A 55,508-nucleotide genomic window follows, 5' to 3' on the forward strand; every position below is an offset into this window, starting at 1 on the left:
CGCCAGCAAATCTTCAAATCGCATCCTGCGTATGCCTTCGTTGAGCCGTGCCCGGTCCATGCGCGCCCCCCAATCAGGCACAACATAAAACCGGTCACTTCACGAGCTACGTACGCCGGACACTTCACGAGCTAGCCACACGTGCCGAAGACGAAGGGGATCTCGGTGACGTGCGAGGCGATGGGCGTATAGGGCGACGTGTAGCTGAACAGGTAGCCATAGACGGGTGCGTGACTGCTTCCTCCATGCAGGCGAAGCCACTGCCAGCACTGTTCGCCGACCACATAGTCGCCGGTCAGCGCGGCGGCGGAGATCTTGGCCTGTGCGTCGGTATCGGCAGGGTAGGCCGCGAGGAAATCTACCAGGCGTTCGCTCCCGAACATCGCCTCGGCCGCGGCGCGGAAGGCTTGCGCCGAGTGAGCCGGGAGCGACTGTGAACCGAACGGAAACTCCTCCGCGGCATTCCAACCGGCCAGCAGGGGGATGTGCATCTGCTGGCCGCGCAGGAAACGCAGGGCGGGCACCTCGGGTATCACGTGATGATCGATACTGGGCGAGAATGCCGCTACGACATGATCGGACTGGAAACTCCAGGGTGCTCCCGCATTCAACCGTTCGGCCGGCATGGCGCGCAACGCCGCAATGGACGCGTCGCCTTGGCGACGAGCGAAAGCAAGGCCGCGCGTTCGGGCTTCCTCGAAGCCTTGGAGCGGCCCGTGTTTGCCATCCCAGAATGCGCCGCTCTCGCCGATGGCTTTGTGAAACAGCCCGCGGCCGAGCGGAGACGCCATCAAAATGCCGATGGACATGGCGCCGGCGGACTCGCCGAACACGGTGACGTTGTCGGGGTCACCGCCAAACTCGGCGATATTGGCCTTGACCCAGCGCAACGCCGCCAGTTGATCCTGGAGCCCGTAGTTGCCCGATGGGGCCTCCGAATCGAGATCGGGATGGGCGAGAAATCCAAAGATCCCGAGGCGATAGTTGAAGCTGACGACGACGACACCGATGGCTGCCAACGGGCCGCCATCGGTGGCGGGATTTGCCGAGGAGCCGAATTGAAAGCCGCCGCCGTGAATCCACACCATCACGGGCCGCTTTTCGTCAGCCTGCCCCGCAGCGGTCCAGACGTTGAGATAAAGGCAATCCTCATCGCGCGGCCCCGGCCGAGGATCGTTTTCGAGGGCCGAAAGGCACCCGGCGCCGAATGTCGATGCATCGTGCACACCGTTCCACGGCGTCGGCGGCTGCGGTGCGCGCCAACGGAGCGGCCCGACCGGAGGAGCAGCATACGGGATGCCCTTGAACGCCAGCACGCCGCCTCCATCCCGCGGGCAGCCAGAGACGTGACCGGACCGGGTGCGAATCTGGCGGCCCGGTTCGGCGGCTTTCGGGACCATGGAGATATGCACAGTCGTACCCCTCATCATTCACGGGACCGAACCTTATCGACTTTCCCATTCGGATAATTTAGAGATACTGGCGTTCAATCACTAAGAACCGTCAATCCATGCGACAGCCTCTCCGCTACCCTTGGCTCAGCCTCGATGTGGACGACCGCGCGGCGCCCATCATCGCCGTGCGCGTCGACGTCATCGGGACCAAGGTGGAGGTGCCCGACCACCAGCACCGCAAAGGCCAGCTCGTCTTCGCGCTGAGCGGGGGCGTGACATGTCGGGTTCCCAGCGGCCTATGGATGGTGCCGCCGCACTGCGGGGTGTGGATTCCGGGCGGCATGGCGCACAGCAATATCGCGACGGCCAATGCTCGGATCTTCTTCGTGTATATCGAGCCGGGCGCTGCCGATCTGCCGGACCGGTGCTGCACGCTGTCGATCTCGCCGTTGCTGCGCGAATTGATCGTCGACCTCTCCGATCGCGCGCAGGACGATGCTGCGAGGAACGCACTCTTGACCAAGGTCCTGCTCAACGACCTGCCGCGGATGCCCGTGCAGCGGCTGCATCTGCCGATTTCGCCTGAGCCTCGCCTGAAGCGGATCGCCACGGCGTTGGCGGAAGACCCCGCCGACCGCAGCACGCTGGCGGAATGGGCGGGTCGGGTCGCCCTGAGCGAGAGCAGCCTCGCTCGTCTCGTGGTCAAGGAAACGGGCCTGACCTTCGGGCGCTGGCGCCAGCAATTGCACCTGATCGTGGCCTTGCGCGAGCTGGCCTCCGGCGCGAGCGTGCAGCAGGTGTCGGCCGATCTCGGCTACGAATCCGTCACGGCCTTCATCACCATGTTCAAGAAGGCGCTCGGAAAGCCGCCGGCGAAGTATCTCAGCAGCGTCACGCAGAGCGGCGGTTTTGGGGGTGTCGCTGGATGAGCCGTGGCTGGGAGTCCCGCCCATCGTGGTATACCGCATATGCACTCCAGGCCCCGGTCAACCCTATGATGTGGGCCGGTTTCCTCTCCGACATTTGTTCCGTAAAGTAGAGCCTGATGAACCTGCGACCTAGTGCGGGTCGAGCAAAGGATACTGCGGTGTCTGACCCTTCGTCCCCCGTCGGCTTGCCGCCGTTGCATATAGGAAAGATCCCGGATCCTCCGACGCGAGGAAGGATGCTCGACTTCCGTGCGATGACCCACGGTTGCCTGGTTTCGGATCCGGAAATGGCACGCCGCTTGGGCGATGCCTATCTTGTGATTCTGTATGGCGCCGAGGCGCGTGACCGACAGCAACCGCTTGTTGCTGCCGAACAGAACGATTGCTGGAAAATCGAGGGCAGTTGGAATCGGGATGGGGTAATGGGCGAGCAAGGAGGGTTCTATGCCACCATCTGGAAATACGATGGGCGGCTTGTCGATTTTGGAATTCACTTAAATATCAAATACAGCGCGGCTGATCGCGAGTTGATCAACAAGGCGATATCCGGAGCCTCTGGCGAATAACGACGCCAGGGGCGTCGTCCCTGACTTTCAGAGTCAGTAGGGACATTCAGGGCGGTGAACAGGAACATCCCGTTCCAGAATCGGTTCGTCCGGTAGGGCGACCGGCGCCGCCGGGAGTTGGGCATCATCATGTCTCCGGGGCCGGAGCAATTCGACTCCCGGCCTTTCCGCGTTTTAGCGGTTCTCAGCGGGGCTGGTCCACCGGGCTACCGTCGATGGTAACATTGTTCGTCTTCAGCTGAGCGTCATCATCGGCAGCAATGCCGGTTTGGGTGTGGATGATCCTGGTACCATTCAGGTCGGCCTTCGCGCGACCATTCAATTGGATGCCAACAGGGGAGTGCGAGAATACAGATCCGGTGTCCTTGAACATTGGTCCTTCTTGGGTAAATACTGCTGCAGATAGCGGCAGCATTGCGGCGACCAGCGGCTTGTCCCTCGCTACAAGATCCATTCGAAAAATCAACAGCAGACAAATCATCCCGGCACCCACAGCCGAGACGACATACCAGCCGAGGCTGAGATCTTTCGCCCACCAAATTGCAAGGGCGAGCGCGAGAATCAGAATTCCCTTGCCAATCGACCCACCTGCGATGGTCGAGAGCGGAATACTGACTATAGAGAGAACGGGACCAAAATATGGAGATTGGATTTTAAGTCGTACTGGATCAGTGCTCATCGGAGAGACTTTCCATTCCATGTCGGGGCGTTCCCTTTTACGAGACCAAATCTGCAAGGCGACGGGCGCTTTTCACCTCAAGCGTCATCTCGCGAAAAGCCGTGGGGGAGTCATCGCGCGGCACGCTTACTGTGAACAATTCACCCTGAAATATCTTTTTTTCCAGAAGATTGGTCGTGTGGTAACGCGCAGCATCTTCTTCTTCCGCGCCGAAATCAATTCGGCCATCTGGTAAAAGAATAACAGGAAACCGATTCCCTGGATTTCCCATTTCTCCCCACAGACCAAAATACACAACCTTCTGAGCCGGATTGCCGCTTGGGTCCAGAAACAGATCGAAATGATAGTCGTCGCGTCGTACTGCTTCCGCATCTCTGTGGATTAAATGTATTCGATAAAAATCATAGGTCATGGTCATTTCCGAGATGCCTCTGAGCTGTTGGTATTCGTTGGGTGCGTTATATCGCCGTGTAGGAGCGGCCAGGCGTCCCGGTAGGGTTCAAGCCAGCCACTTCCGCAACCGATCGGCAGGCCCATCCGATCATAGTCAGGCAACAGACGGCGCATATCGTGATCCTTGTGGGCTCGACCGCCGCGACCTGGGGTGCCGAGCCATTGGCGATGCGAGCGTCGGAGCACATCGGCCACGACAGCGCTTGGGACAACATGACAGGATGCTTCTCGCTCAAAGGTGGCCGCTCCGAAGTCGACGAATACGTAGAATATGGTCTCGCTGACAATTTCCTCGTGTTTGGCCTTCATGTGCCAGCCCTGGTCGGCACCCTTCCCGGATCGTGTTTTGACCTGAATTGCGCTGACGCGATGTCCGATGTCGTCGGTGACGATGATGTCGGCAAGTGGCACGCCTGTCGGCGCGAGAGCGGCGATAAGGCCCTGCCTCAGAAGCCGCCACATTACGTAATGTTCGCCGGCGGCGCCGATCAAAGTCGACTTTGAAGCGGTCGATTTCGGTCGACCGATCACGATTTGGTCAATCTTGGCGGACAGGTCTGCACGCAGAGGCGAAGGGCCGATGTGCATTGACGCTGCGTTTGGATGGGGAAGATCGTGAATTGCCCGAGACACTGCGAATAGTCTGTCGAGCAGCTATGACCGCATGCGGGTTCGATCTTCGTCAGATCAATGTCATCGGTACTGGCGCATCCAACCAGAGAGCCAATTAGGAATGAAATTGCCGCCATGCGCCACATCTTCCTATGCTCCCGAAAAATCCCCAGTACGTTGAAATCTATAGGTTGCTCAATTAGACCGCTAGCCTTTGAATAGGTTGCTCACGCTTTCCCGCTGGCGGGATTTCCGGTCATTTGTTGGATATTACTCGACAGAATCTGACGCGACGCTTTCCGGCGAGGAGGAACGCGTCATAATCGGCCTGCCGCCATGCCTCACGCTGAACATGCGACGGCGCGCTGAGCGTATTAGCCCACCATTGTAGTCGTTCGGCGCTTCGCGGGAGCGGCAAACCAAGGACATCCTCGATCTCACGGAAGGACAGCTCAAACAGCGTAGACGTCGCTGCATCAGGTAGTCGCGCAGTAGATCATATTTCGCCACGATTCCACCTTTCGCTCGATGCCGGACGGCTGAACCATGACAGATGAGATCGTGCAGCTTTTCCAGCCCGCTTATCGGCCCTGTGCCAATCGGTGCTCCGCCGGCGGCCGTCGCGGCTGAGTAGGGCGAAGCGGGCGAACAACACGATCGTCGTGCAGATCCCCGCGCAAGAAGTTAGCGTTGGGGCCGCGAGCTGCCGTTCGGGCGGTGCGCGTAGTAGAACCAGTGGTTGACTTGCGCTCGCGGCTCAGATCGGGATGACCGAATGGACCGAACTCGCCGCAGACCTCGCACGAATGAAGCCGAGGGACGGGCTCGGCCGGAGATGCGGGCGGTTTCGGCGGCGGAGAGGACATGCGCTTGCATCCCGCCAGCGTCGTCGGCGGTCAAGCCTCGCGCCGAACTCTCAAGTGCAAGAACGACCTGAAATGGGAATCGTGTGCGGCAAGGGACGAGCCAACAGGAGAGCGGCGTAGGGCCGACCCGGTACCTCGCCGTGCGTCCTTGGTGCTTATTCGGATTGCCGCTGAGAGAGGGCTGCGTTGCGCTAACCCGCACAAAGCTTGGCTGGGGCGGGAGGGATCGAACCTCCGAATGGCGGAATCAAAATCCGCTGCCTTACCGCTTGGCTACGCCCCACCGGTGCCGTTCGGGGGGCGCACCATAGCGAGATTGCCCCGGGGCTTCAACAGGCGAAAACGGTGATCTCAGGCCGCTTTCAGGCGGGTTGCGACGGCCCACCAGCCGGGCTCGGCGGCGGCGATCGCGGCGGCGGCGGCCGTGGCGGCGGCGGCGGTTGGGAACAGGGCGAAGCAGGTGGCGCCGCTGCCGCTCATGCGGGCGATCAGGCTGTCGGAAGCGGCTTCGAGCCGGGCCAGGACCTGGCCGATCACGGGCAGCAGCTCGACCGCCGGCCGGGTCAGGTCGTTGCCATAGGGCCGGAGCGCATCGGCGAGGGCTGCTGCATCGGTCGGGCTGGAGCGCAGCACGCCGCCGGCACCGGCGCCCTTTGAGAAATCGCCGCGCCGGGCCTGGAACACCTTCGGCGTCGGCAGCCCGACGCCGGGATTGACCAGGACGATCGGCGCCGCCGGCACGGGCGGGGCAGGGGCGATGCGCTCGCCGATGCCTTCGAGCCGGGCGGTGCGGGCGGCCAGGCAGACCGGCACGTCGGCGCCCAGCCGGAGGGCCAGTCGCGCCAGGTCGCCGGCATCGGGGGCGAGGCGCCAGAGCGCGGCCAAGGCTACGAGCGTCGCCGCCGCGTCGCTCGACCCGCCGCCGATGCCGGAGGCGACCGGCAGCCGCTTGGTCAGGGCGAGGGTCGCGCGCGGGGCCACGCCGGCTTCCGCCGCCAGCAGGCGTGCCGCCCTCAGCACCAGGTTCTCCGCCGGGTCGCCGACCAGGATCCGGCCGAACGGCCCGTCGAGGGCGAGCGTGAGCTCGTCGGCCTCGCGCGCCGTCAAGGTGTCGCCATACTCGGTGAAGGCGATCAGGCTATCGAGCAGGTGATAGCCGTCGGCGCGGCGGCCGACGACTTCGAGCGTGAGGTTGAGCTTCGCGGGCGCCGCGCGGACGATGTCGGTCATTTCAGTCTTCGTCGGGTCTGGGGCAGGCGGCTCAGGTGCCGCCGTGCGGGGCCGGCTCGGCCTCGGCGGCGTGCTTCGCCGGCTTGGCGCGGCCGGACGGCGCCCGGGCCGGCGGCTTGTCGAGCTTGGCCTCGATCGCCTTGGCCAGGTCCGGTTCCGGGTTAAGCCCGAGCGCCCGTTGCCATTGCAGCCGGGCCTCGTCGCGACGGCCACCCTGCCAATAGGCATCGCCCAGGTGGGCATTGATTTCCGCATCGGCCGGCTTCAGCTCGACCGCATGCTCGAGCGTCGTCTCGGCGTTCTTGTAATCGCCCAGGCGATAATAGGCCCAGCCCAGGCTGTCGACGATATAGCCGTCGTCCGGTCGCTGCGACACGGCACCCTTGATCAGCTTCAGCGCCTCCGGCAGGCGGTCGCCGCGGTCGACCATGGAATATCCCAGGTAGTTCATCACCGACGGCTGGTTCGGTTCGAGGGCGAGCGCCTTGCGCAGGTCGGTCTCGGCCTTGGGCCAGTTGCGCGCGCGTTCATAGGCGGTGCCGCGGGTATAGTAGAGCCCCCACCAGTTCGCCGTATCGGGATCCTTGATCCGGCCGAACGCCTGGTCGTAGGCGGCAATCGCCTGGGGATATCGCTTGTCGGCGCTCAGGCTGTTGCCGAGTTCGACCAGCGGCTCCGGCCGGTCCGGGCGCTGGGCCGCGAGCGCGTTCAGGTCGGCGCGCGCGCCATCGCCGTCGCCGTCCTGCTGCTTCAGCGCCGCGATGCGCAGGCGGGCGGTCCAGCCGAGCGTCGTCGCCGGGTCGAGGCTGGCATAGATCTCGCGCGCCAGGTCCGGGCGCTTCACCGCCTCGAACGCCTGCGCCAACACGATGCGCGCCTCAGGGAAGTCGGGCTTGAGCTCGAGCGCCAGGCGGGCGTTCAGCAGCGCCAGGTTCGGGGCATCGGCGCCGTTCATCAGGTTGCCGAGATCGAACAGGGCCTCCGCGACGCCCGTCGCCGTGTCTGGCACGAGCGGCGCCGGCACGGCACCGTTGGGCAGGGGAAAGCCCAGCTCGGCCTCGGTCGCGCCCAGGTATTTCGGATAGAGTGCCGCGGCCTCGTCCGGCTTGCCTTCGCGCGTCAGGAAATTGGCGACGAGCTGGACGACGCGCACCGGCGCGCCTTCGCCGAGGGCGGACCGATAGGCGGCCTCGGCACCCGGACGGTCGCCGGCCTGGTCGAGGATCAGTGCCCGATGCAGCGAGGCGATCTCGCCGAAGCCGCGTACGGCCTCCAGCTCCTGCAGCGACGGCTCGGCGCCGGCGGGCTTGCCGGCCGCGAGCCAGGCGCGGGTCAAGGCGCCGGTCACCCGGTAGACGTCCTGGCGCGGCAGCCGCGCCGCGGCGGCCCGGGCCTCGTCCAGGCGCCCGGCCTTGATGTCCTCGACGATCGCCAGCAGGTTGACCAACGGGGCCGACGGGTTGGCGGCCAGCAACGGTTCGGTCAGCTTGTTCGCCATGTCGAGCTTGCCGTTGACGATGGCCAGCACGAACAGGTGGCCGGCGATCTCGCCGTTGGTCGGATCCTGGGCGAGCGCGGCCTGATAGAACGCGAGCGAATCGGCGAAATCGTGCTGGTTCTGCGCTACCAGGCCGATCAGGTAGGCGGAATGGGACGAGGGCAGGTCGCGATGGGTGTCGATCTGCCCCTGGCCGACCTCGTTGCCGCTATCGGCCAGGCCCGATGCGCCCGAGGACGGCGTGATTTCGGCGCAGGCGCCGAGCGCCAGCAGGGCGACCAAGGCCACGGCGCGCCTCAGCCGGCCTGGGCCCGTCGGGCGTGCCGTCATCGTGCGGAGCACTTGCTCCCTTTCGCAGCCCGTCACTTCCATCACGCTCCCACCGTACCGGATGGACCGGCCGTCTGCCGGCCCCTCGGTGCCCTTCGCATTACATATTGGGATAATTGGGGCCGCCGCCGCCTTCCGGCACCGTCCAATTGATGTTTTGGGTCGGGTCCTTAATGTCGCAGGTCTTACAATGCACGCAATTCTGCGCATTGATCTGCAGCTTCGGGTTCGCGCCCGCGGCATCCTTCACGATCTCGTAAACGCCAGCCGGGCAGTAATATTGCTCCGGCGAGCCATAGAGATCGTAGTTGATCCGGATCGCGACCGACGGATCCTTCAGCTTCAAGTGGGCCGGCTGGTTTTCCTCGTGGTTGGTGTTCGAAATGAACACCGAGGACAGCCGGTCGAAGCTGATCTTGCCGTCGGGCTTCGGATAGAGTTTGGGCACGACGTCGCGTTTGGGCTTCAACGCCTCGTGGTCGCCATGGCGATGGCGCAGGGTCCAGGGCGCCTTGCCACGGAACAGAACGGTGTCGAGCGCCGAATAGACGAAGCCGCCCCAGAAGCCCCATTGGAACGACGGCCGGATGTTGCGCACGCCGTGCAGCTCGCTCCACAGCCAGGTCTGTTCCAGCGCCGGGCGATAGTCGGCCGACTGGTCGCCATCGAACTTCGCGAACACTTCCTCGGCAGCGACCATGCCGGATTTCATCGCGGTATGGGTGCCCTTGATCTTGGGCACGTTCAGGAACCCGGCCGTGCAGCCGATCAGGCAGCCGCCGGGGAACGACAGTTTCGGCACCGACTGGAAACCGCCCTCGTTCAGCGCGCGGGCACCATAGGCGATGCGCCGGCCGCCCTCGAAGAACGGCCGGATCGCCGGATGGGTCTTGAAGCGCTGGAATTCCTCGAACGGCGACAAGGTCGGGTTCTGGTAGTCGAGCCCGATGACATAGCCGACGGCGACCTGGTTGTCCTCCAGGTGGTAGAGGAACGACCCGCCATAGGTCGCCGTGTCCATCGGCCAGCCCGCGGTATGGATGATCAGGCCCTGTTGGTGCTTGGCCGGATCGACCTCCCACAATTCCTTGATGCCGATGCCGTAGGTCTGCGGATCGACGCCGTCGCGCAAGGAGAAGCGCTCGAACAGGGTCTTGGTCAGCGAGCCGCGGCAGCCTTCGGCGAACATGGTGACCTTGCCGTGCAACTCCATGCCCGGCTGATAGGCGTCGGTATGCTGGCCGTCCTTGCCGATGCCCATGTCGCCGGTGGCCACGCCCTTGACCCGGCCGGCCTCGTCGTACAGCACCTCGGCGGCGGCGAAGCCCGGATAGATCTCGACGCCCAGCTCTTCGGCCTGGGTGCCGAGCCAGCGACAGAAATTGCCCAGGCTGATGATGTAATTGCCGTGATTGTTCATCTGCGGCGGCGTCGGCAGGCGGATCGCCTTGGTTTCGGTCAGGAACAGGAAGCGGTCTTCCTTGGCCTCGGTATTGAGCGGGGCGCCGCGTTCCTTCCAGTCGGGAATGAGCTCGTTCAGGCTGCGCGGCTCCAGCACCGCGCCCGACAGGATGTGCGCGCCGACCTCGGAGCCTTTTTCGAGCACGCAAACCGAGAGCTCGCGCTCCGCCGCTGCGGCCAACTGCTTCAGCCGGATCGCGGCACTCAGGCCCGACGGGCCGGCGCCGACGATGACGACGTCATATTCCATGCTCTCGCGTTCCATCGAGCCTCCTTGAACGCGGGCGCCCGGCGTTGCAACGCCGTTGCGCCCGATACCTATCCCCCATAGACCTATATAACGGCCCTGGACGTTTTATAGCCGCATTTTACCGAACACCTACCCCGGAAGACGCATGCTGCGCGAGCGATTGCTGGAAGAGCTGCTGGCCTGGACGCTGGCGATGGGGGCCGACGAGGCGATCGGCGAGGTCGCGGTCGACCGTTTCGCCGAATCCGAGCGTCGGGCTCAAATGCTCGCCGCCGGCAAGACGACGGCGCCCGTCACGCGATCTGTGCCGCCCGCGGCGGTGAAGCCCGCCGCACCCTCCACCCCGGTCGCCCAGGCGCCCCCTGTGACGCCGCCCCGCGCGGTCCCAGCGCTCGACGGGGGGCTGGCGGCGACGATCGAGGCGGCGCGCGCGGCGGCGGCCGGCGCCGACAGCCTGGAGGCGCTGCGCGACGCCGTCATGGCGTTCGACGGCTGCAGCCTGAAGAAGACCGCGACCAACACCGTGTTCGCCGATGGCGTGCCCGACGGTGGCCTGATGCTGATCGGCGAGGCGCCGGGCGCCGACGAGGATCGAATCGGCCGCCCGTTCGTCGGCGTGTCGGGCCAGTTGCTCGACCGGATGCTGGCGGCGATCGGCCGGTCGCGTCAGACCGACACCTATATTACCAATACGCTGTTCTGGCGGCCGCCCGGGAATCGGAAGCCGACCGAGAGCGAGATCGCGATCTGCCGCCCCTTCGTCGAGCGCCATATCGCCCTGGTGCGACCACGACTTCTAGTATTGGTAGGCGGCACCGCCTCAGCCGCGATGTTGCCCGGAAGCCCTGGGATTACAAGACTTCGCGGGCAATGGCTGGCACTAGACGTGAACGGCCTCGCCCAGCCGGTTCAAGCAATCGCAATGTATCATCCGTCGTTTCTGTTGCGGTCGCCGGAGCGCAAGCGTGAGGCATGGGCTGATCTACTATCCATCAAGTCCAGACTAAAAGAACCGGTACAATAGCCTGAAGAAAAGCGAAGCTATTCGGGAAATATTCGAGATATAAAAAAAGCATTAAAAATTTTATGCTTGTAGAGGTTGGAATTTTCCTCTATCTCTCTCGCCATGACTGGAACACATAGGGGCGGCCGTCCCAAAAGGACTTGGCCTACGGTGATCCTTTGCGCCTTTGCGGCAACCCTCGTTATCGGGGTTGCCGTGAGCCCTGCTGCCGCGCTGGCCGCCGGCTCGGTGCAGACGGCGACCCTCCCCGTCAATCCGCCGATCGACCCCAATCTGGTTCAAAGCCTGCCGGCATTGCTGGGCGACATGGATTCGTCGCGCTATGCCGCGATCTTCGCGCTGCAGGATGAAGCGAACTGGAAGGCCGCCGACGCCCAGATCGTGGCGCTCGCGGACAAGTCGCTGCTGGGCACGGTCCTGGCGCAGCGCTACCTGTCGGTCAAATACCACACGAGTTTCGTCGAAGCGCGCGAGTGGCTCGAGCATTATGCCGACCTGCCGGAAGCCCAGGCGGTCTGGGTGCTCGCCAAGAAGCGCGCCGCCGGCAAGCCGATCCCGTCGCCGATCCTGGCGAGCGCCCAGGTGGCCAGTCCGATCGTTACCGTCACGAGCCCGGGTGCCGCGACGGTGCATCCGGCCACCGATGCCGGCGTGCCCAAGCTGCCGGCAGAGCCGCGCGGCGTGAACATCCAGCCGCCGGCACGGTTCGAGGCCGGGCTGGCATCCTGGCGCAACAAGAAATATGCCGAGGCTGCCACCTCGTTCGAGGCGGTGTCGCGTTCGACCGACGTGCCCAGCTGGTATGTCGCCGCCGGGGCCTTCTGGGCAGCGCGCGCCCATCTGGTGCTGCGCGAGCCGCAGAAGGTCGATCCGCTGCTCGAGACCGCGGCCCAGCAACCCCGCACTTTCTACGGCCTGCTCGCGCGCCGCATGCTGGGCGTCGAGCCGGACATGCGCTTCGGTGCGACGCCGCTTGCCGCCGGCGAGATCGCCCAGCTCGAGGCCTTGCCCGGCGGCCGCCGCGCCCTGGCGCTGGTCCAGGTCGGCGAGACCGATCGGGCAGAGGCCGAGCTGCGCGCGCTCACCTCCCGCTCGACGCCGGGCCTGGCCGATGCGATCGTGGCGCTGGCCGACCTCGCAAACATGCCGGCGCTGTGCCTGGCTTTGTCGTCGGGCCGCAAGGGTGCCGACGATCGCCATGACGACGCCGCCTATCCAGTGCCGCGCTGGGAGCCGCGCAACGGCTTCTCCGTCGATCGGGCCCTGCTGTTCGCGCTGATGATGCAGGAATCGCGGTTCGACGCCGACGCGCAGAGCGGCTCGGGTGCTGCCGGCCTGATGCAGCTGATGCCCGAGACGGCCCGCAGCGTGGCGCGGCGCGCCGGGATCCATTTCAACGGTGTGGACGATCTGGTCGATCCGGTGCTGAACCTCAGCATCGGCCAGGAATACGTGAAGCAGCTGATCGAGCATGCCCAGATCAACGGCAATCTGATCCTGCTGCTGGCCGCCTACAATAGTGGCACCGCGCCCTTGAACCGCTGGCAGAACCAGCCGGAATACCAGCACGACCCGCTGCTGTTCATCGAAAGCCTGGCGACTACGCCGCAACGGCTCTATGTCGAGCGCGTGCTGACCAACATGTGGATCTATCGCCAGCGCCTGGGCCAGATGGTGCCCGACCTGGACGCGCTTGCGGCGAACGAATGGCCGACCTATGTCTCGGCCAACGCTTCGTCGCAAGGGGTCCAGCATGCCGCGGCTCGATGATTCAAGACCGTTCCTCCCCGTCCAGATCGCCGTCCTGACCGTTTCCGACACGCGCACGCTCGATGACGACAAGTCGGGCTCGGCGCTGGCGGAGTTGATCGCGCGCGACGGCCACACGCTCGCCCAGCGCCAGATCGTGCGCGACGATCAGGCCGCGATCGTGGCCCAGCTCGAAACCTGGATCGCCGATCCGGAAATCGACGTGGTGATCTCTACCGGCGGTACCGGCGTCACCGGCCGCGACGTGACACCCGAAGCGTTCCAGTCGGTCTTCGAAAAGGAAATCCCCGGCTTCGGCGAGATGTTCCGCTGGCTCAGCTGGCAGAAGGTCGGCACCTCGACGATCCAGTCGCGCGCCACCGCCGGCGTCGCCCACGGCACCTACCTGTTCGCGCTGCCCGGTTCGCCCTCGGCCTGCCGCGATGCCTGGGAAGACATCCTGAAGCACCAGCTCGACAATCGGTATCGGCCGTGCAATCTGGTCGAACTGATGCCGCGCCTGGAAGAGCATCGGCGCTGACCCCAAGGGCCATCTTGTTCGATCCCACGTCCGCAGACCACCGTGCCGCTCTCGTCGACCGCTTGCGCCGCCGGTGGCCCGACATCGCCGTGGCCGATCTCGTGCCGCTGCCGATGAAAGGCGTTGCCCATGATCACCTGGCGCTACCGGGCCTCGGCCTCGTGGTGCGGGTGCCCCGGCTCAGCCAATGGTCCATGCCCGCGGAGGCTGCGCTCGTCTATCAGTCCGAAGGGTTCCGTCGTGCGGCGCCCAGCGGCGTCACCCCCCATTTGCACATGGTACTGCCGCCCGACGAGCTGCTGCTGCGCGGGGCGCTCGTCGTCGATTTCGTCGCCGGCCGGGCACCGCGCCTGCCGGACGAGTTGCTGGCGCTGGCCCAGGCGCTGGCGGCGATCCACCGGGTGCCGACCATCCCGCCGCGCCGCCGGCCGCCGCTTGCGGATCATGCGCCGAACCCGATCGCGGCCACGGTCAGCCTGCTCGACAATCACGCGCGCTTTCTCGCCGAGGATGGCGTGCTGCCAGGCGTGCGGCAGGCGCTGACCGAGCAGCTCGCCTGGGCGCATGCTCTCGCCCGTACGGCGGAGACTGCGGCAGTCTCCGCTCCTATCACCCTGGTCGCCACCGACACGCACCCGGGAAATTTCCTGGTCGGTTCCGACGGCATCGCCCGCTTCGTCGACCTGGAGAAGGTGCTGTACGGCCTGCCCGCGATCGATCTGGCCCATGCCACGCTCTATACCTCGACCCAGTGGGATCGGGAGGTGATGGCCACGCTGGACGCCGGCGATCTGGCGCGGTTCCACCAGGCCTATGCCGAGGCGGTCGGCCCCGCCGCCTGGGGCCGGCTCGAACCCTGGGTCGTGCCCGCGCGGCGGCTGACGTGGCTCCGGACCACGCTCTGGGCGATCCGGTGGCGGGCTTTGGCGGCGAGCGATCCCGACTGGTCGTCCGACCGGATCGAGCCGGCGCTGATCGCCCATATCCAGGCCCGCGTGGCGGACTTCACGGCCCCCGCAACCATCGAGCGGATGCGGGCCGAACTGGCGTGTTGAGGAACAGATCCCTCGCCCGAGTCGGGCCGGGTTTGTTCGCTCTTTGATCTGTTTTCGATCTTCTTTTGATCTCATTGCTACAACCACGGAGGGCGGCGCTTTTGGCCGATCGAACCCATCGCGTGCAGCAGTACAGGTCGGCCCTGGCGGGCGTCGATGCGATGAGCCTCGTGTCGAGCCACGTCTTTCCCCGCCACGCGCACGATCACTTCGGCATCGGCGTCATCGCCTTCGGTGCGCAACACTCGTGGAGCGGCATCGGCCCGGTCGACGCGGGCGCGGGCGACACGATCATGGTCAATCCCGGCGAGATGCACGACGGGGCGCCGCTCGCCGGCGCGGCGCGCGGTTGGCACATGTTGTATTTCGACCCGGCCGTGCTGGCTCACCAGATGGCCGAGGAGATGACGCGGCCGATCGAGATCGCACGGCCGGCTGTGTCCGACCCGATGCTCGCGGCGCGGTTCCAGCGACTGTTCGTCCGGTTGACCGCACCGGCGCCGGACCTGCTGGCCGTCGAGGAAGACCTGCTGCGCTCCGTCATGCATGTTCTGCGGCACCATGGGGTCGCGCGACCGGTCGCGGCCGGCCCGTCGCCCGCCGTCGCAAAGGCGTTGCAGCGTCTCGACGAGGCGCCGGAGCTGCCGGTGTCGCTGGGCGAACTGGCGGCGCTGTCTGGTGTCAGCCGCTTCCAGCTGTTGCGCGGCTTCGCCCGTGAACTGGGTGTCACGCCGCATGCCTATCTGGTGCAGCGGCGCGTGCGCCTGGTCCGGCGACTCCTGGCGGCCGGCCAACCCCTGGCCCAGGCCGCCGGCGATGCCGGCTTCGCCGACCAGAGCCACATGACCCGCGCCTTCGTGCGCCAGTTCGGCGTTACCCCGGGGCGCTACCGGGCGGCCATCGCCTAGCCTGCAATTTCCTTCAAGACGTCCCGTCGGCCGTAGCCGATAAGCCGTGCCGGGATCGGCAAACGAGGACAGTCACGATGAGCGAAGCCTATGTGCACGGCTATGAACCGCACGAGAGCGAGCGCCTGCAGACCCAGGCCGGCACGCTGGTCGACCTGCTGCACCGGGACACGCGCTATCCGCCGGGCAGCAGGGTGCTGGAAGCGGGCTGCGGGGTCGGCGCCCAGACCGTCACGCTGGCACGCCAGAGCCCGGATGCCTGGTTCACCTCGATCGACATTTCCGCGGAGTCGGTCGCGGCCGCCCGGCGCGCGACGGATGCTGCGGGCTTGGCCAACGTGGAGTTCCAGCAGGCCGACCTGTTCGCCTTGCCCTTCGCGCCGGAAAGCTTCGACCATGTCTTCGTCTGCTTCGTGTTGGAGCATCTGGCGCGCCCGGTCGAGGCACTGGCGATCCTGCGCGACCTTCTGAAGCCCGGCGGCACGCTGACGGTCATCGAGGGCGATCACGGATCGGCCTATTTCCACCCCGACAGCGCCGCGGCGCACCAGGCGATCCAGGCGCAGGCCGAACTGCAACGCTGCGCCGGCGGCAATGTGCTGATCGGCCGCCAACTCCATCCGCTGATGGTCGCGGCCGGCCTCGACCGGGTGCAGGTGTCGCCGCGCATGGTCTATGTCGACGGCAGCCGGCCCGATCTGATCGACGGCTTCACCCGCAAGACCTTCACCGCGATGATCGAGGGGGTACGCGAGAGTGCGATCGCCGGTGGCGTCATCGAGGCCGATGCTTTCGACGCCGGCATCAGGGCGCTGCACCGGACCGCCGAGGATGACGGCGTGTTCTGTTACACCTTCTTCAAGGGCGTCGGACAGAAGCGATAGGCGGCGGATGTTCTTGATATGTTCCTTGGACGGGCCTATCTTTCGCCCATGGACGAGATCAACCGGAAAGAGCCACGCAAGGGACGGGGCGCGCTGACGAACGCGGTCGGGCGGTTCGAGGGCTACGACCATGTCGCCATCGACGACGGCTGGGGCGGCGCCGATGAACCGGTGCTGCCGCTGGGCACGACGGTGACTGAGGACACGACCCGCACGATCGTCGCGCGCAACCGATCGCCGGACGTGCCGTTCGACCGCTCGATCAATCCGTACCGGGGCTGCGAGCACGGCTGCGTCTATTGCTTCGCCCGACCGACCCACGCCTATCTGGGCCTGTCGCCCGGCCTCGATTTCGAAAGCCGGCTATTCTACAAGCCGCGCGCGGCGGAACTGCTGGCCAAGGAATTGTCGGCGCCGTCCTATCGCTGCCAGCCCATGGCGATGGGTACCAACACCGACCCGTATCAGCCGATCGAGCGCGAGCGCCTGGTGACGCGCCACGTGCTGGAGGTGCTGCGCGATTTCAATCACCCGGTCGCGATCGTGACCAAGGGGGCACTGGTCCAACGCGACATCGACATCCTGGGACCGATGGCGGTCAAACGCCAGGCCAAGGTCGCGGTCTCGATCACCACGCTGGACCGCTCGCTGGCCCGGCGCATGGAGCCGCGGGCGGCGACGCCGGAACGGCGGCTGGAGACGATCCGCGTGCTGGCGGATGCCGGCATCCCGGTCGGCGTGATGGCCGCGCCGATGATCCCGGGCCTGAACGATCACGAGTTGGAGGCAATCCTGGAAGCCGCGAAGGCGGCGGGCGCCGACACGGCCGGCTACGTGACCCTGCGCCTGCCGCTCGAGATCAAAGACCTGTTTGCCGAATGGCTCGAGGCCCAGGTGCCGCTCCGCGCCAAACATGTGCTGACCCTGATCCGGGACATCCGCGACGGACGACTCAATTCCGCCCAGTTCGGCGAACGGATGCGCGGCAACGGCGCCTATGCCGACCTGTTGAGCCAGCGCTTCCGGCTTGCCCAGAAGCGTATCGGCCTCAATCAGGCCCGCGACCTGCAGCACCTGGATTGCACCCAATTCCGCCGGCCGGCCCGGGCGGGCGATCAGTTGAGTTTGTTTTAGGGGATAGGGGGAAGACGCCGGCGCCGATCTCGCGACAGTCACGGCAGTCCGGCTCTCCTCCTCCGTCATTCCCGCACAGGCGATCCAGCGTTACGCGCGGCAGCAGCGGAGAGAGTCTCGTCTCGCTTATATCGAAAGATAGTACATGCCCTGACGCCTGCGCGCGGATGACAGGGGTCTTGCCGGAACCGCGCTCTTTCGCCCTCAGCCCCGCTCGTACAGCGTCACCGCGGCGGCCAATTGGCGGATGTCGCGCAGGGCTTTCCAGTCGGCCGCGTGGTCGCCGGCTTCGCGGACCAGGGCCTGATAGTCGCGCCGGGCAGCACCGGGGAACAGGTCGCCGTAGCGGCGCAAGGCCGGGACCTGAAAACGTGCGGCGTCGGCGAAGATCTTGTCGAGCCAGATCTGGTCCAGGGCCGGTGCATCCGAATGGACCTCCAGGCCGCCCAGGGCGATGGCGATCTCATGGGCGGCTTCGCCCGGCGATAGCCCTTCGCGCTCCAGGCGTTCGCGGCTGATGCCGTGGATCTCCTCGGCTTCGTCCTCCCAACCGTGCCAGGTCGGCGCCGGCTTGATCAGGATGTGACCCTCGCGACCGCTGTCGAGCACGCGCCAGGCGACGGAAACCGGCCAACTGTCCGGCCCCAGGCCTGAGCTGTCGATGTTGATGATCGCCCGGCGGCTGGGCTTGCGGGCGCGAAGCCGCAGGGAACGGGCAGCGAGGCGCGGGAAGGTCCAAGTCGTCGATCGCAACGCGTTCATCTCTGTCGCCCCGGTCCGGATCTGATGGAGCGCGGACGTTAGAACAAAAAAGGAACAAAGTCTCGCGGTTTCTTGATCGGGTAGCTTCGGGCCCGGGGCGAACTCCGGACCCGAGAGCGTCCCGGCTTCAGTCGGCCTTGGGCGGTTGTCGGCCCAGGCTGCCGTCGGCCAGGCTCGACTTCAGCATCAGGCCCATGAGCGCGCCCAGCATGCCCTGGTCCTGGCCGCCGCCTTCGCCGCTCGATCCCACCTGGATCTGCGGCACCAGCTGCAGGTGGCCCCGCTCGGCCGCTTCGGCAAAGCGGGTCAGCACCATTTCGGTCAGGCGGAACTGCGCACCGCCATAGGCGTCGACCTGGGCCTTGGTGGCGCTGGCCGTCGCATCGCCGACCGCCTTGACCCGCGCGGCCTCGCCCTCGCCGTCGAGCGTCTTGCGGCGACGCTCGGCCTCCGCGGTCAGCACCGTCTCCTCGGCCGTGCGCTTGGCCAGCTCGACCTTGGCACTGCCCTGGTTCTGGGCGACCTCGATCGCGATCTTGGATGCGGTCAATGCGGCTTGCTGGGCGGCGATCGCCCGGGTTTCGTTCAGCGCCTTCTCGCCGATCGCGGCTTCCTGCTGGCTCTTGTAGGTCTCGACCTGTTCGCGCGCCACCTCGCGCTGGCGCAACTGGTCGAGGATCCGCTCGATGCTCTGGTCGCCGGCCAGCGAGCGCGGCGTACCGATCATCACCTCCTGCAGTTCCAACGAATAGCGCTCGAACTTGATCTTCATATCCTGGGTCGCGATGTCCTGGATCTCCGACCGGCGTTGCAGCAGTTGCAGCAGGGTCTGGGTCTGGCCGGAGTTCTTGAAGTATGAGCTGACCATCGGATCGAGCGTCTGCTCGACCAGCTTCTGCACGTCGCCGAAGCGCTGGATGACCTCCGGCGCCTTGGTATAGTCGATGTGGATCACGACCGAGAGCGGCAGGCCGGTTTCGAACGCGTCCCTGGTGATCAGGCTGATCTCGGCCAGGTTTTCGTCGAGCTTGTGGCCGCCAACCTCGCCCCGCACCCATTTCAGCATGAAGCTGGTCGTGGGCACGAGGATGACCTTGCCGGCGAAGGCGTTGAACGAATATTTGCCGGGCAGCAGGGGCTCCTTGCGCACGCCGCGAAATCCGTTCGCCACCAGCTGGCCATGCTTGTAGTCGGCGGTCGTCAGGTCCTCGCCGGTCGGGCCGGTATAGGAGATGACGACGCCGGCATAGCCCACCGGCACGATCGTCTTGCCGATCTGCTCGACCGTCGAGAACAGGCGGTTCAGGTAGTAGGTGCCTTCGGTCAGCACCTGCAGCTGGCGGCCGCGATAACCGCCGGCCTTCAGGAATTTCTCCGGATCCTGGAAGCCGTTGTGGAACGTCTCCGGATGCGACGAGTTGGTGCCGACCTCGGGCGCGATGATCTCGCCCGACGGCAGCGACGGGCCGTCATGGATGGTGACGATGCCGATCTGGTCCTCGACCGCACTGATCACCAGCGGGACGAAACCGTCGCGGCTCTCGATGTCCCGGCGCATTTCGTCGAGCATCCGCTGCTGGTCGCCGCCGATGCTGAGCGCATAGTCGCGCTCGGCCGTCAGCACGATGAACTGCGCCAGGTTGATGGCATGCAGCCCCTCGCGCAGGATCTTGCGCTGCAGGCCCTTCTGCCCGCCGTTGGTCAGGAACGCGCGCACATCGTGGAAATCGGCGGCGACCGCGTTCGACGCGAGCGTCTGGGTGGCGTCCAAGGTCTTGCCGTCGCAGGCATAGACATAGGCGATCGTGTTTTGCGGCACCGACACCAGGTCCGAGCGATGGATGCGATAGGTGAACGGCGACCAGAAGAAATGGACGCCGCCGCGACGGATCTCGGGTTGATAGCCGGCCTCGCCGTTGAGCGCGATGATGCCGCTCTTCAGCGAGCCCGAACTGCTCCACAGCTTCTCGACGATGCCGATGCGGCTGTTGGGGATATAGCGGACCATGCCGGAGACACGGACGAACAACAGGATCATCACAAGCAGCACGACGGGGCTGGCATAGCCCAGCAGGCTGCCGAGATCGAAGGTAGGGACCATGGGGGAGCGCGCCTCCTAAGCGCGTGAGACGTGCCAACCGCGCGCGAAAGCGCTGCGCAGGACACGCATAGGTACGTAAGCCATCCGGACGCGGTTACCCTTGCGATCTATGCATGTCAGGCTGAGCGCCGACCGGCTTTACAACCGCGAAAGGCCCGCCGTCACCGGTGGATCGCCGTGACGATCTCCGCGCCGGCACGCAGGTATCCCCGATACATACCGGACGTGTTGAACGGCAGGGCGAGTGCGCCGCTCCGGTCGAGTGCGATCAGGCCGCCCTGTCCGCCGACGCCGGGCAGCCCCTCCACGACCCGTTCGGCAGCGTCGGCCAGCGAACTGCCGCCATAGGCCATGCGCGCCGCCACGTCGTAGGCGGCGACGGCGCGGATGAATGCCTCGCCCGTCCCGGTGGTCGAAACCGCGGCCGTCGCGTCGTCGGCATAGCAGCCGGCCCCGATCACCGGCGTGTCGCCGACGCGGCCCGGGCGTTTATTGGTCATGCCGCCGGTCGAGGTCGCGGCGGCGAGCCGGCCCTGGGTGTCGAGCGCTACGGCGCCGACGGTGCCGACCCGGTCGGTGACGGATTGCCCGTCATGGTCGAGCATCACGCCGCGGCCGTCGGCCTGGACCCGGCGCAACTGGGCCAGCCGTTCCGGCGTGGTGAAATACTCCGGCGCGACGAGTTCCATGCCCTGGGCGGACAGGAAGCGTTCTGCGTCCGCGCCAGCCATCAGGACATGGCCCGAGCGTTCCATCACCAGGCGCGCACCCAGGATCGGGTTGCGGACGCGGGTGACCGCCGCCAGGGCGCCGGCGCGCCGGGTCGTGCCCTCCATGATCGCCGAGTCGAGCTCGTGGCGCGCGTCCGCGTTCAACACCGCGCCCTTGCCGGCATTGAACAGCGGGCAATCCTCCAGCGCCACGACCGCCGCGGTCACCGCATCGAGCGCCGAGCCGCCGCCGGCGAGCACAGCCGCACCCTGCTCGATCGCGTGACGCAGGCCGGCGTGATACGCCGCCGCGAGGTCGGGGGTCAACGCCGCGCGGTCGATCGTACCGGCGCCGCCATGAACGGCGAGGGTATAGGCCACCATGTTCTGTACTCTCACGCTTCGGGATCGACTTTCCACCAAGCTGTAATACACCGAGGCAGCCGTGCGCTACTGCAAGTCCGCGCAATAACGCTTGCCGGCCGGATCATTTTGCACTGCAATGGAACTGCAGGGTGGAGTATCCGTTTGCCAGGCGCGATCGCCCCCCGTCCACAGCATCATCACTGCCGCCTTCGCGCACATTCGATATCGGAAGACTGCCGAGCTGGTCTTTCGTGCGGGAGAGTGACGGATGGTGCTGCGATTTTCCGGCCGGGCTCTGTGGGTCTGCGTTTGCCTGGCGCTGATGGCCTGGTGCCCGGCAGCCCTGGCCCAGGGGGTAACGTCCGGCGGCTTCGCCGGCAACTACTACACCAACACCAGTTTCACCGGCATCCCCGCCTTCCAGCGCCGCGACAACCGGATCGATTTCGTCTGGACCGGCAGCGGCATCGGCGGCTCGACCTCGCCGGAATTCGCCGGGGTCGGGCGCCAGGCCTTTTCTGCGAGCTGGACCGCGCAGATCCTGGCCGCGACGTCGGAGACCTACAGCTTCGCGCTGACGACCCAGAGCGCCGTCGCCCTCTACATCCGCCCGAGCGGCAACTATCCCTGGACGACCGTGATCTCGGATTTTGGCGGCGGCCTCGCCACGCGCCAGGGCACGATGGCGCTGGTCGCCGGCAAGAGCTACCAGCTGCTGCTCTACTACTGGCAATACACCCCGACGGGTCGGCTGACGCTCGCCTGGGGCAGCCCTTCGATCCCGATGGCGCCGCTCGAGGCGGCGATCCCGCTCGGCGTCAACATCGCCTACACCAGCCCGAACGATCCGACCCTCATCTTCGCCGACACGGTGCGACAGGCGGCGGCATTCCAGAGAAATTCGAGCTACCTGAGCTTCAACGCGCCGGTGCCGGTCGACGCCCAGGGCTGGCCCACGACCGACGCAACCCTGCCGCTGTGGAGCGAGCCGCGCGAGCCGGAAGGCACCTACCTGCTGTCCTTCACCGGCCAGGCCCAGGTGACGGACTGGCTCGCCGTCGGCGGCTTCGCGGCGGGCGGCGTGCCCTATGGCCAGACCCTGCCGGCCGGCGTCGGCTATGACCCGTCGACCAACACCACGACCGCACAATGGATCGTGCCGGCGACGACCAGCACGACCAGCGGCGCGTTCATCGGCTTCGTGAACAGCCGGCGCACCCCGGCCTCCGCCGTCGGTTCCGGCGTCACGAATGTCCAGATCATGCGCCCGCTCGCCCGCGGCAGCAGCACGAGCCATCCGCCGGGCGAGCTGTTCACGGCCGATTTCAAGAAGCTGGTCGCGAACTTCACGGTCATTCGCTACATGGACTATCTGGCGACCTACGCCAACAACCAGCATGTCTGGTCGGACCGGGTGAAGCCGACCGACCGGACCCAATACCAGGCCCAGGCCGGCTATGGCTGGCAGGGCAAGGGCGGGGCCTGGGAATATGCCGTCGAGCTTGCGAACGAGACCGGCAAGGACATGTGGATCAACCTGCCGCTGCTGGTCGACGACGATTACGTGACCAGGCTGGCGCAACTGCTGGCCTACGGCAGCGACGGCACCAATCCCTATACGGCCCCGCAGGCCAACCCCGCCTACCCGCCGCTCAATGCCGGCCTCAAGGTCTATGTCGAATATTCCAACGAGATCTGGAATACCTATTTCCCGATGTATCACACGAACGCCGTGCTGGCGCAGCAGGCGGTCGCGGCCGGCGGCTCGCCGTTGAATTTCGACGGCACGACCAACACGGCGGTCTGGGCGCACCGCCGGGTCGCGGAACGGACCAGGGAGATCAGCGATCTGTTCCGGGCGGTCTGGGGCGGCGCCGGCATGATGACGCGCATCCGGCCGGTGCTCGAATGGCAATATGGCGATTCGCTCGGCACCGGCAGCGACGGGCTGAAATTCCTCGAATATTACTACGACAATGCCGACGGCCATGCCCATGTGGCCAGCCCGCAGCCGGTCAGCCACTATCTCTGGGGCGGCGGCGGTGCCTGGTACGCGCTGCCGACCGATACCGAGGCAACGACCATCCCCGCGATCTATGCCTCCGGCCTGGATCTGGCCCTGCCCGCCACCACCACGACGGATGCGGCCTGGACGCTCGCCTACGGGCTCCAGGAACTAGGCTACGAGGGCGGCTTCTACGTCGGCGCCAACAATGTTTCGGCCACCGACAGCGCCGCCCAGACCCAATTGCAGAGCGACGCGAATCTCGATCCGGCCGCCGCCGGGTTCGAGACCCAGAGCATCAACCTGTTCTTCCAGAAAGGCGGCAACGTCCCGCTGATCTTCACCACGAGCGGCGAGCAGTATGGCATCGCCTATCCGACGATCCATGAACAGAACACGCCGAAGATGCGCGGCATCCTGGCTGCCACCGGGACATCGCGGCCGCCGGCGACGGTCGGGATCACCGCGCTGGGCAGCCTGCCGGTCGCCTCGGCCACCGTCGCCAACGGGCCGACGCAACTGAAGGGCGTACTGGGCAACGTCGGCGATTTCGTCGGCTGGTCGCTCAATATCGCCGCCGCAGGCACCTATACCGTGACGACGGATGCCGCGGCCGTGAACCAGCAGATCCTGGTCGATGGCGCCTTGGTCGGCACCACGAGCTGGACGGGTGTCCTCAGTCGCGGGTTGCATGGTATCAGAATACGATCTGCCGCTCCGGTCGCGATTCGAGATCTCGTCGTCACGCAGTGAATAATGGATCGCAGGCTGATCCCGCTCCATCTTAATCTAATAGATAAAATTCTATTAAAATTCGCGACATAATTTCTCGCGGCAGGTATTTGTGCATTCAACGACCTGCAAAGATTGAACGGATGCAGATTTCGCTTTATTAAGGTCGTGTCTCTTTTGAGGCAACGACGGCATGGCAATACGCGCCGCGCGCGGTCCAAGAACATGATCGGTCCCACCGGACCCCTTCTTTGGATACGAGGCCGGGCGGATGGTTTCCGGACATACCACTTGGCGTGCCGTGTCGGCTGCGGTGCTGTTCCTGTTGACGGTTTTCGCCGGTCCCGGTGCCAGGGCACAGGGTGTCGCCGCCGGCGGCTTTCTCGGCAATTATTATGCAAACCTCAATCTTACCGGAGTCCCGGCATTTCAGCGCCGCGACGCACGGCTCGATTTCGCATGGACCGGGCAGGGCGTGGGTGGCTCGACCGCGCCGGGTTTCGTCGGCACCGGCACCGCCGGCTTTTCCGCGAGCTGGACCGGATCGCTGATTCCGGCGACGAGCGAGACCTACACCTTCTCGATCGGCACCACCGGTGCGATCGCGGTCTATATCCGCCCGACCCACACCACCAGCTGGAAGACCTTGATCGCCGATTGGGGCGGGGGCGCCCGCACGCGACAGGCGTCGGACGCCTTGATCGCCGGTCAATCCTACGACCTGCTGATCTATTATTGGCAATATACCCCGACCGGCGCGCTGCAATTGTCGTGGGGCAGCCCGACCTTGCCGCTGCAGGTCGTCGATGCCGCCGTGCCGCTGGGGATCGACCTCGCCTATGTCAGTCCGAACGATCCGGCGCTGATCTTCGCCGATGCCGCCAGGCAGGCACTGCCGTTCCAGCGCAATCAGAATTACATGGCCCTCACCCTGCCGGCGCCCGTCGCCGCGGACGGCTGGCCCGCGACCGATGCGACCCTGCCGCTGTGGACCGAGGCGCGCGAGCCGGAGGGCACCTACCAGGTAAGCTTCGACGGTTTGGCACAGGTGGTAGATTGGCAGGGTGTCGGCCATTTCTCGGTCGGCGGCACCGCCTATGGCACGGTCCTGCCGGCTGGCGTCGGCTATGATCCGGCCAGCAACAGGACCAGTGCGCAATGGACCATCCTGGCGCCGGCGGCGACCGGCGGGGCCTATCTGGGCTTCGTCTCCAGCCAGCGCTCGCCCGCCGCCGCCGTCGGTTCCGGCATCGCCAACCTCCATGTCATGCGCCCGAGCGCGCGCGGCTCGGCCGCCAGCCATCCGGACGGCAGCCTGTTCACCGCCGACCTGAAGCGGCTCGTCGCCGGCTTCACGGTGATCCGTCTGATGGACTATCTCGCGACCGATGCCAACAACCAGCGCCATTGGGCCGACCGGGTGACGCCGCTCGTCGCCAGCCAGTATCAGACCCAGCCCGGCTATGGCTGGCAGGGCAAGGGTGCCGCCTGGGAATATGGCATCGAGCTGGCAAACGAGACCGGCAAGGACCTGTGGATCAACGTTCCCCTTCAGGTCGACGACGACTACGTGACGCGGCTTGCCCAACTGCTGCGCTACGGCGGCGATGGGACCAATCCGTACGCGTCGGCCCAGGCGGCGCCTGTCTTCCCGCCGCTCAACGCCAACCTCAGGGTCTATGTCGAATATTCGAACGAGCTCTGGAACAGCGCCTTCATCATGAACCAGCAGAACGTGACGCTGGCCCTGTCCGCGGTCGCCGCCGGTGGTTCGCCGCTCAACTACGATGGCGCCACCGACTCTCGCGTGCTGGGGCAACGTCGGGCCGCGGAACGGACCAAGGAGATCAGCGACCTGTTCCGTACCGTCTGGGGCGATGCCGGGATGATGACGCGCATCCGACCGGTGCTCGAATGGCAATATGGCAACGCCCAGGCCGGCGCCCAGAATGCCCTGGGCTTTCTCGAAGCCTATTGGGACAACGCCGACGGACGGCAGCATGTCGCGACACCCTATCCGGTCAGCCGCTTCCTCTGGGGTGGCGGCGGTGCCTGGTACGCGACGCTCAACGACACGAGCCAGCCGACGGTCGGCGGCATGTTCGGCTCGGGCATCGCGCTGGACCTGCCGGCGACGACCCGGATGGACGGCGATTGGGCGCGCAGCTTCGGCCTGCACGAGACCGGCTACGAGGGCGGCTTCTTCGTCGGCGAAAGCAACCTGTCGTCACCGGCACAGAACGCGCTCCAGGACGCGGCCAACATCGACCCGGCCGCGGCGGCGGCCGAGACCCAGAGCATCAATCTGTTCTTCCAGTACGGCGGCGAATTGCCCATGGTCTTCACGACCAGCAGCGAGACCTACGGCATGATCTACCCGACCGTGCACGAACAGGCCCTGCCCAAGCTCGCGGGCATCGCGGCCGCGACCAGCCGCATCCGGCCGCTGCCATCGGTCGGGCTCGCCGTGCCGGCGACGCTCAACGTCGTCGACGCCGCCATTTCCGACGGGACTCTGCCTTCATTGGGGCTGTTGACGGCGACGGGCGACTATGTCGGCTGGACCGTCAACCTGGCGGCCGCCGGCAGCTATTCGATCCGGACCGACGCCATCGCCCCTGGCAGTCAGCAGATCCTGGTGGATGGCGCGCTGGTCGGCGCGGACGGATGGAGCGGGGCCCTGTCGGCCGGTCTCCACGCCATCAGGATCCGCAACGGCGGCTCGGGCGTCCTGCTGCAGAACCTGCTGGTGACCCAGCCCTAGGCCTCAGCCCTGGGTACGGCCGCTGCGGTTGCGACGCGCCGGGACCGGTGCGAAGCCGCGGAACAACCCGCCGCTGGGCATCACTTCGTCCAGGTAGCGGCGGCTGCGCTCGCGCTCGGTCATCATGACGCCACCCAGCCGTTCGGCCACGAAGGCGCCGAGCCAGGAGACGATCACGAAGCTCGCGATCAATGACAGAATAATGACGGGTGCCACCGAGAAATCTGGAAATACCGTATGCGACAAGACAGCGGAACCGGCTGTGATGAGCAGTACGATGAAAATCTCGGCAAGGCGCTGGAGCGGCGTCTTGTAGACGGCTATTCGGTCCGACATGCGGCTCTTGCCCCCTCCTTCAGGGGCGGGTCGTCCGGAAAAGCTCCGGATCATCGACCAAGGTAGCAATTTCTTGGCCTGTTCGCAACCCAGGACGGCGCAGACCAGCCGCGTTGCCGCCTCGGCGACCGGATCCCGCCACCCGCGATAGGCGCGCTGCCGGCCATATCTAGCGGCCGGCGCTTGCAACACCCGCCATATCTCGACAAGATCGGGCGATCTGATCGCGGGGGCGCTCCAGGGGAACATGCCGGATCTCAGTTGGGAAATACGCCTTGGCGGCATCGTCGCCGGGGTTGACGAGGTCGGGCGCGGTCCGTTGGCGGGGCCGGTCGTGGCGGCGGCGGTCATCCTCGATCCGGCGAACCTGCCGCGCGAACTGGATGGTCTCGACGATTCGAAGGTTCTGTCGGCCGAGGCGCGGGCGCATTACGTGAGCGTGCTGCGGCGCGTGGCGATCATCGGCATCGGTGCTGCCAGCGTCGACGAGATCGACCGGATCAACATCCTGCAGGCCTCGATGCTGGCGATGGCCCGCGCGGTCGCCCGGCTGTCGCGCGGGCCAGACGTGGCGCTGATCGACGGCAATCGCGCGCCGAAGCTCTCGTGCCGGGCCGTGACCCTGGTCAAAGGCGACACGCTGTCGCTCTCGATCGCCGCCGCCTCGGTCGTTGCCAAGGAGACGCGCGACCGGGCGATGGTGCAACTCCATGCGCGCTATCCCGGCTATGGCTGGGCCAGCAATGTCGGCTATCCGACCGCGGCCCATCGGGCGGCCCTGGGCGTGATCGGCCTGACCCGCCACCACCGCCGCAGCTTCGGTCCGGTGCGCGCCCTGCTGGGATTGGCGGCCGACGAGGACATCGCCGCCCTTGACGCAGCGGAGTAGCGGTGCAGGCGGTCCTCGGTGCCGCATTTCCGGTCTTCGCGCTGATTCTGGCCGGCGCCCTGGCCGGCCGGTTCGACGTGCTCGACGGCCCGGTCACCGGCGCGCTCAACCGGTTCGTCATCAGCCTGGCTTTGCCGGCCCTGCTGTTCGACGTCACCGCGCACGCGCCCTTGAGCCAGGTGCTGGATTGGGGGTTCGTCGCGGCCTTCGGTGGCGGCATCCTCGGCACGCTTCTGCTGATGGTGCCGACGTTTCGCCGCCAGAGCCTGACGATCGCGGCGCTGCGCGGACTGAATGCGACCTACGCCAACGTCGGCTTCATGGGCATTCCGCTCTGTGCCATGGCGTTCGGGCCGGCCAGCCTCGGTCCCGTGGTGATCGCCGTCATCATCACCGCCTCGGTCCAGTTCGCCGGTGTCGTGGCCCTGATCGAGATCGACCGCCATGCCGGATCGGGCGCCGGCGTGGCGCGGCTGGTCGCGTCACGACTGGCGCGCAATCCGCTGCTGATCGCCCCGCTGGCAGGCCTGCTGGTCGACGGCATCGGCCTCGCGATCCCGAGCCCGATCGGCGCCTTCATCAAGCTGCTGGGGCAGGCGGCCAGCCCATGCGCGCTGGTCGCGACCGGCCTGTTCATCGCCGCCCATCGCGCCGACTTCCGCTCGCGCACCGTCGTGTCGCTGGTGACGCTCAAGCTGCTGGTGCAGCCGGCGGTCGCCTGGCTCATTGCCGCGCCGTTGCTACACCTGGCGCCGCTGCCGACGGCGATCGCGGTGCTGCTGAGCGCGCTGCCGACCGGGACCGGCCCGTTCATCCTGGCCGAGGCCTACGACACCGACCGGGGGCCGGCGGCCGCGACCATCCTGCTGACGACGGTGTTGTCGGTGCTGACCGTCTCGGCCCTGCTCGCGGTGCTGAGCCCCGTCTGAGCCTCAATCGGTATCGGCGAGCCGGTCCATCAGCCGGATCGCAAGCATCATCAGGTCGCGCTCGACCGGCGTCAGCCGAGCCCGCAACGCTTCCGCGAGCCAGGTCTCCTGGCGGCCGACGGCGGTGCGCAGCCGGTCGACTCCGGCCGGCGTGATCTCGATCCGCACGCGCCGCCGGTCGGCCTCGTCGGTCCGGCGGGTGATCAGATGCTGGTCCTCCAGCGCCGCCAGCACGCGGGTCAGGGATTGCGGCTGCAGCCGTTCATGGGCCGCCAGATCGACCGCATGCATCGGCCCGTTGCGATACAGGCAGGCGAGCGCGCCATAGCGCGACGGCCCCAGCCCGATCTCGCCGCGTTCGGCGCGCAAACGCCGCTGCAACCGCGCCAGGCTGGCGCGCAAGCGCCGGGCATCCGTGGCGTCGCTCTCTCGATCATCCGTCATTTCGATACGCTATACGTATGGAAGATAATTTTGAATCTCCAAGATTCAATTTGACTCGTCCGACGACTCTTTTGCATATCGATACGCATTGCTTCCTAAAACGAGGGCGTACCATGACGCGATTGTTCGGAGAGGGCGTGACGGCCGCCGTGCGGCGCGACCCGGTGCTCTGGGCCGTGACCCTGCTCGTGGCCCTGGTCCATCTCGGTTTCGCCGGCCGCTACGACGTGTTCCGCAACGAGCTGTATTTCATCATCTGCGGACGCCATCCGGCGTTCGGCTATGTCGACCAGCCGCCGCTCATCCCGCTGCTGGCGGCGGCGACGCAGCTGTTCGGCGAGAGCGTCTGGCTGCTGCGCCTTCCCGCCGCTCTGGCGGCAGTGGCTTTGGTGCCGTTGACCGCGGCGATGGCCCGGGCGCTCGGCGGCACCCGTACGGCCGCCTGGATCGCGGGATTGGCCGCCGGCCTGTCGCCTATGCTGGCGGCGCTCACGACGGTGCTGACGACCGCGAGCCTGGAGCCGCTCGCCTGGACGGGGCTGACCTACTGCGTGCTGCGGGCCGTGCAGGGCGGCGACCGACGGTTCCTCTATGGCGCGGGCCTGGTCGCCGGTCTGGCGATGGCGGCGAAATACGGGGCGGCGATCTGGATCATCGTGCTTGGCATCGGGCTGATCGCGACGCCGGCGCGCCGGTTGTTCCGCCAGCCGGGGCTCTGGGGCGCTGGCCTGCTCGCCGTCGCGATCGGCGCACCCAGCCTTGTTTGGCAGGCGCTCAACGGCTGGCCGTTCTTCGACGTCATCCGGCCCGCGGTCGGCGGTACGAACTTCACCGGCTCGCCCGTGCATTTCATGATCGGCCAGGCGTTCGAACAGAACATCCTGCTGGCGCCGCTCTGGTTGGCCGGCATCGCGGCGCCGTTCTGGTTGCCCCGGCTGAAGTCCGCGCGCTTCGTTGCCATCGCCTATGTCGTAGCCGCCGCCATCGTGATCGGCGCCCATGGCAAAAACTATTATCTCGCCGGCGCCTACCCGAGCCTGTTCGCGGTCGGCGCCGTCGCCGCCGAACCGATCGCCCGGATGCTGCGCCTCGGCTGGATGGCGATGGCCTGCGCCCTGACCGTCCCGCTGGCGCCGGTGGTGTTCCCGATCCTCGATCCGCCGGTGTTGGCGCGCTATTTGGCCGCGACCCATCTGGCGCCGCCGCCGGAGGAGGCTGCCGCCGTCGGCGCCCCGCTGACCCAGCTCTTCTCCGACCAGCTCGGCTGGCGGACGCTGGAGCAACAGGTGGCCGCGGTCTATCGCGCGCTGCCCGAGGACGAACGTGCCCATACCGCGCTCGTCGCCGCCGATTATGGCGAGGCCGCGGCCTTGGATTTCTACGGAATGGCCGATGGGCTGCCGCCGGCGCTCAGCGGGCAGAACTAATATTTCCTATGGGGGACCCACGGCTTCGATCGCGACACCGTGATCATGGTCAACGGCGATCCTGCGCGCTGGAGCCGTCTGTGCCGATCGGTGGAAATCGCCGGCAGGATCGGCGCGCCCTATGTCATGCCCTACGAGAACGACCGCCCGATCATCCTATGCCGCGGCCTGCGCCGCCCGCTGAGCGAGGTTTGGCCGGCGTTCAAGAGGTACCGGTAGCGGCGGTTGCCCACGGGGGATACCAGTGTCTCCTCACTCCACCGTGTCGGCGAAGGTCTTGCGCAACTCCCGTTTCAGCAGCTTGCCGGCCGTATTGCGCGGCAGGGTGTCGGCGAAGAACACGCGTTTCGGCAGTTTGAAGGGCGCCAGGGTCGCGCGCGCATGGGCGATCAGGTCGGCCTCTGTCGCCTGATGGTCGCGGCGCAGGACGACGACGGCCGTGACCGCCTCGACCCATTTCTGGTCGGGAAGCGCGATGACCGCGACCTCCGAGACGGCGGGATGGGTGAATAACGCTTCTTCGACCTCGCGCGAGGCGACCAGGATGCCGCCGGTCTTGATCACGTCCTTGATGCGGTCGACGATGGTGATATAGCCGGCCTCGTCCATCACGCCGACATCGCCGGAATGGAACCAGCCGCCTTCGAACGCCTCCGTCGTCTCCTGCGGCTTGTCCCAATAGCCCACCAGCAGCTGCGGCGAGCGATGGACGATCTCGCCTTGGGTGCCGGGCGGGCAATCGCGCATTTCGCCGTCGACCACACGGGTCTCGACGTTCAGCACAGGCCGGCCGGCCGACGCCGGACGCTCGGCATGTTCCTCGGGCCGCAGCACGGTCGCCAGCGGCGCGATCTCGCTCTGGCCATAGCAATTGTAGGGGCCGGCCCCGGGCAGACGGGCGCGCAGTTCTTCCAGCACCGGGACCGGCATGATCGAGGCCCCGTAATAGACGTGGCGCAGGGATGTCAGGTCGCGCCGGTCGAAATCCTCGTGGCGCAGCAGGCTGATCCAGACGGTCGGCGGCGCGAAGAACGACGTGATGCCATGCTCCTCGATCAGGCGCAGCACGGTTGTGGGTTCCGGGCTCTGCAGCAGGATGGTCGAGGCGCCGACCAGCAGCTGGGGCATCGTGAAGCAATGCATCTGCGCCGAATGATAGAGCGGCAGGGCGGCCAGCGCCTTGTCCCGCGCCCCGAAATCGAGCTCGTGGATGCAGCTCTCGTACTCGGCCAGGATCGCCCGGTGGGTCAGCATGGCGCCCTTGGGCGCCGCCGTCGTGCCGGAGGTATAGAGGATCTGCGCCAGATCCGTGTCGGCCAGCTCCCGCTCGATCTGGGTCGGCAGGCTGTCGTCCAGGGCCACTGCGAGGATATCAAAGCCGCTGCCCTGGTCGAAATGACCGAACAGCAGGCCCGCCGGCAGGTCGGCGAGGTTGCCGTCGAGCATGGGGTCGGTCAGCACCAGCCGGGCGCCGGACTGGCCGACGATGTAGCCGAGCTCCGCCGCGGTCAGCGCGTAATTGACCGGCACATGGACGAGCCCGGCACGCACGATACCCAGCCACGCGATCAGATAGGCGTCGGAATTGCGGCCATAGGCGGCGACGCGGTCGCCCGTGTCGAGGCCCAGGTCGATCAAGCGGCGCGCCACCCGGTCGGCGGCGCGGTCGAGCGCCCGATAGCTCCAGCGCCGGTCGCCGTAGCGGAGCGCCTCCTGGTCGCGAAAGCGCGCGGCGGCCCGGCGCAGGCCGTCGCCGATGGTGTTGCGGCGGGCGCGCGCTCCCGATGATCCGGCGGCTTCATTCATCCTGCTTCCTCCCAGAGGTCCGGCCGCTCTCTCGTGGCCGCCATGACCGGTCCGGAGAACTATGCCCCGAGCGGCACCGGCGTGACTATGGCTTCAAAGACTCACCCTGGATCTTTCGAATCTCCGCGGAATCGTTGGGCATTGACGGCCGACTCCCGGTGATTCAGGGTGCGCCGCATGTCCCGCATCCAAACCCTCGACATCGATTCCGTGCTGGTCGGCGACTCGACCGCGCTCATGCGCGCGATGCCGGCCAATTCCGTCGATCTCGTCTTCGCCGATCCGCCCTACAACCTGCAGCTCAACAGCGACCTGCGGCGCCCGAATAATTCGGTGGTCGATGGCGTCGACGACGCGTGGGACAAGTTCGACGATTTCGCGACCTACGATCGCTTCACCCGCGACTGGATCGCGGCGGCGAAGCGGATCCTGAAGCCGACCGGCAGTTTCTGGGTCATCGGCTCGTACCACAACATCTACCGGGTCGGCTCGATCGTGCAGGACCTGGGCCTGTGGATCCTCAACGACATCGTTTGGCGCAAGACCAATCCGATGCCGAATTTCCGCGGCAAGCGCTTCACCAACGCGCATGAGACCATGCTGTGGTGCGCCAAGGACAAGGACGCGCGCTACACGTTCAACTACGAGACCATGAAGGGTCTGAACGAGGACCTTCAGATGCGCAGCGACTGGCTGATCCCGTTGTGCAGCGGTCCGGAACGCCTGAAGCTCGACGGCCGAAAGGCCCATCCGACCCAGAAGCCCGAGGCGTTGCTGCATCGCGTGCTGCTCGCGTCGACCCGGCCGGGCGACGTCGTGGTCGATCCGTTCTTCGGCACCGGCACGACGGGGGCCGTCGCCAAGAAACTGGGCCGCCGCTTCATCGGGCTGGAGCGCGACGAGACCTACGCCAAACTGGCGCGCGAACGCATCGCCGCGGTCGTGCCGGTGCCGCCGGAAGACCTGACGATCCATTCCAAGCGCAGCGAGCCCCGGGTGCCGTTCGGCACGCTGGTCGAGCGCGGCATGATCCCGGCCGGCGCGGTGCTGTTCGACCAGACCCGGCGCTGGGCCGCGCGCGTGCGGCCGGACGGCACGGTGATCTCGGCCGACGCCAAGGGATCGATCCACCAGGTCGGCGCCCAGGTCCAGGGCGCGCCGTCCTGCAACGGCTGGACCTTCTGGTACTACGAACAGGCCGGCCAGTTGATGCCGATCGACCTGCTGCGCCAGCAGATCCGGGCCGAGAACCCGAACTAAGGGCTGGCGGCGGCGCCAGGGGCTCGAACGGGATGAGGCGGGCTCGCCGATTGGGCGCGAAGCTTCTGCGACCCGAAGCATCCGACGCTTCCCTCCGCCGTGCGAAACGATAAACTCGGGTGCGGCGCAATATTTCCGGACAGCGAGAGAGAACCCATGCCAGATGATTCGGCGGTCGGGCGTTTCGGCAGCGGACGCGATGTCAAGCGGATCGAGGACGCGGCGTTGCTCGCCGGCGCCGGCCGTTTCGCCGACGATGTCTCCGGTTCCGCGCCGAGCTATCTCGTCTTCCTGCGCTCGCCGCATGCCCATGCCCGGATCGTGTCGATCGATACGGCCGAGGCCCTGGCGATGCCCGGCGTGATCGCGGTGCTGACCGGTGCCGATCTGGTGGCGGCCGGCGTGAAGCCACTGCCGCTGGGTCCCATGTACAAGGGTCCGGACGGCTCGCCCGGCACCACGCCGCGGCGCAGGGGCCTTGCCCATGAGACCGTCCGGTTCGTGGGCGAGGCGGTGGCAGCCGTGTTGGCCGGGACGCGCGAACAGGCGAAGGACGCGGTCGAGGCGGTGGCCGTCGATTACGAGGAACTGCCGGTCGTGACCGAGCTGTCCCAGGCGACCGCCGAGGGCGCGCCGCAGCTTTGGCCCGAGGCACGCCGGAACATCGCCGCCCAGATGATCCATGGCGACGCCGCCGCGACCGATGCCGCGTTCGCGCGCGCCGCCCATGTGGTGGCGCTCGACATCGTCAACCAGCGCCTGGCGCCGACGCCGCTCGAGCCGCGCAGTTCGCTCGGCGAATATGATGCCGCGACGGACCGGCTGACCCTGCGGCTGTCGACCCAGATGCCGTCGGGGGCGCGCGACACGCTGTGCAACGCGGTGCTCGGCATTCCGACCGACAAGGTGCGCGTGGTGGTCGATGATGTCGGCGGCGGCTTCGGCATGAAGACCGGCCTCTATGCCGAGGATATCGTCGTGGCATACCTGTCGCGGCACCTGAAGCGGACGGTCAAATGGACGGCCGAGCGGATCGAGGAATTCCTGGCGGCGACCCATGGCCGCGACGTGGAGAGCCATGCCGAGCTCGCGCTCGATGCGGACGGCAAGGTCTTGGGCTATCGCGTCCGTTCGCTCTGCAACATGGGTGGCTATGCCGGCTCGTCCGGCGTCATCCAGCTGATCATCGGCCCCTGGGTTACGACCAGCATCTATGACATCCGGACGATCCATCTCGACCTGAACGCGGTCCTGACCAATACGGCGCCGACCGCGGCCTATCGCGGCGCCGGGCGGCCGGAGGCGATCTATCTGATCGAACGCCTGTTCGACGTCGCGGCCCGCAAGCTGAGCCTCGATCCGGCCGAGATCCGGCGCCGCAACCTCGTCGACCCGTCGCAGATGCCCTACACCAACGCCATGGGCCAGACCTACGACAGCGGCAAGTTCGGCTCGATTCTCGAGCAGGGGCTCGACCTCGCGAAATGGTCGGACTTTCCCGCGCGCGAGGCGCAGTCGCGCGCCGCCGGCAAGCTGCGCGGCCGCGGCCTCGCCTCGTTCCTCGAATGGACCGGCGGCAATGTGTTCGAGGAACGGGTTACCGTCGCTGTGTCCGGCGACGGCACGATCGAGGTCTATGCCTCGACCATGCCGATGGGCCAGGGCATCGCCACTTCCTATGCTCAGCTGGTGGTCGACGTGTTCGGCGTGCCGATCGAGCAGGTCCGCATCGTCATGGGCGATACCGACCGCGGGTCAGGCTTCGGCAGCGCCGGTTCGCGCTCGCTGTTCACGGCGGGCTCCGCGATCAACCATGCCTCGGAACGGGCGGTGGCAACGGGCCGGGATCTCGCCGGCGACGCGCTCGAAGCGGCGGCGGTCGATATCGAATATGTCGAGGGCGTGTTCCAGGTTGCCGGCACCGATCGCCGGATCGGCCTGTTCGAGCTGGCGGCGCGGCAGCCCGACCGCCGCATCTTCATCGACGCGACCAGCAAAGTGAACGGCCCGAGCTGGCCGAACGGCTGTCATATCGCCGAAGTCGAGGTCGATCCGGACACGGGCGTCGTCCAGATCGTCTCCTACGTGTCGGCCAACGACGTGGGTCGCGCCGTCAACCCCATGATCGTGCTTGGGCAGCTCGACGGTGGGGCGGTGCAGGGCATCGGCCAGGCCCTGGGCGAGCACATGCGCTACGATCCCGATTCCGGCCAGGCGATCACCGCGAGCTTCATGGATTATGCGATGCCGCGGGCCGACATCGTGCACGGCTTCGTGCATGTGCTGGATCAATCGACGCCGTGCCTGAATAATCCGCTGGGCGTCAAAGGCGTGGGCGAGCTGGGCACGATCGGCGCGACGCCGGCGGTGGTCAACGCGGTGGCGGACGCCCTGATCCGTGCCGGCCGCGCCGATGAAGCCGACCGGCTGCAGATGCCCTTGACCCCGCTCAAGGTCTGGCAGGCGCTGGCCGGGTAGGCGGCTTTCGTTCACAGCGGCGAGAACGGCCACGATAGAGTCCTGGGTTTCCTGCGGGGGTGACGGTCTCGTCTTCTGGGGCACCGACCGCGCCTCTTCGCGCCGTTTACCTTGGAGGTAATGGATCGGCTCACCGGCCGGCGATATGGTCTCGGCCATGATGAATGCACAAGCCTCTGCCGCCCGTCCGGTCGGCGACCATCTGCGCGAATGGCGGCAACGCCGGCGCCTCAGCCAACTCGATCTCGCCTGCGAGGCCGACATTTCCACGCGCCACCTCAGCTTTCTCGAGACCGGCCGCTCCAAGCCCAGCCGCGACATGGTGCTGCATCTGGCGGAGCGGCTGGACATTCCGCTGCGCGAGCGCAACCTGCTGCTGGTCGCCGCCGGCTTCGCGCCGATCTTCGCCGAGCGCACGCTCGACGATCCGGCGCTGCGGGCGGCACGCCAGGCGATCGACCTGGTGCTGGCCGGCCACGAGCCGTTTCCGGCGTTGGCGGTCGACCGGCACTGGACCCTGGTCACGGCCAATGCCGCGGTGGGTCGCCTGCTGGCCGGCGTCGATCCGGCGCAACTGGCCGGCCCGATCAACGTGCTGCGGCTCAGCCTGCATCCGGCGGGATTGGCGCCGCGCATCGTCAACCTGCGGGAATGGCGCGATCATCTGCTGTTCCGCCTGCGCCGGCAGATCGAATTGACAGCCGATCCGGTCCTGGAGGCGTTGCTGGCCGAGCTCGCGGCCTACCCCGTGCCCTATCGGCCGGGTCCGAAGCCGGCCAACGATCACGAACAGGCCGGCGTCATCGTGCCGTTCCGGCTCGAGACCGCCGAGGGCCTGCTTGACCTGTTCAGCACGACCACGATCTTCGGCACGCCCATCGACGTGACCTTGTCGGAATTGGCGATCGAGGCATTCTATCCGGCCGATGCGGCGACCGGCGAACGGCTGCGGCGTCTGGCGTCCAAGGCATGACTCGAATCTCCATTTCGGGCGCGCCGCCGATCCTCTATAGGATGCGCAGCCTTCCCCTCATCCGCCTGCGACACCAGCTTCATGAAACTCGCCATCGTCGACCATGCGCTCGTCGACCTGAACGGCCATCACTATGAATATGATGGCGCGCTGGCGGCGGCCGGCCGCGCGCGCGATCTTGCGGTCACGGTGCTGGCCAATCGCGCCTATGACGGGCCGACCCACGAGTTCGAGATCCTGCCGTGGTTCGGCCAGGGCTACTACGACCTGACGTCGGGCGGGCGGGCGCGCCGGCTTGCCTATCGCGCCTTGTCTGCCCTGCCGAACCGGGTCGCGCGCAAGTTGCAAAGCGGCGTACGGCTGGTCTGGAACCAGCGGCATCGCCGGCGCCGGACCGCCGACGACAGCTTCGGCCGCGATTTCCTGACCGCCTGCGAGCGGCTCGGGCTCGGGGCCGACGACCATGTCCTGATCCATACCATCGGCGTCGACGAGCTGGATGCGCTGGTCGGGGTCTTGACCAGCGCCGACCGCGCCTGGCCCTGGATCCATCTGCAACTCGTCCGCAGGGTCGAGGAACTCGGCGCCGGGCGCCCGCGCGAGCGCCGGCCAGAAGCGGTGCTGGCACGGCTCAACGCCAGCCCGGTCGCGGCGGGGGTCCGGTACCATTCCGACACGGAAGAACTGGCCGCGATCTATGGCGCCCTTATGGGCCGGCCGGTCGGCGTGTTGCCGATCGCGTTTCGCCACGACCTGATCCTGGCCGCCCTAGCCGCCGCGCCGCCGCGGTCGGCCACGGCGCCCATCACCGTCGGCTATCTGGGCAACGCCCGTCTGGAAAAGGGTTTCCAGCATTTGCCCGATCTGGTCGAGCAGATCACCGGACGGCTCGGCTGGGCTGGGAAGGTGCGCTTCCATTTTCAGTCGCCGTTCAATATTCCCGACGGCGAGCCGGGCATCGGTGCCGCGCGCGCCCGACTCGCCGCTTTTCCGGCCGGGCTGGTGGCGCTCGACGACCGGGTGCTGACGACCGGGCAATATTACGGTCTGCTGGCCGAGATCGACGTGCTGGTTCTGCCTTACGACGGCGCGCGCTATGATATCCGCTCGTCGGGCATCCTGGTTCAGGCCCGGGTCGCCGGCAAACCGATGGTGGCGCCCGAGGGATCCTGGATCGCGCGCCAGGCGCCGGCTCCGGCCGGCGAGGCATTCCGGAACGCGGACGACCTGGCCGACGCGCTGGGCCGCCTGCTCGAACGCTATGAGGCCGCCCGGCGGGCCGCGGCGTCCGACGCGCTGGTCTGGCGCGCCGAACAGTCGCCCGAGCGCTATCTCGATCGTTTGTTCGAAGCAACGGGGGCACCATCATGACGTTCGACGGCCGCGGCCTGATCCTCGATCGCGACGGTGTCATCAATGTCGACATCAATTATCTGCACCGGGTCGAGGATGTCGTGTTCGTCGACGGCATCTTTCCGCTGCTGCGCGCGGCCAAGGCGGCGGGCTATGCGCTGGCGATCGCGACCAACCAGTCGGGCATCGGCCGGGGCCTCTATACCGAGGCGCAGTTCGAGACGCTGATGCTGTGGATCCGCAACCAGATGGCGTCCCAGGGCGCCTCGATCGACGCGGTCTATTTCTGTCCGCATCATCCGACCGAGGCGCTGGGGGACTATCGGCGCGACTGCGATTGCCGCAAGCCGAAGCCCGGCATGTTCCTGCAGGCGATCACCGACCTGTCGCTCGATCCGGCGCAGAGCTGGACGATCGGCGACAATTGGCGCGATCTGGACGCGGGCGAGGCGGCCGGCATCGCTCATCGGGTGCGGATCGATCCGACCGGCACCACCGTGCACCAGGAGCGCGGTCATTGGGTGGCGCCCAGCCTCGCCGAGATCCAACGGATGATGGGGCTGGCCCGTTGAAGAAAGTGCTGCTTTGGCAGTGGCAGCGACGGGGTGCCGGTCCAAAATACACGCTCGACCTGGCGCGCGCACTGCTGGCGCGCGGGCGGGTCGAACTGGCCCTGTCCATTTCGCGCCAGGCGGAGATCGTCGAGCAACTCCGGGCGCTCGACCTGCCGACGCAGGAGATCGACACCTATCGCAGCGGCATCGGCTTTCTCGCGGCGACCACGCGCCTGTCCTCGATCCGAAACGATTTCCGGGACTATCTGCGCCGACAACGGATCGAGACCGTGGTCGCGACCATGTCCCACCTGTGGAACCCGCTGATGGTCGGCCTGATCGCCCCGACCGGCGCGCGGCTCGTGACGGTGGTGCATGATGCGGCGTCCCATCCGGGCGATGCCTATCCCCTGCGCCAGCGCCTGGTCGGTCGCGAGCTGCGCGCCAGCGACCGGGTTGTGACGCTCACCGACCATGTCGGCGCGGGTGTCCGCAGGATTTTCGGCTATCCGCCAGAGCGCATCGCGGTAATCCCCCATGGCGCCTTTCGTTTCGATACCGCACCGATCCCCGTGCGGGAATGGCCGGAAGGCCGGCCATTCCGTTTCCTGTTCTTCGGTCGCCTGCGGCCGTACAAGGGGTTGGACCTGCTGATGGCAGCGATCGATCGGATCGATCCCAAGGTGAATTTCGAACTCATGATCGTTGGTGCCGGCGATCTGGGACCGCTCGCCCGCCGGATCGCCGACCATCCCCGGGTCCGGCTCGATCAGCGCTGGATTCCCGAGGATGCGGTCGGCGGGATCTTCGCGGCGGCCGATGCCACCGTGGCGCCCTATCGTGAGGCGAGCCAGTCCGGCGTGCTCGCCGCCTCCTATGGCGCCGGCCTGCCGATGATCGCGACGCCGGTGGGCGGCCTGGCCGAACAGATCCTGCCGTTCGATGCCGGACTGGTCTCGCCCGACCTCACGCCCGACGGCTTCGCCGCCGCCATGACCCGGCTCGCCACCGAACCGGCGCTTTACCGTCGCTTGGCGGCCCACGCCGTCGCTGCGGCGGAAGGGCCGCTGTCCTGGGATCGGATCGCCCAGCAGTTCGAGGATGTGATCGCCGCGGCGTAGCCTTCAGGGCAGCGCGTCGATCGCCTGGTTCAACCGTCCAATCGCCTCGTCGGTGACGCCACGACCGCACATGATATGGCGCGGGTCGCCGACCGGGATGTCGGGGAAATGGATGATGGGATAGTCCGGCCCGCCGATGCCCTCGGTGGCATAGGCCGACGCATCTTCCTCACTGGTCAGCGCCAGATCGGTATGGCCGGTCAGCACCATCTCGATCATCCGGCGCCCGCCGCTCGGCAGATGGATGATCTGCTTGGGATCGGCATGGGCGATCAGCCCGTCGAGGTAGGTGCCGTAGGAGAAGCCGTCGGTCGCGACCAGTTGCGCCTTGTTGGCCAGCAGGTCGGCGAGGCGGGTGCCGGGCGGAACGGGGAAGGATCGCCGCGCCAGACCGATGATCGGCTTGTCGCGATAGATCGGCTTGGTGAATTTGGCGAAGGCCGCGCGCTGCTCGGTCCAATACCAGCCGGGCGAACAGACAGGACCGGCATCGTCCCGGACGCGTTCCAGGATGCGGTTCACCGAGGTGAGCTCGAATGTATAGGAGATGCCGGCACGGTCGAACGCCGAGCGGGCCGGCGAGATGACCAGTCCGGTGACCGTGCCGTCCGGTGCGGTCATCGAGAACGGCGGCCGTTCGTAATAATAGAGCAGGACCGGGTCGGCCGCACTCGCCGGCGCCGGCCCGAACGCCGCCATGCCAGCGAGCGGCGCAACGAGACTCCAGCATCTGCGCTGGATGGCGGCGAACGGGCGTCTGGCCACGGCGAACAACTCTCGGTGATCCGATCCGCCGATCATAAGCTGCCGCGATCGCCACCGCCACGGAAGAGACCGGCGACGCTGTCCGTCGAGGATACCGCCGCCGGCCGCCCCGTCAGCGCACGTGGGCGGCGGTCTGGCCGAACAGCACCTTCTTCGCTTCCTCGCTCATCGTCGGCTGGTTCGAGACATCCTTGCCGCGCTCATAGGCGAGCACAGTCGCCGGCCGTTCCTTGATGGCGTGGAACCATCGCTTCAGATGCGGGAAGTCGTCGAGGTTTTGACCCTGCCGCTCGTAAGGCACGATCCAGGGATATGAGGCCATGTCGGCGATCGAATACTCCCCGGCGACGAACTCCCGGTCGGCCAGGCGCTTGTTCAGCACGCCATACAGCCGGTTGGTCTCGTTGACGTAGCGCTTGATGGCATATTCCAGCTTTTCGGGCGCATAGACCGCGAAATGATGATTCTGGCCGGCCATCGGGCCGAGCCCGCCCATCTGCCAGAACAGCCATTGCAGCGTGTCGTAGCGTGTGCGCGGGTCGGCCGACAGGAACCGGCCGGTCTTTTCCGCCAGGTAGACCAGGATGGCGCCCGATTCGAAGATCGAGATCGGGGCACCGCCGTCGGTCGGCTCGGTATCGACGATCGCCGGCATGCGGTTGTTCGGCGCAATCTGCAGGAAGTCCGGCTTGAACTGCTCGCCGGTGCCGATGTTGACTGGCTTGATCTCATAGGGCAGGCCGGCCTCTTCCAGGAACATCGTGATCTTGTGCCCGTTGGGCGTCGGCCAATAATGGAGTTGGATCATCTGGCGGCAGGCTCCCGGAAAGCATTGGCTTGAGAGGGGATCGCGGTCGTCCGCGAAAGGCTCTGCTTAGATGGGAAGCGAAAGTGGTTTTGCCACTATTCCGCGGGCTGACGGCGCGTCACGAGTTTGTGTGCCTCGGCGATCTGCCACACGATCAGGCCGGGCAGGAAGATGATCGCGTCACGGATGCGGCGCGCGATGGCCACGGCCAGCGCGGTACCGGGGTCCAGCCCCAGCATCGCGCCCAGCAGGATGAACCCGCCTTCCTGCACGCCGACCGCGCCCGGCACGACGAAGGCGGCGGAGCTGATCGCCTGGGCCAGGGATTCCAGCAGAACCGCGTCGTAGAGATCGACCGGATGGCCCATGAACTGCAGCGCCAGATAGATCTCGCCGGTGCCGACGGTCCAGCCGATCAGCTGCCAGCCGATGGAGCTCAGGACCCGGCCCGGCCGGCGATAGACCAGGCGCAGCACCCGGTCGAGCCGGGCGGCGTTGCCGACCAGATCGGCCCAACGGTCGCCGAACAGCGCGCCGACCAGGCGCGCGCCCATGTTGACGATGCCCATGCGCTGGATGGCGAACAGCCCGGCCACCATGGGCAGGAAAGCCAGAAGACCGAAGATCACGCGCCAGACCACGGCAGTGTCGTCGATGCGCAGCAGCAGCAGCACGAGGCCCGCGACCGTGAACAGGAATTGGCTGACCAGGGTCAGGGTGATGTCGCTGATCAGGCTGGCCGCGACCGGCGTCGGGCGATAGCCCATGCGGGTCAGCACCCGGTACGACACGACCTCGCCGCCGATGCGCGCGACCGGCAGCAGGCCGTTGACCGATTCGCGCAACCAGACCGAATAGGTCATCTGCAGCAGCGATGGCGCCGGGCCGGCGACGAACAGCACGCGCCACGCGATCGCCATCACGACCATCGGCACGACATGGAACAGGCTGGCCCAGATCAGCCCGACGCCGGCGGTCTCGAGCGCGGCCGTGACCGGGCCGATGCCTTCATAGACGAGGATGCCGGTCAGCAACGCCGCGCCGATCAGGCCGAACAGGCTGGCCCAGCGGATCATGCTGCCACCTGCGTCGGACGACCGTCGGCAATGTCGGTGAAGCTGGTGCGCTCGATGCCGTGAACGGCGACGAGCCGCTTCACCTCCGGCGACAGCAATGCCGCCAGTTCGTCCGCGTGCCGGTAGGTCGGCATGGTGCGCGCGAGCTTGGGCGACAGCGACGTGGCCGGATGGAAGTAGATCTCGGTGATGCCGTCGGGCAGATGGGGGATGAGGGCAGCCACCCGCGCCTCGGTCATCGCCCCCGACCAGGCCAGGCCGAAGACCTGATCGTTGGTCGCGACGCCGTGACGCTTCAGCATGGCCTTCAGCTGTCCGGTCCAGGCCCGCAGCGCCGCGGCACCCAGGCCGCCGGCTGCGGCATGGCCTTCCGCGACCGCGACCGGGCCGGCAGGCTCGATCGGCAGGCGTACGGCGCGCAGGCCATACTCGCGACCGATCTCGACGATCAGGCGCGCGACGGTCGGATGCAGGTGGATATGCTTGTGAGTATTGGCATGGTCGAGCGCCAGGCCGGTGCGCCGGAACGCCTCGAACTGCGCGCGGATCTCGCGGGCCAATTGCGCGCGGATGCCGGGCTTGAAGAAAAAGCGAAAGCCGGCTTGCACCATGTCGCCGGGGAAGCGGCCGGTCGCATCGACCAGATCGGGAATGTCGGCCGGAGCCGAGACAGGGGTCGCCTCGACCAGGGCCACATGCAGGCCGACGCGCAAGCCCGGATACCGGTGCGCGATGGCCACGGCCTCGTCGGCTGCATCTTCGCCGACCATCAGGCTGGCAGCCGCCAGCAGCCCGTCGCGATGGGCGATCTCGACCGCGTCATTGACCGCGCGGTCGAGACCGAAATCGTCTGCCGAAAAGATGACCCGCTTCATGCCGGGTGAGCCGAAGCGAGGCGTCTGCCTCGGTTCAGCCGGCGACCTGATGCCGCTCGCGCAGGAACTGGAAGAACTCGACACCTTCGCGCAGGCGACGGACCAGCATCTGCGGGCTGCGGATCATCTCGTTCAGGATCGACAGGATCTTCGAGCGGCGGAAATAGAATCGCCGGTACATGACCTCGACAGCCGCGAAGATCTCGAGATGCGACAGATGCGGGTAGTGCAGCGGCGCCATCTGCACGCCATGCTCGTCGATCAACTCGGCATGCTCGATGTCGAGCCAGCCATTCTCGACCGCCTGGTCGAACAGGAACGTGCCAGGATAGGGGGCGGCCAGCGAAACCTGGATCGTGTGCGGATTGATCTCGGTCGCATAGCGGATCGTCTCCTCGATCGTCTCGTGCGTCTCGCCCGGCAGGCCCATGATGAAGGTGCCGTGAATCTTGATGCCGAGCTTGTGGCAGTCGCTGGTGAATTTCTTCGCGACTTCGATCCGCATGCCCTTCTTGATGTTGTGCAGGATCTGCTGGTTGCCGGACTCGTATCCCACCAACAGCAGGCGCAGACCGTTTTCCTTCAGGACCTTCAGCGTCTCGTAGGGCACGTTCGCCTTGGCATTGCAGGACCAGGTCACGCCCAGCTTGCCCAGCTCCCGGGCGATGGCTTCCGCGCGCGGCAGGTCGTCGGTGAAGGTGTCGTCGTCGAAGAAGAATTCCTTGACCTGCGGATAGTGCTTCTTCGCCAGCTTGATCTCTTCGATCACATGCCCGACCGAGCGCGTGCGGTAGCGATGGCCGCCGACGGTCTGCGGCCACAGGCAGAAGGTGCAGCGCGACTTGCAACCGCGGCCCGTGTAGATCGAGATGTACGGGTGCTGCAGATAGCCGATGAAATAGTCTTCGAGGCGCAGGTTCTGCTTGTAGACCTCGGTGACGTAGGGCAGCTCGTCCATGTTCTCGAGGATCGCGCGGTCGCGGTTATGGACCAGCTCGCCCGCCTCGTTGCGGTACGAAATGCCGTCGATCTCGGCCCAGTCGCGGCCTTCGGCCACTTCCTTGATGGTGAAATCGAACTCGTTGCGTGCGACGAAATCGACGACGGGCGCCGCCTTGAGGCTCTTTTCAGCCTCGACCGCGACCTTGGCGCCGATGAAGCCGATCTTGAGCTTCGGGTTCGCCTGCTTCATCGCTTCGGCGACCTTGACGTCCGACGCGAAGGACGGGGTCGAGGTATGCATGACGCACAGCTCGTAGCCTTCCTTGGCCTGGTCGTCGAGCACGTCCTTGAGGCTGATGCGGGCTGGCGGCGCGTCGATCAGCTTGGAGCCCGGAACCAGGGCGGCCGGCTGGGCCAGCCAGGTCGGGAACCAGAACGACTTGATCTCTCGTTTCGCCTGGTACCGGGACCCCGCGCCGCCGTCGAAGCCTTCAAAGGACGGGGCCTGGAGGAACAGGGTCTTCATCATGCCAAAGGATCTCCCTCGAAAGTCAGTTCGCCGCGTTGATCGACCTGGAAGTGCTGATCGCGCCATGTCACTCGTTGCCCGCAGAAGCTGGCGACGAGAACGATCAATGACAAGACGTCGCGAATCGGTACCAGGGCCGCCCGAAGCGGGATCAGACCGAATATTCGGCTGCACGTATATATCAGAGCCTCACGGGCCGCCAGAGCGCCGGCGAGCGCCAGCCATGCGCCTTCGGCGAAGCCGCTGAGCGGCAGGGCCGCCAGTGCCAGGGGCACCGGATTGGTGATGACCGAGGCGGCGAGCCCGACCGGCGAGATCGACCGGACCGTCCGTTGCCAGCGCAACTCGTGGCGGAAGAGCGCGCCCAGGTCGGCCTCCAGCACGATGTTCTCGACCACGTAGGGCGAAATCACGACCTCGTAGCCCGCATCGCGCACCAGCCGGCCCAGCACGTAATCGTCGGCCAGATGGTTGATCAGCGCGCCGAGCCCGCCGACCTCGGCCAGGGTCGAGCGCCGCAGCGCCATGGTGGCGCCGAAACAGCCGGTGTCCGCGCCCACCAGCTTGCCGACCAGCACCGACGGCAGGAAGCCGTTGTTGATGAAGGCCGCGCCCAGCGCGGAAGCGACGCCGCGCTCGGGCCGGCCCTTATAAAGGCAGGTGACCAGGCCCACGCCCTCGGGCATCAGGGGGCCCACGACCGCGTCGAGATAGTGGGGCTCGACCCGCATGTCGCTGTCGGCGATGACCAGGATCTCATGCTTCGCCACCGCCATCATGTTGGCGAGGTTGCAGATCTTGAAGTTGGTGCCGGGCAGCGCGCCGTCGATGACCAGGGTGACGTCGGCGCCAGGCAGGTCGGCGATGACCTGGCGGGCGATCGCCACGGCCGGGTCCGAATCGCGATGGGCGCCGATCACGATCTGAACCGGCCCGTCGTAGGCCTGGCGGCAGAACGAGCGCAGATTCTCGTAGAGGCCGGGATCGGCCCCGCACACCGGCTTCAGGATGGTGACCGGGGGACGCCCGACCGGCATCACCGGCCGGCGCCGGCCGAAGGACCAGACTGCGATGGTTGCCGTCACGAGATAGAAGATGCCGACCAGGCTGGCCGCTATCCCCACGTCGCCTAGTATGTCGATACCGTCGAACAAGCGTGCGCTTTCCTTAAAGCCCGACCCATCGATCCACCGGGCGATCATGATACGGCCGGAGCCGCCGGCATCGTTGCCGGCGTTCCAAATTATATCCCGACCTCTCGGACAATCCTGGGGCGCCCGAGGTCAAGGCGCGTGAACAATCGGTGACGATGCCATCTTGTCGCCGTGGCGGGGATGTAATGTCAAGCAGAGGCCGTACAATAAGACTGTGCGGATTTTCTGACGGTTAAGGATCGACCGGGTTCCCGGCGATCCCGATATCGCGGTCGGACGAAGGCGATAATCCGTGCGCCGCCGCCCTTTCCGGGCATACGTCGGTAGGAAGGCATGCGCCGGACCGTCGGCAGAGGTGCCTTTCGGGACGGCGCTCAGACCTGTGCCGCGTCGAACCGCGCCCGGGCCCCGGTGATCGCCGGCAGTTGCAGGTCGGCCCAGGCGACCAGTCCGCGCATCGGCTCCAGCAACGATAAGCCTAGCGCGGTCAGCCGGTACTCCACGCTGGGCGGCGTCGTCGGAAACACGGTGCGATCGACCAGGCCGTCGCGCTGCAGGCTGCGTAAGGTCTGGGTCAGCATGCGCTGCGAGATGTCGTCGACCGCGCGTCGCAGTTCGCCGAAACGATGCGGACGCGGCGCCAGGGTCAGGATCAGCAGAAAGCTCCATTTGTCGCCGATGCGGTCGAGCACGCTCCGGATCGGGCAGTCCGGATCCCGCAGTTCCCTGGGAGTAACCATCGGATCCGCACCTGCCGTCTTTACGGGCATGTCTCACTCTCATATCTAAATCTAGTCTCAGAAAGAGACTAATCCTGTTCAAAGGGCATGTCCATGAAGCTTGCGATCATCGGCGCCACCGGCAATGTCGGAACCCGTCTCGTGGCGGAAGCGCTCCACCGGGGCCACCGCGTCACCGCCATCGCCCGGGATCCCCTGAAGCTCGATCGGCGGGACGGCCTTCTGCCCGTCGCCGGCGACGCCGACCAGCCGGACCGATTGGCTCCCTTGCTGGCCGATCACGACGCGGTCGTCAGTTCGGTCGCCTTTCGGCTCAGCGACCCGCACCGCCTGATCGAGGCGGTGCGCCGCTCGGGTGTGAAACGCTATCTCGTCGTCGGGGGCGCCGGCAGTCTCGAGGCGGCACCCGGCACGCTGCTCATCGACACGCCGCATTTCCCGGAATTCGCCCGCGAAGAGGCCGGCCGCGGCAAGATCTTCCTCGATGTCCTGCGCCCTGTCGACGATCTCGACTGGACCATGCTCAGCCCATCGGCCCTGTTCGTCGCCGGTGAGCGAACCGGCACGTTCCGCCTGGGCGGCGACGCTCTGCTGACCGCCGCCGACGGCAAGAGCTGGATCTCGTTCGAGGATTACGCGGTGGCGATGCTCGACGAGATCGAGAAGCCGACGCATGTGCGCCGGCGCTTCACCGTCGGTTATTGACGGGCATCGAGCGCTCGAACTGCTCAGCCGTCGCCGCCAAAGGCAGCGACACCGTCGCGACCAGCCCCGGCCCGTTGCCGCCGAGCGTGATCGTGCCGCCGTGCAGGCGCACCACGGCGCGGGCGAGGCTCAGGCCCAGGCCGTTGCCCTCCGTGGTCCGGCTGGCTTCGAGCCGGTAGAACCGGTCGAACACGCGCTCCCGCTCGTCGGGCGGGATGCCCGGCCCGTCATCGGCGACGGCGAGGCGCGCCATGGTCCCGTCCGTGGTGACCGAGATGCGCACGGTGCCGCCGGTCGGGGTGTATTTGAGCGCGTTCTCGACCAGGTTCGCGACCGCGCGCGACAGCATATGGCGGTCGCCGCGCACCTCGATCGGCTGGGCGGCGGTTTCGATCTTGAGGGCCAGGCCTTTTTCCTCGGCGACCGGCTCGTAGAGGTCGGCCAGATCGCGCGCGAAGGCTGCGAGGTCGAGCGGGACGAGCTTGGCGCGCGGGCTGCCGGCCTCGGCCTCGGCGATGTCGAGCAGGGCCGTGAAGGTCGCCAGCAGTTGGTCCGCCTCGCCGATGGTCTGCTGCAGCACGTCGCGATAGCGCTCGGTCGAGGGTTCCTCGATCAGCGCCATCTCGATCCGGCTGCGTAGGCGGCCGAGCGGCGAGCGCAGGTCATGGGCGATATTGTCGGTGACCTGGCGCATGCCGGCCATCAACCGCTCGATCTGGTCGAGCATGGCATTCAGGTTCTGGGCCAGCCGGTCGAATTCGTCGCCCGAGCCCTTGAGCGGGATGCGGCGGCTGAATTCGCCGGCCATGATGAGGTCGCCGGTCCGGTTGATCGTTTCGATCCGGGCCAGTGCCCGGCGGCTCAGCACGATGCCGCCCACCAGACCCAGCAGCAGCATGAGCGCACCCGACGAGACCAGGGCCGTCACGATCCGGTTGCGGAAGGCCGTGTTCTCGGCCAGGTCCCGGCCGACCAGCAGCTGCACGCCCCCGGCCAGCACGAAGCTGGTCGCCTGGGCGATGTGCGGGCTGCTGTCGCGCCGCCCGTCATCGCTCAGGCGAAACCGCATCCAGCCGTCCGCCTGGACCTCCAGGTCGGGCCAGCGCGACAGGTTGCCCGCCAGCGGGTGCTGGCGCTGGTCGGTCAGCAGATAAAGCATGCTCGAGCCGCGCTCGGGGTTCGAACGCTCGTTGATGACCGCGACCAGGCCGGCGAGGCCGCGCTGGCGATATTGCTCGGCGAGGCCGGTGATCTCGGCGTCGATCGTCTCGTCGGTCTGGCGTGTGCCGTAGATCACGGTCTGCCAATAGATCAGCGCCAGCATCGCCAGCATGGAGCCGGCGAACAGCGCGAAATAATAGACCGCGAGCCGGAAGGTCGAGGTTCGGACGAGGTCGATCAGGCGGCCTTGAGACAGTAGCCGGCTCCCCGGACGGTGTGCAGCATCGGCTTCATGAAGCCTTTGTCGATCTTCTGCCGAAGCCGGCTGATATGCACGTCGATGACGTTGGTCTGCGGGTCGAAATGATAATCCCAGACCTGCTCCAGCAGCATTGTCCGCGTCACGACATGGCCGGCGTTGCGCGCGAGATATTCCAATAATCGGAATTCTCGCGGCAGCAGCTCGATCTCGGCCGCCCCGCGGCGGACCGTCCGGGCCAGCAGGTCGATTTCCAGCTCGCCGACCCTGAGCTTGGTCTCGGTCTTGCCGCCGGCCCCGCGACGCAGCAGCGACTCGATCCGGGCCATCAGTTCGGAGAAGGCATAGGGCTTGGTCAGGTAGTCGTCGCCGCCGGCCTTCAGGCCGCGCACACGGTCGTCGACCTGGTCGAGCGCCGACAGGATCAGCACGGGCGTGTGATTGTCCGACGCGCGCAGCGCCGCCACGATCGCCAGCCCGTCCATACCGGGCAGCATGCGGTCTAGGATGATGGCGTCGAACCGTTCGGTCGTCGCCAGCATCAGGCCGTCGCGGCCGTCGGCCGCGTGGTCGACCGTATGACCGCTTTCCTTCAGGCCCTTCACTAGAAAGGCCGCGGCCTCGCGATCATCCTCGACGACGAGCAGCTTCATGATGGGGGACCTGGAGGATCGGGAGCGGGGCCCTCCGCCGGTCACGCCCGGACGGAGTCCAGGCTTTTCCAGGGGCGAGAAATCGCCGGACGAGCCGGCGATGACGCGGCGGAGGGTAGGGGCTAGCCGTTCTTCTCGTCGGGCGTCAGCGCTACGTAACGGTTCTGGCCGTGGCGGTTGACCAGCAGCAGGACCGACTTGGCCTTGCCGGTTTTCGCCGCGTCCTTGACCTTCTGAACGACGTCCTCGGGCTTGCTGACCGGCGTCTGGTCGATCTGGACGATGACGTCGCCGGCCTCGATGCCCTTGTCGGCGGCCGGGCTGCCTTCCTTGACCCGCGACACCAGCACGCCGTTGACGTCCTTGGGGATCGACAGGCGCTTGCGGATGTCCGGGTTGAGGTTGGACAGGGTCAGGCCCAGCGAGGGCGCCTTGCCCGGCCGTTCCTCGCCGGTCTGCGGATCGACCGAGGCGACCTTGGCGTCGTCCAGCTTTTCGATCGTGGTCGGCAGGCTGGTGTGCTCGCCCTTGCGGAACACGCCCAGGTCGACCTTCGTCCCGATCGGGGTCTCGGCCACGATGCGCGGCAGGTCGCGCATCTTCTCGACCGTCTTGCCGTTGAACTTCTCGATCACGTCTCCGACCTTGACGCCCGCCTTGGCGGCGGGGCTGTCCGCCGACACGGACGAGACGAGCGCGCCGGCCGGATGGTTCTGGTCGAGGCCGAGCGAGTTCGCGATCTCCGGCGTCACTTCCTGGATCTGCACGCCCAGCCAGCCGCGATCGACGTGGCCGACACTCTTCAGCTGCTCGATCACCGTCTTCGCGGAATTGGACGGGATGGCGAAGCCGATGCCGACGGAGCCGCCGTTCGGCGAGAAGATCGCGGTGTTGATGCCGATCACCTCGCCTTGCATGCTGAAGGTCGGACCACCGGAATTGCCGCGGTTGATCGAGGCGTCGATCTGCAGGAAATCGACGTAGTTGGAATCGGCGATCGGGCGGCCGCGTGCCGACACGATGCCCTTGGTGACCGTGCCGCCCAGGCCGAACGGGTTGCCGACCGCGATGACCCAGTCGCCGACCTTGGCCTGGTCGCTGTCGCCGAACTTGACGAACGGCAGCGGTTTCGGCGCATCGATCTTCAACAGGGCGAGATCGCTCTTCACGTCCTTGCCGATGATCTTGGCCGGGTGCTGGGTGTCGTCGGCAAAAGTCACCGTAACCTTCTCGGCATCGCCCACCACATGGTTGTTGGTGACGACGTAGCCCGTCGGATCGACGATGAAGCCGGAGCCGAGCGAGATCACCTTCTGGGCATTCGGGGCGGCATGGGGGGCGCCGCCGCGGCCCTTGCCCTGCTGCTGCTCGAAGAATTTGCGCAGGAATTCGTCGAACGGCGTGCCCTGGCCGCCGCCGCCGCCCGGGCCTTGCAACTGCGGACCCTGATCCTGGTCGTCGTCGTCATCGCTGCCGCCCTGGTCGGCCTGCTCTTCGCCGCCGCCGGAGCCGGGCTTCTGGACGACCGAGATGTTGACGACGGCAGGCAGCACTTTGTCGACGATCGGCGAGAAGCTCGGCAGGTCTTGCGACATGGGGGCGGAGATCGGGGCCTGGGCGAAGGCGGGGGCCAACGGCCCGAAAGCCAGACTGGTCGACAGGCCCAGGAGCAGGAGCGTCCGGCCATACGGGTGGCGACGCGGGGTTGGCTCTCTGTCAGTCACGGCGAAAATGCCTCCTCGATGGCAAGGCGTGAAATGGGGCGCGTTCATGAGACACGAACGCCTCATCCTCAAAGATGGTCCCATGCACGTGTCGGCGACCCTGCCGGGAGATTAAATCTTTGTCATGTTGGCCAGGAGCGGTGAAAGCCGCGGTTCCGGAAACCGACCGGGAAAACGTTTCCTTCGCCAGGAGAGGCGGCCGTCCCGCAAGGTTTTGTTGACAGTCGGGATCTTATGCTTGTCGTCTGAGGAATGGAAAAAGCCAGGCACCGGTCCTGGACCAGGGGAATTTCGGCGAAACGGGCGAGCGGGCTTGAAAAAGCCGCGCCGTCGGCGGATGTATGGCCCTCGCCGAGCGATCCGGGACACGGCCGGATCGGCGTTCGAGGGCGCTTTCGGAAGACCCGATCGCCAGGATCAGTAGCGACATCCGGCAAGGGTGCGACGGGTTAGTTTGGGGAGCGACTTTCCGGATGGAAGAGGTTCAGCGGTATATTGCCGAGTACCGCGACTATTTCTACCTGCTGACGATCGTCTGGACCTTCCTCGAAGGCGAAACCTTCGTCCTGTTGGCCGCCGCGGTGGCCGCCAGTGGCTCGATAGATCCTTACAAGCTGGGGGCTGCGGCCTGGTGCGGCTCCTATCTGGGCGACCAGACCTGGTTCTTCGTCGGCCGCAAGGCCGGCCCGTTCCTGTTGCGGAAATTCCCCGACTGGAAGCATGGCATCGACATGGTGCATCGCTGGCTCGAGCGCTGGGACGTGCTGTTCATCCTGACGTTCCGCTTCATCTATGGCATTCGCAATTTCTCGTCGGCCGCCATGGGCCTGTCCGAACTGTCGATCGCCCGCTTCATGGTGCTGAATTTCATCGGTGCCGGGCTGTGGTCGGCGACCTTCGTCAGCGTCGGCTATCTGTTCGGCCATGCGATCGGCCGGCTGCTCGGCCAATATGCGCTGGCGATCGAACTGAGCGCGCTGGGCATCTTCGCGGTCGCCGTGGTGATGATCCTGCTGGTGACGCGCTGGCGGTCGCGCCGTGCCCGCCGCCTCGCCCTGCTGCCGAACGATCGGGTCTAGCAGGCACAGAAATGGCCGGGCCTGCCGTACCCGCCGTCTGTGTCCGATGCGGTGCTGCGATGATCTGCACGCCCGCGGGCGATTGCTGGTGCATGGCGTTGCCGCCGCGCCTGCCGGTCCCGACCACGCCGGCCGCCTGCCTTTGCCAACGCTGCCTCGCTGCGGCCCCGGCTCCGCGCGCGGACTGATCCCGCTATCCGGCCGTCGGTTTTTCGGCAGCCAGTTCCAGGATGTGGTGGGCCAGCACCGTCGCGGACAAGGGCTTCAGGCCGAAGGCGAAATGCTGGGTGATGCTGCCGGCGGAGATGGCGAGGCCGGCGTCGGCCGCAGCCAGCAGTGCCCCCAGGCGCCGGGCGATGTCGAGCCGGGTTACGATCACGCGCTTGGCGCCGATCGCCAGGGCCGATTCGGCGAACAACCGGGCCTCGCCGGCATCGAGCAACGCCGGCAGCACCAGGACGGGTTCGGTCGAGGTCTGCAGTGCCAGCCGGCCGAGGGCGGCAAAGCCGGCCGTGTCGGCAGCGTCGAGCCCGGCGGTGTCGATCAGCAGCGGTCCGGTCGCCGGTACCGACACGTCGGGCGCCGCGAGGTCGATCTGCTCCGGATCGATGCCCAGCACGGAGACGAATTCGGCCAGTTGCCCCACACCGCCCGGGCGGTCGATGTCGGTCGTCAGCACGCGGGCGACCGGCGTCGTGCCGCGGGCGGCGAGCTTGCCGATCAGCGTCGTCTTGCCGGCGGCCGGCGGTCCGATCAGCAACAGCCGTGTCCGGCCGGCCTGGGGCAGGCCCGAGAATTTCAGCAGCGCCTTCAGGCCGCTTTCCAGCAAGTGCAACGCATCGCCCTTGCGGACCTTGCGCTCGATCAGGCGATGGACGAAGCGCGGCGGCGCATCGTGGAAATTGAGCGCGTCCTCGACCACCTCGATCGCGCTCAGTGCGGGCCGTTCGGCGGCACCGTCGATCAGGCCGGCAAAATTGCCGTCGGCATTCGCCTCGTCGCCGACCAGCACGGCGGACGGTCCGAGCTGGACCGCGGCGCGGAAGGCAGCTTCGCGCGAATCTTGGGCGAGCAGGAACTTGAGGCGCATCGGCAGGGCACTCGGGAGAGACCGGTCAGGGAATATCCCTAGCCTCTCCCGGGCGGCTTAACAATCCGTCTCGACGGGCAGGTCGATCCTACTCGGGCTCGCCTTTTTTGGACTGGTCGAGCAGATAGCCGCCGGCGGCACCGGCGGCGCCACCGATCGCGGCGCCCGCCAGCGGATTGCCGCCGACCACGGCACCGATCACCGCGCCGCCGGCCGCACCGATGCCGGCACCCGACAAGGTACGCTGTTCGGTCGAATTCATGTTCGAGCAGGCGCCGAGCGCCAGAAAGCTCGTAATCAGGGCGGCGCCGGTCAGCCGCGTGAGGGTCGACATTTCAGGCTCTCCTTGTCGCAGGGCGGGCGCCGAAACCCGATGGGGAAGCGTAGCGCACCGTCGATCTCTTCGTGAAAGAGAACAACCGAACGGTTTTGCAGTTCCGCCTGGGGCCGACGCGGCATGTCCCATGTCGCCAGTACGCCCGAATTGTCCTATATCCAAAGGAGTAACCGCTTCATGGATCGCTGGATGGCAATCGAGCCGGAACTCTTCAAGACGGGCATGCGGCGCCTCACGGCCGGCGTCTCGATCATCACGACACTGGCCGACGGGCAGCGCCGGGGGCTGACCGCCACGGCGGTCTGTTCGGTCTCGATGGCACCGCCGACCTTGCTCTGCTGCGTCAATCGCCAGGGATCGGCCCATGATTCGATCCTCGCGTCCGGCCTGTTCGCGATCAACGTGCTGACCGCGGCCGATCATGCCCTGGCCGAACGGTTTGGTGGTGCAGAGCTGGGCGAAGCGCGCTTCTCGTCCGGCGATTGGGGCGTGCTCGAGACCGGTGCGCCAATTCTCCAGAGCGCCTTCGTGGGATTCGATTGCCGACTGGTCCAGGCCTTCGACGGCTCGACCCACTCGATCTTCCTGGGCGAGGTGGTGGCGCAGAGCGTCGGGGCAGGCGAACCGCTTTGCTACCTAGGCGGCAGCTACGGCAGTTTCCACGACCTCGAAGCCCTGCTGGCGCTGCGCTGACCCCCGCGATCGAAGGGTGGTGCCCGCCCGCGACCGTGCCCATATCAGCCGCACCATGAGTTTACCCGCCTGGATCGATTTCGCCGCCTTGTCGGCCCTGCTGCAGGTCGTGCTGATCGACATCACGCTCGCCGGCGACAATGCCATCGTCGTCGGCATGGCGGCGGCCGGCCTGCCGGCCAGCCAGCGCGGCAAGGCGATTCTGCTGGGTATTTTGGCCGCCACCGTGCTGCGCATCATCTTCGCGCTCGTGACGGTGCAGCTGCTGGCGATCATCGGCCTGACGCTCGCCGGCGGTTTCCTGCTGCTCTGGGTCGCCTGGAAGATGTTCCGCGAGGCGACGGG

The 55,508-nt window shown here is 66.7% G+C and carries 51 protein-coding genes and 1 tRNA gene (1 of these 52 running past the window's edge); 25 read left to right on the forward strand and 27 right to left on the reverse strand.

Annotated features, from left to right (window positions below; genetic code table 11):
• Window positions 1-131 precede the first annotated feature (131 nt).
• Entirely contained in the window at window positions 132-1,430 is a 1,299-nt protein-coding gene (locus tag VGV37_RS04635) for a carboxylesterase/lipase family protein (protein WP_326878454.1), read from the reverse strand.
• Window positions 1,431-1,510: 80 nt separating this feature from the next.
• On the opposite strand from VGV37_RS04635, the gene VGV37_RS04640 reads away from it, so the two are divergent.
• Together VGV37_RS04640 and VGV37_RS04645 are read left to right on the forward strand one after the other, a co-directional pair.
• The gene (locus tag VGV37_RS04640) at window positions 1,511-2,323 is read left to right on the forward strand and encodes a helix-turn-helix transcriptional regulator (RefSeq protein ID WP_326878455.1); all 813 of its coding nucleotides are present in this window, start codon (window positions 1,511-1,513) and stop codon (window positions 2,321-2,323) included.
• 236 nt (window positions 2,324-2,559) lie between these two features.
• Window positions 2,560-2,889, forward strand: a complete 330-nt coding sequence (locus tag VGV37_RS04645) for an NTF2 fold immunity protein (RefSeq protein ID WP_326878456.1) — start codon at window positions 2,560-2,562, stop codon at window positions 2,887-2,889.
• A gap of 184 nt (window positions 2,890-3,073) precedes the next feature.
• On the opposite strand, the gene VGV37_RS04650 is transcribed toward VGV37_RS04645, so the two are convergent.
• The 8 genes from VGV37_RS04650 to VGV37_RS04680 all read right to left on the reverse strand — a co-directional run bounded on the left by VGV37_RS04650 (window position 3,074) and on the right by VGV37_RS04680 (window position 10,283).
• A complete protein-coding gene (locus VGV37_RS04650; protein ID WP_326878457.1) occupies window positions 3,074-3,589 on the reverse strand; it encodes a hypothetical protein in 516 nt (171 codons plus the stop codon).
• A gap of 16 nt (window positions 3,590-3,605) precedes the next feature.
• Complete coding sequence (locus VGV37_RS04655; protein ID WP_326878458.1) at window positions 3,606-3,980, reverse strand: hypothetical protein; 375 nt, start codon at window positions 3,978-3,980, stop codon at window positions 3,606-3,608.
• 2 nt (window positions 3,981-3,982) lie between these two features.
• On the reverse strand, window positions 3,983-4,609 hold the full coding sequence (locus VGV37_RS04660) for a hypothetical protein (RefSeq protein ID WP_326878459.1): 627 nt from the start codon (window positions 4,607-4,609) through the stop codon (window positions 3,983-3,985).
• A gap of 280 nt (window positions 4,610-4,889) precedes the next feature.
• Complete coding sequence (locus VGV37_RS30395) at window positions 4,890-5,093, reverse strand: DUF7662 domain-containing protein (protein ID WP_422652892.1); 204 nt, start codon at window positions 5,091-5,093, stop codon at window positions 4,890-4,892.
• Between the two features lie 614 nt (window positions 5,094-5,707).
• Window positions 5,708-5,782, reverse strand: a tRNA-Gln gene (locus VGV37_RS04665).
• Window positions 5,783-5,850: 68 nt separating this feature from the next.
• Complete coding sequence (locus VGV37_RS04670) at window positions 5,851-6,729, reverse strand: 4-(cytidine 5'-diphospho)-2-C-methyl-D-erythritol kinase (protein WP_326878460.1); 879 nt, start codon at window positions 6,727-6,729, stop codon at window positions 5,851-5,853.
• A gap of 31 nt (window positions 6,730-6,760) precedes the next feature.
• Window positions 6,761-8,515, reverse strand: coding sequence for a tetratricopeptide repeat protein (locus VGV37_RS04675; protein WP_326878461.1), 1,755 nt, complete (start codon window positions 8,513-8,515; stop codon window positions 6,761-6,763).
• A 142-nt stretch (window positions 8,516-8,657) separates the two neighbouring features.
• The gene (locus VGV37_RS04680) at window positions 8,658-10,283 is read right to left on the reverse strand and encodes an electron transfer flavoprotein-ubiquinone oxidoreductase (RefSeq protein ID WP_326878462.1); all 1,626 of its coding nucleotides are present in this window, start codon (window positions 10,281-10,283) and stop codon (window positions 8,658-8,660) included.
• A 130-nt stretch (window positions 10,284-10,413) separates the two neighbouring features.
• Here VGV37_RS04680 and VGV37_RS04685 point away from each other — a divergent pair, with 130 nt between their 5' ends.
• The 7 genes from VGV37_RS04685 (at window position 10,414) to VGV37_RS04715 (ending at window position 17,563) form a co-directional block, all read left to right on the forward strand.
• Window positions 10,414-11,292, forward strand: a complete 879-nt coding sequence (locus VGV37_RS04685) for a uracil-DNA glycosylase (RefSeq protein WP_326878463.1) — start codon at window positions 10,414-10,416, stop codon at window positions 11,290-11,292.
• Between the two features lie 195 nt (window positions 11,293-11,487).
• Window positions 11,488-13,062, forward strand: coding sequence for a lytic transglycosylase domain-containing protein (locus VGV37_RS04690; RefSeq protein WP_326878464.1), 1,575 nt, complete (start codon window positions 11,488-11,490; stop codon window positions 13,060-13,062).
• Window positions 13,046-13,582 carry a molybdenum cofactor biosynthesis protein B gene (moaB, locus tag VGV37_RS04695; RefSeq protein ID WP_326878465.1) on the forward strand — a complete coding sequence of 179 codons (537 nt, stop codon included), beginning with the start codon at window positions 13,046-13,048 and terminating at the stop codon, window positions 13,580-13,582. The genes VGV37_RS04690 and moaB overlap by 17 nt, the downstream gene beginning before the upstream one ends.
• A gap of 14 nt (window positions 13,583-13,596) precedes the next feature.
• Window positions 13,597-14,637, forward strand: a complete 1,041-nt coding sequence (locus VGV37_RS04700) for a phosphotransferase (protein WP_326878466.1) — start codon at window positions 13,597-13,599, stop codon at window positions 14,635-14,637.
• Between the two features lie 101 nt (window positions 14,638-14,738).
• Window positions 14,739-15,545, forward strand: coding sequence for an AraC family transcriptional regulator (locus tag VGV37_RS04705; protein WP_326878467.1), 807 nt, complete (start codon window positions 14,739-14,741; stop codon window positions 15,543-15,545).
• A 77-nt stretch (window positions 15,546-15,622) separates the two neighbouring features.
• The gene (locus VGV37_RS04710; RefSeq protein ID WP_326878468.1) at window positions 15,623-16,429 is read left to right on the forward strand and encodes a class I SAM-dependent methyltransferase; all 807 of its coding nucleotides are present in this window, start codon (window positions 15,623-15,625) and stop codon (window positions 16,427-16,429) included.
• Window positions 16,430-16,447: 18 nt separating this feature from the next.
• Entirely contained in the window at window positions 16,448-17,563 is a 1,116-nt protein-coding gene (locus tag VGV37_RS04715) for a PA0069 family radical SAM protein (protein ID WP_326878469.1), read from the forward strand.
• A gap of 204 nt (window positions 17,564-17,767) precedes the next feature.
• Here the strand turns inward: VGV37_RS04715 and VGV37_RS04720 are convergent, their stop codons facing one another.
• The 3 genes from VGV37_RS04720 to VGV37_RS04730 all read right to left on the reverse strand — a co-directional run bounded on the left by VGV37_RS04720 (window position 17,768) and on the right by VGV37_RS04730 (window position 21,520).
• Window positions 17,768-18,325 carry a hypothetical protein gene (locus VGV37_RS04720; protein WP_326878470.1) on the reverse strand — a complete coding sequence of 186 codons (558 nt, stop codon included), beginning with the start codon at window positions 18,323-18,325 and terminating at the stop codon, window positions 17,768-17,770.
• Window positions 18,326-18,452: 127 nt separating this feature from the next.
• Window positions 18,453-20,426: an SPFH domain-containing protein gene (locus tag VGV37_RS04725; RefSeq protein ID WP_326878471.1), complete on the reverse strand. Its 1,974-nt coding sequence runs from the start codon at window positions 20,424-20,426 to the stop codon at window positions 18,453-18,455.
• Window positions 20,427-20,587: 161 nt separating this feature from the next.
• Window positions 20,588-21,520: an isoaspartyl peptidase/L-asparaginase gene (locus VGV37_RS04730; RefSeq protein ID WP_326878472.1), complete on the reverse strand. Its 933-nt coding sequence runs from the start codon at window positions 21,518-21,520 to the stop codon at window positions 20,588-20,590.
• Window positions 21,521-21,770: 250 nt separating this feature from the next.
• Between VGV37_RS04730 and VGV37_RS04735 the strand changes: the two genes are divergently transcribed.
• Window positions 21,771-24,260: a PA14 domain-containing protein gene (locus VGV37_RS04735; RefSeq protein ID WP_326878473.1), complete on the forward strand. Its 2,490-nt coding sequence runs from the start codon at window positions 21,771-21,773 to the stop codon at window positions 24,258-24,260.
• A 250-nt stretch (window positions 24,261-24,510) separates the two neighbouring features.
• A complete protein-coding gene (locus tag VGV37_RS04740) occupies window positions 24,511-27,003 on the forward strand; it encodes a PA14 domain-containing protein (RefSeq protein WP_326878474.1) in 2,493 nt (830 codons plus the stop codon).
• 3 nt (window positions 27,004-27,006) lie between these two features.
• Here VGV37_RS04740 and VGV37_RS04745 read toward each other — a convergent pair whose 3' ends face one another.
• Entirely contained in the window at window positions 27,007-27,588 is a 582-nt protein-coding gene (locus VGV37_RS04745) for a hypothetical protein (RefSeq protein WP_326878475.1), read from the reverse strand.
• On the opposite strand from VGV37_RS04745, the gene VGV37_RS04750 reads away from it, so the two are divergent.
• Both VGV37_RS04750 and VGV37_RS04755 read left to right on the forward strand, forming a co-directional pair.
• Entirely contained in the window at window positions 27,587-28,228 is a 642-nt protein-coding gene (locus VGV37_RS04750) for a ribonuclease HII (RefSeq protein ID WP_326878476.1), read from the forward strand. The genes VGV37_RS04745 and VGV37_RS04750 overlap by 2 nt on opposite strands.
• A gap of 2 nt (window positions 28,229-28,230) precedes the next feature.
• Window positions 28,231-29,157 carry an AEC family transporter gene (locus VGV37_RS04755; protein WP_326878477.1) on the forward strand — a complete coding sequence of 309 codons (927 nt, stop codon included), beginning with the start codon at window positions 28,231-28,233 and terminating at the stop codon, window positions 29,155-29,157.
• Between the two features lie 3 nt (window positions 29,158-29,160).
• On the opposite strand, the gene VGV37_RS04760 is transcribed toward VGV37_RS04755, so the two are convergent.
• Window positions 29,161-29,601 carry a MarR family winged helix-turn-helix transcriptional regulator gene (locus tag VGV37_RS04760; RefSeq protein WP_326878478.1) on the reverse strand — a complete coding sequence of 147 codons (441 nt, stop codon included), beginning with the start codon at window positions 29,599-29,601 and terminating at the stop codon, window positions 29,161-29,163.
• Between the two features lie 113 nt (window positions 29,602-29,714).
• On the opposite strand from VGV37_RS04760, the gene VGV37_RS04765 reads away from it, so the two are divergent.
• A complete protein-coding gene (locus VGV37_RS04765; protein ID WP_326878479.1) occupies window positions 29,715-31,028 on the forward strand; it encodes a glycosyltransferase family 39 protein in 1,314 nt (437 codons plus the stop codon).
• A 39-nt stretch (window positions 31,029-31,067) separates the two neighbouring features.
• Entirely contained in the window at window positions 31,068-31,247 is a 180-nt protein-coding gene (locus tag VGV37_RS04770) for a hypothetical protein (RefSeq protein ID WP_326878481.1), read from the forward strand.
• Window positions 31,248-31,280: 33 nt separating this feature from the next.
• On the opposite strand, the gene VGV37_RS04775 is transcribed toward VGV37_RS04770, so the two are convergent.
• On the reverse strand, window positions 31,281-32,834 hold the full coding sequence (locus tag VGV37_RS04775; RefSeq protein ID WP_326878482.1) for an acyl-CoA synthetase: 1,554 nt from the start codon (window positions 32,832-32,834) through the stop codon (window positions 31,281-31,283).
• Window positions 32,835-33,011: 177 nt separating this feature from the next.
• Between VGV37_RS04775 and VGV37_RS04780 the strand changes: the two genes are divergently transcribed.
• The 6 genes from VGV37_RS04780 (at window position 33,012) to VGV37_RS04805 (ending at window position 40,573) form a co-directional block, all read left to right on the forward strand.
• Window positions 33,012-34,094 carry a site-specific DNA-methyltransferase gene (locus VGV37_RS04780; protein WP_326878483.1) on the forward strand — a complete coding sequence of 361 codons (1,083 nt, stop codon included), beginning with the start codon at window positions 33,012-33,014 and terminating at the stop codon, window positions 34,092-34,094.
• Window positions 34,095-34,250: 156 nt separating this feature from the next.
• Window positions 34,251-36,572, forward strand: coding sequence for a xanthine dehydrogenase family protein molybdopterin-binding subunit (locus VGV37_RS04785; RefSeq protein ID WP_326878484.1), 2,322 nt, complete (start codon window positions 34,251-34,253; stop codon window positions 36,570-36,572).
• A 157-nt stretch (window positions 36,573-36,729) separates the two neighbouring features.
• The gene (locus VGV37_RS04790) at window positions 36,730-37,545 is read left to right on the forward strand and encodes a helix-turn-helix transcriptional regulator (RefSeq protein WP_326878485.1); all 816 of its coding nucleotides are present in this window, start codon (window positions 36,730-36,732) and stop codon (window positions 37,543-37,545) included.
• Window positions 37,546-37,626: 81 nt separating this feature from the next.
• Window positions 37,627-38,916, forward strand: coding sequence for a hypothetical protein (locus VGV37_RS04795; RefSeq protein ID WP_326878486.1), 1,290 nt, complete (start codon window positions 37,627-37,629; stop codon window positions 38,914-38,916).
• Window positions 38,913-39,470, forward strand: a complete 558-nt coding sequence (gmhB, locus tag VGV37_RS04800) for a D-glycero-beta-D-manno-heptose 1,7-bisphosphate 7-phosphatase (protein ID WP_326878487.1) — start codon at window positions 38,913-38,915, stop codon at window positions 39,468-39,470. The genes VGV37_RS04795 and gmhB overlap by 4 nt, the downstream gene beginning before the upstream one ends.
• Before the next feature lie 5 nt (window positions 39,471-39,475).
• Window positions 39,476-40,573 carry a glycosyltransferase family 4 protein gene (locus VGV37_RS04805; protein ID WP_326878676.1) on the forward strand — a complete coding sequence of 366 codons (1,098 nt, stop codon included), beginning with the start codon at window positions 39,476-39,478 and terminating at the stop codon, window positions 40,571-40,573.
• A gap of 3 nt (window positions 40,574-40,576) precedes the next feature.
• Here the strand turns inward: VGV37_RS04805 and VGV37_RS04810 are convergent, their stop codons facing one another.
• The 7 genes from VGV37_RS04810 to VGV37_RS04840 form a co-directional block, all read right to left on the reverse strand.
• Window positions 40,577-41,338, reverse strand: a complete 762-nt coding sequence (locus VGV37_RS04810; RefSeq protein WP_326878488.1) for a substrate-binding periplasmic protein — start codon at window positions 41,336-41,338, stop codon at window positions 40,577-40,579.
• 112 nt (window positions 41,339-41,450) lie between these two features.
• Window positions 41,451-42,146 (reverse strand): glutathione binding-like protein, encoded by a 696-nt coding sequence (locus tag VGV37_RS04815; protein WP_326878489.1) that lies wholly within the window; start codon window positions 42,144-42,146, stop codon window positions 41,451-41,453.
• A 95-nt stretch (window positions 42,147-42,241) separates the two neighbouring features.
• Window positions 42,242-43,222: a lysylphosphatidylglycerol synthase domain-containing protein gene (locus VGV37_RS04820; RefSeq protein WP_326878490.1), complete on the reverse strand. Its 981-nt coding sequence runs from the start codon at window positions 43,220-43,222 to the stop codon at window positions 42,242-42,244.
• Entirely contained in the window at window positions 43,219-44,097 is an 879-nt protein-coding gene (hpnK, locus tag VGV37_RS04825; RefSeq protein WP_326878491.1) for a hopanoid biosynthesis-associated protein HpnK, read from the reverse strand. Before hpnK ends, VGV37_RS04820 begins: the two co-directional genes overlap by 4 nt.
• 34 nt (window positions 44,098-44,131) lie before the next feature.
• Window positions 44,132-45,568, reverse strand: coding sequence for a hopanoid biosynthesis associated radical SAM protein HpnJ (gene hpnJ, locus VGV37_RS04830; RefSeq protein ID WP_326878492.1), 1,437 nt, complete (start codon window positions 45,566-45,568; stop codon window positions 44,132-44,134).
• The gene (hpnI, locus tag VGV37_RS04835) at window positions 45,565-46,722 is read right to left on the reverse strand and encodes a bacteriohopanetetrol glucosamine biosynthesis glycosyltransferase HpnI (RefSeq protein WP_326878493.1); all 1,158 of its coding nucleotides are present in this window, start codon (window positions 46,720-46,722) and stop codon (window positions 45,565-45,567) included. Before hpnI ends, hpnJ begins: the two co-directional genes overlap by 4 nt.
• Window positions 46,723-47,096: 374 nt before the next feature.
• Window positions 47,097-47,462, reverse strand: coding sequence for a helix-turn-helix domain-containing protein (locus VGV37_RS04840; protein ID WP_326878494.1), 366 nt, complete (start codon window positions 47,460-47,462; stop codon window positions 47,097-47,099).
• Between the two features lie 93 nt (window positions 47,463-47,555).
• Between VGV37_RS04840 and VGV37_RS04845 the strand changes: the two genes are divergently transcribed.
• Window positions 47,556-48,167: an NAD(P)-dependent oxidoreductase gene (locus VGV37_RS04845; RefSeq protein WP_326878495.1), complete on the forward strand. Its 612-nt coding sequence runs from the start codon at window positions 47,556-47,558 to the stop codon at window positions 48,165-48,167.
• On the opposite strand, the gene VGV37_RS04850 is transcribed toward VGV37_RS04845, so the two are convergent.
• The 3 genes from VGV37_RS04850 to VGV37_RS04860 all read right to left on the reverse strand — a co-directional run bounded on the left by VGV37_RS04850 (window position 48,151) and on the right by VGV37_RS04860 (window position 51,964).
• A complete protein-coding gene (locus VGV37_RS04850) occupies window positions 48,151-49,500 on the reverse strand; it encodes a sensor histidine kinase (protein WP_326878496.1) in 1,350 nt (449 codons plus the stop codon). The genes VGV37_RS04845 and VGV37_RS04850 overlap by 17 nt on opposite strands.
• A 65-nt stretch (window positions 49,501-49,565) precedes the next feature.
• Window positions 49,566-50,240 (reverse strand): response regulator transcription factor, encoded by a 675-nt coding sequence (locus VGV37_RS04855; RefSeq protein WP_326878497.1) that lies wholly within the window; start codon window positions 50,238-50,240, stop codon window positions 49,566-49,568.
• A gap of 122 nt (window positions 50,241-50,362) precedes the next feature.
• A complete protein-coding gene (locus VGV37_RS04860; RefSeq protein ID WP_326878498.1) occupies window positions 50,363-51,964 on the reverse strand; it encodes a DegQ family serine endoprotease in 1,602 nt (533 codons plus the stop codon).
• A 473-nt stretch (window positions 51,965-52,437) separates the two neighbouring features.
• On the opposite strand from VGV37_RS04860, the gene VGV37_RS04865 reads away from it, so the two are divergent.
• Window positions 52,438-53,043, forward strand: coding sequence for a DedA family protein (locus VGV37_RS04865; protein WP_326878499.1), 606 nt, complete (start codon window positions 52,438-52,440; stop codon window positions 53,041-53,043).
• A gap of 193 nt (window positions 53,044-53,236) precedes the next feature.
• On the opposite strand, the gene VGV37_RS04870 is transcribed toward VGV37_RS04865, so the two are convergent.
• Both VGV37_RS04870 and VGV37_RS04875 read right to left on the reverse strand, forming a co-directional pair.
• Window positions 53,237-54,133 carry a hypothetical protein gene (locus VGV37_RS04870; RefSeq protein WP_326878500.1) on the reverse strand — a complete coding sequence of 299 codons (897 nt, stop codon included), beginning with the start codon at window positions 54,131-54,133 and terminating at the stop codon, window positions 53,237-53,239.
• Between the two features lie 88 nt (window positions 54,134-54,221).
• Window positions 54,222-54,467 carry a YMGG-like glycine zipper-containing protein gene (locus tag VGV37_RS04875; protein ID WP_326878501.1) on the reverse strand — a complete coding sequence of 82 codons (246 nt, stop codon included), beginning with the start codon at window positions 54,465-54,467 and terminating at the stop codon, window positions 54,222-54,224.
• Between the two features lie 180 nt (window positions 54,468-54,647).
• On the opposite strand from VGV37_RS04875, the gene VGV37_RS04880 reads away from it, so the two are divergent.
• Both VGV37_RS04880 and VGV37_RS04885 read left to right on the forward strand, forming a co-directional pair.
• A complete protein-coding gene (locus VGV37_RS04880; RefSeq protein WP_326878502.1) occupies window positions 54,648-55,163 on the forward strand; it encodes a flavin reductase family protein in 516 nt (171 codons plus the stop codon).
• Between the two features lie 55 nt (window positions 55,164-55,218).
• Window positions 55,219-55,508 carry the 5' portion of a TerC family protein gene (locus VGV37_RS04885; RefSeq protein WP_326878503.1) on the forward strand. Its footprint extends 331 nt past the window's final position, so the window shows 290 of its 621 coding nt (coding positions 1-290); the start codon lies at window positions 55,219-55,221; its stop codon lies beyond the right edge, outside the window.

The sequence above is a fragment of the Aliidongia sp. genome, assembly GCF_035943795.1.
Lineage (GTDB): Bacteria > Pseudomonadota > Alphaproteobacteria > ATCC43930 > CGMCC-115725 > Aliidongia.

What these genes read in the sequence shown, in the direction of transcription:
- VGV37_RS04635 (WP_326878454.1), bottom strand. Translation starts at nt 1,430, where the DNA reads ATGATGAGGGGTACGACTGTGCATATCTCCATGGTCCCGAAAGCCGCC.
- VGV37_RS04640 (WP_326878455.1), top strand. Translation starts at nt 1,511, where the DNA reads ATGCGACAGCCTCTCCGCTACCCTTGGCTCAGCCTCGATGTGGACGAC.
- VGV37_RS04645 (WP_326878456.1), top strand. Translation starts at nt 2,560, where the DNA reads ATGCTCGACTTCCGTGCGATGACCCACGGTTGCCTGGTTTCGGATCCG.
- VGV37_RS04650 (WP_326878457.1), bottom strand. Translation starts at nt 3,589, where the DNA reads ATGGAATGGAAAGTCTCTCCGATGAGCACTGATCCAGTACGACTTAAA.
- VGV37_RS04655 (WP_326878458.1), bottom strand. Translation starts at nt 3,980, where the DNA reads ATGACCTATGATTTTTATCGAATACATTTAATCCACAGAGATGCGGAA.
- VGV37_RS04660 (WP_326878459.1), bottom strand. Translation starts at nt 4,609, where the DNA reads ATGCACATCGGCCCTTCGCCTCTGCGTGCAGACCTGTCCGCCAAGATT.
- VGV37_RS04670 (WP_326878460.1), bottom strand. Translation starts at nt 6,729, where the DNA reads ATGACCGACATCGTCCGCGCGGCGCCCGCGAAGCTCAACCTCACGCTC.
- VGV37_RS04680 (WP_326878462.1), bottom strand. Translation starts at nt 10,283, where the DNA reads ATGGAACGCGAGAGCATGGAATATGACGTCGTCATCGTCGGCGCCGGC.
- VGV37_RS04685 (WP_326878463.1), top strand. Translation starts at nt 10,414, where the DNA reads ATGCTGCGCGAGCGATTGCTGGAAGAGCTGCTGGCCTGGACGCTGGCG.
- moaB (WP_326878465.1), top strand. Translation starts at nt 13,046, where the DNA reads ATGCCGCGGCTCGATGATTCAAGACCGTTCCTCCCCGTCCAGATCGCC.
- VGV37_RS04710 (WP_326878468.1), top strand. Translation starts at nt 15,623, where the DNA reads ATGAGCGAAGCCTATGTGCACGGCTATGAACCGCACGAGAGCGAGCGC.
- VGV37_RS04715 (WP_326878469.1), top strand. Translation starts at nt 16,448, where the DNA reads ATGTTCCTTGGACGGGCCTATCTTTCGCCCATGGACGAGATCAACCGG.
- VGV37_RS04720 (WP_326878470.1), bottom strand. Translation starts at nt 18,325, where the DNA reads ATGAACGCGTTGCGATCGACGACTTGGACCTTCCCGCGCCTCGCTGCC.
- VGV37_RS04725 (WP_326878471.1), bottom strand. Translation starts at nt 20,426, where the DNA reads ATGGTCCCTACCTTCGATCTCGGCAGCCTGCTGGGCTATGCCAGCCCC.
- VGV37_RS04730 (WP_326878472.1), bottom strand. Translation starts at nt 21,520, where the DNA reads ATGGTGGCCTATACCCTCGCCGTTCATGGCGGCGCCGGTACGATCGAC.
- VGV37_RS04735 (WP_326878473.1), top strand. Translation starts at nt 21,771, where the DNA reads ATGGTGCTGCGATTTTCCGGCCGGGCTCTGTGGGTCTGCGTTTGCCTG.
- VGV37_RS04740 (WP_326878474.1), top strand. Translation starts at nt 24,511, where the DNA reads ATGGTTTCCGGACATACCACTTGGCGTGCCGTGTCGGCTGCGGTGCTG.
- VGV37_RS04750 (WP_326878476.1), top strand. Translation starts at nt 27,587, where the DNA reads ATGCCGGATCTCAGTTGGGAAATACGCCTTGGCGGCATCGTCGCCGGG.
- VGV37_RS04745 (WP_326878475.1), bottom strand. Translation starts at nt 27,588, where the DNA reads ATGTTCCCCTGGAGCGCCCCCGCGATCAGATCGCCCGATCTTGTCGAG.
- VGV37_RS04760 (WP_326878478.1), bottom strand. Translation starts at nt 29,601, where the DNA reads ATGACGGATGATCGAGAGAGCGACGCCACGGATGCCCGGCGCTTGCGC.
- VGV37_RS04765 (WP_326878479.1), top strand. Translation starts at nt 29,715, where the DNA reads ATGACGCGATTGTTCGGAGAGGGCGTGACGGCCGCCGTGCGGCGCGAC.
- VGV37_RS04775 (WP_326878482.1), bottom strand. Translation starts at nt 32,834, where the DNA reads ATGAATGAAGCCGCCGGATCATCGGGAGCGCGCGCCCGCCGCAACACC.
- VGV37_RS04780 (WP_326878483.1), top strand. Translation starts at nt 33,012, where the DNA reads ATGTCCCGCATCCAAACCCTCGACATCGATTCCGTGCTGGTCGGCGAC.
- VGV37_RS04785 (WP_326878484.1), top strand. Translation starts at nt 34,251, where the DNA reads ATGCCAGATGATTCGGCGGTCGGGCGTTTCGGCAGCGGACGCGATGTC.
- VGV37_RS04790 (WP_326878485.1), top strand. Translation starts at nt 36,730, where the DNA reads ATGATGAATGCACAAGCCTCTGCCGCCCGTCCGGTCGGCGACCATCTG.
- VGV37_RS04795 (WP_326878486.1), top strand. Translation starts at nt 37,627, where the DNA reads ATGAAACTCGCCATCGTCGACCATGCGCTCGTCGACCTGAACGGCCAT.
- gmhB (WP_326878487.1), top strand. Translation starts at nt 38,913, where the DNA reads ATGACGTTCGACGGCCGCGGCCTGATCCTCGATCGCGACGGTGTCATC.
- VGV37_RS04815 (WP_326878489.1), bottom strand. Translation starts at nt 42,146, where the DNA reads ATGATCCAACTCCATTATTGGCCGACGCCCAACGGGCACAAGATCACG.
- VGV37_RS04820 (WP_326878490.1), bottom strand. Translation starts at nt 43,222, where the DNA reads ATGATCCGCTGGGCCAGCCTGTTCGGCCTGATCGGCGCGGCGTTGCTG.
- hpnK (WP_326878491.1), bottom strand. Translation starts at nt 44,097, where the DNA reads ATGAAGCGGGTCATCTTTTCGGCAGACGATTTCGGTCTCGACCGCGCG.
- hpnJ (WP_326878492.1), bottom strand. Translation starts at nt 45,568, where the DNA reads ATGATGAAGACCCTGTTCCTCCAGGCCCCGTCCTTTGAAGGCTTCGAC.
- VGV37_RS04840 (WP_326878494.1), bottom strand. Translation starts at nt 47,462, where the DNA reads ATGGTTACTCCCAGGGAACTGCGGGATCCGGACTGCCCGATCCGGAGC.
- VGV37_RS04845 (WP_326878495.1), top strand. Translation starts at nt 47,556, where the DNA reads ATGAAGCTTGCGATCATCGGCGCCACCGGCAATGTCGGAACCCGTCTC.
- VGV37_RS04850 (WP_326878496.1), bottom strand. Translation starts at nt 49,500, where the DNA reads ATGCTGGCGATGCTGGCGCTGATCTATTGGCAGACCGTGATCTACGGC.
- VGV37_RS04855 (WP_326878497.1), bottom strand. Translation starts at nt 50,240, where the DNA reads ATGAAGCTGCTCGTCGTCGAGGATGATCGCGAGGCCGCGGCCTTTCTA.
- VGV37_RS04865 (WP_326878499.1), top strand. Translation starts at nt 52,438, where the DNA reads ATGGAAGAGGTTCAGCGGTATATTGCCGAGTACCGCGACTATTTCTAC.
- VGV37_RS04870 (WP_326878500.1), bottom strand. Translation starts at nt 54,133, where the DNA reads ATGCGCCTCAAGTTCCTGCTCGCCCAAGATTCGCGCGAAGCTGCCTTC.
- VGV37_RS04875 (WP_326878501.1), bottom strand. Translation starts at nt 54,467, where the DNA reads ATGTCGACCCTCACGCGGCTGACCGGCGCCGCCCTGATTACGAGCTTT.
- VGV37_RS04880 (WP_326878502.1), top strand. Translation starts at nt 54,648, where the DNA reads ATGGATCGCTGGATGGCAATCGAGCCGGAACTCTTCAAGACGGGCATG.